Genomic DNA, 57,671 nt, shown 5'->3' on the forward strand with positions numbered 1-57,671 from the left:
CTCACTGGGACAACATCTTCTTAAACCCTGAGCTGTTTGCCCGCGTCGAGAGCGTCTACAAGACCCGCGACAGCCTAAGCGCCGAAGATAAGCGTCTGGTCGAGTTTTACTACCTGGCTTTCGAGCGCGCCGGCGCCAAGCTATCTGACGCGGATAAAGAGAAAATGCGCGAGCTTAACGGTCAGCTAGCCAGTCTGACCACAGAGTTTTCTAAGAACGTTCTGGACGCCTTTAAGGATGAGGTGGTCATAGTGACAGATAAGGCGGAGCTCGATGGCCTATCTGACGCCGAGATCGCTACTCTAGCCCAGGCGGCTAAAGATGCCGGCAAAGAGGGATACCTAATCACTCTAGTGAACACCACTCGCCAACCTATCCTCTCCAGCCTGAATAACCGTGCGCTAAGAGAGAAGGTCTGGAAGACCTCGGCAAACCGCGCCATGGCGCTTAACGGCCCGAATATCGTCAAGCAGTCACACCTGCACGCCGAAAAGGCGGCGTTACTGGGCTATGACTCCTGGGCAGCCTACACGGTAGCCGATCAGATGGCTAAGACACCGGCGGCCGTGTATGAGATCTTAGATGACCTAGCCCCTAAGGCTGTGGCCAAGGCCAAGCTAGAGGCGGCGGACATTCAGGCGCAGATTAAGGCATCGGGTCAAGACTTCGAACTGGCACCATGGGACTGGGCCTATTACAGCGAGAAGGTTCGTAAGGCCAAATATGACCTGGATCAGAGCCAGGTCACGCCTTATTTCGAGTTTAACCGCGTCCTCAACGACGGCCTCTTCTTCGCCATGAAAAAACTCTACGGCATCACGGTCAAGCCGCGCAAAGATCTGCCTGTATGGAACCCGGATGTGCTGGCCTATGAGATCTTTAACAAAGACAAGAGCTCAGTCGGTATCTTCTATCTGGATCCTTATGCCAGAGAAGGTAAGAACGGCGGCGCCTGGATGGATGAGTTTGTGACCCAGAGCGGCCTGCTGGGCACTAAGCCTGTGGTCTACAACGCGCTGAACATTCCAAAGCCAGCCTCAGGCCCAACCCTGATGACCTATGATGAAGTCAGCACCATGTTCCACGAGTTCGGTCACGCCGTACATGGTCTCTTCTCTCAGGTGAAATATCCAAGTGTGGCAGGTACGGCGACACCGAGAGACTTCGTCGAATTCCCATCACAGGCCAACGAAGACTGGTCTATCGATCCTGAAGTTCTAGCCAACTACGCCAAGCACTATCAGACCGGCGAGCCTATCCCAGCAGAGCTGCTGAAGAAGGTCCTGGCGGCGAGTAAGTTTGGACAAGGCTTCGATACTACAGAGTATCTGGCGGCGGCTATCCTGGACATGGAGTGGCACTCCATTGGCGTCGATGCCAAGATCGACGACGTGGCTAAGTTTGAGCAGCAGGCACTGGCGAAACACGGCATCGATTTTGCGCCTATCCCGCCACGCTACAAGTCAACCTACTTTAGCCATGCATTCGCCGGCGGGTATTCGGCGGGCTACTACGCCTACCTGTGGACCGAAGTCTTTGCGGCAGACGCCTTCGACTTCATGAGCCACAACGGCGGCCTGTCACTGGAGAACGGTAACAAGTTCCGCGACAACGTGCTGTCTAAGGGTAACAGTGAAGATCTGATGCAGGACTACATCAAGTTCACCGGCAGAAAGCCAACCGTGGATGCCCTGTTAAAGCACAGAGGCCTGACGGAATAAGTCTGGATTTTCAGGCATTAAAAAGCGGCTCATTGAGCCGCTTTTTTTATCACTATCTGCTTCAGCGCGATCTTTTCCCTAACTCTAACACTAACCTTCAAGAGCTTACTTTAAAAGCTAGTAGATAGACGCTTCGCCCGACGGACGGGTACGCAGAAGTTTGAGGAACCACATATATTGCTCAGGATAGGCGTTAATCACCTGCTCCACCGCGCGGTTTAATGCTAAGGCCTCATTCTCCTTGCCCTGCATCTCCTCGGGTGAGATGGGCGGCAGTACCGTCAGCAAATACTGACGCTTTTGCTGATCATAGCCAATCTTCACTGGCATCACCTGAGCATTACCGGCGGAGGCCAGACGCCCCACCACAGGCAGAGTAGCCTTAACCGTGCCAAGAAATGGCGCAAAGACACTCTTCTCAGGGCCTAAGTCTTCATCTGGCAGATAGAAGAAACTGTTATCGTTTTTCAGCTCGGACAGGAGCGCACGAATGCCCGCCTCCCGCATATAGACGTTGCCGCCCTTAGAGCTACGCATACGGTTATTAAACCAGTCGAACAGCTTGTTGCGATGAGCCTTGGCCATGGTCACCATGGGCAGCTCTAGGTTCAACCTAAGCCCCGCATACTCTATGCCCCACACATGGGGCATGATGAAGATAACCGGCTGACCCGCATCACGGGCGCGCTGCACATGCTCGAAGCCTTCAAGCTGAACGCGGCGACGCAAGTGAGCATCTGAGCGCAGCAGAAGCTCTGACTGCGCCAACAGGATCAATACAAAATTCTCGATATTTTCATCGAGTAGCTTATCGATCTCTCCCTTCGATTTATCCGGGAAACAGGTCTCCAGGTTCGCCCTGGCCACCCTGAGAGGCTTCTTGGCGATCTTCTTCACCAGACGCGCGAGCAGGCGCGCAATAGGATCCCTTAGCCAGGCGGGCATCAGGCCGAAAAACACCAACAGCCCTATGGCAAACCAGGTGGGCCAATGCTTAGGGTGTAATAACTCGGCGCGAAAGCGACGATCGAAATACTTAGGTTTTCTAGACAAGAGTACAACCTCTTACTCATCCAGCGCCTGTAACCACACAGGCTTAAACAACAGATAACCAGTTCAGAAGAAACAGAAAAAGCCACTCAAGGAGTGGCCTTCTCTATGTATTAAGTCGGATTATTTACCGGCGTTAGCCTCTTCAACACGACTCTTAAGTTTCTGTCCTGGACGGAAAGTCACCACGCGGCGAGCAGAAATCGGGATATCCTCGCCTGTTTTAGGGTTGCGACCCGGTCTTTGATTTTTGTCCCTTAGGTCAAAGTTGCCAAAGCCAGATAACTTGACCTGCTCACCGTTCTCGAGGGCTTGACGAATTTCTTCGAAAAATGCCTCAACCATCTCTTTCGCAACTCGCTTGTTAATGCCAAGCGTTTCAAAAAGATGTTCTGCCATTTCGGCTTTGGTAAGTGCCATACTTTTAATCCCTCAACAGTGCGTTGAACTCGGTCTTGAGTTCAGAAACTACCTTTTCTACCATTTCAGCAATTTCTTTCTCTTCAAGTGTACGAGCGTTGTCTTGTAGTGTAAGTGCAATCGCCAGACTCTTTTTACCTGGTTCAACACCTTTACCTTGGTATACATCGAACAAGTTTAAGCCAACCAACTGATTTTCGCCAACTTTTCTTATCAAATTTACAACATTTCCTGCCGAGACATCTTCATCAACCAGGATGGCAATGTCACGTCGGTTTGCTGGAAACTTAGACACAGTCTGGGCTTGCGGCAAACTTGCGTGCAATAAGGCGTCTAATTCGAGCTCGAATACGATGGTTTTACCATTTAAGCCGAAGGGCTTTTCCAGGCTCGGATGGACGGCACCAATGACACCAATCACACGATCATTTCTTAAGATTTCAGCACATTGCCCCGGATGAAGCGCCGGATGAGATGCTTTTTTAAAAGTAAATTCATCCTCTGAAACTGTCAAGCCGATAATGGCTTCGAGATCGCCCTTAAGGTCGAAAAAGTCTACAGTTTTTGATTCCATCGACCAATGTTCGTCATTTTGGTTGCCGGCAATGACGGCACCCAGCATAGCCTGCTGACGCACGCCAGATTCTGCATTGGCATCGGGCACGAAGCGCAGACCGGTTTCAAACAGGCGAACACGGTTTTGCTGACGGCTCTGGTTATAACCCACGGCGGTCAACAGACCTGTGAACATAGACAAACGCATGGCCGACATCTCTACCGAGATAGGGTTTGGCAACACCATGGCATCAACACCCGGATGCACCAGCTGCTGCAGCTTAGGATCGACGAAGCTATAGGTCACGGCTTCCTGGAAACCTCGGGCCACCATCATGGCGCGCACACGCTTAAGGTCGATATCGGCCTCGTTGTGCAGCGGCATGCTTAGCGCGGCAACCGGCGCAACGTTCGGAATATTGTTATAACCATAGATGCGGGCAACCTCTTCGATAAGATCTTCTTCGATCACCATATCGAAACGGTAAGTCGCCGTGGTCACCTGCCAGTTATCATCGCTGCGTGATACGGCAAAGCCCAGCCGCTCGAGGATCTCGGTCACATCGGCATCGCTAATGTGATGACCCAGCACGCGGTCTAGCTTGCTGCGACGCAGCAGAATGTTGGCAGGCTTAGGCAGATGCTCGTCGGCCTTTGCTTCGACCACAGGGCCGGCTTCGCCGCCACAGATCTCGAGTACCAGACGGGTCGCTCTGTCCATCACCTTGTGTTGCAGCTCAGGGTCGACGCCGCGCTCGAAGCGGTGTGACGAGTCGGTGTGCAGACCCAGGCGACGGGATTTACCCATGATCGCCAGCGGCGCAAAGAAGGCACACTCTAACAGGATATCCTGGGTCTCGGTTGTCACACCCGAGTATTCACCACCGAACACACCGGCCAAGGCCAGCGCTTGGCTGTTGTCGGCGATAACCAGGGTGTCGTTTGGTACAGTGACTTCGTTGCCATCGAGCAGGGTAAGCTTTTCCTCACCATCACCCAGACGGATCTGGATCTTGCTGTCGATTTTAGCCAAATCGAAGGCATGCATAGGTTGACCAAACTCGATCAACACATAGTTAGTGATGTCGACGATAGGATCGATAGAGCGAATACCACTACGACGCAGCTTTTCCTGCATCCAGAGTGGCGACTGCGCCTTAACGTTCACGTTTTTCACCACACGACCTAGGTAACGCGGACAGGCACTCGGTGCCTGGTTATCGATCTCGATAACATCGTCGATGCTAGGGGTTACGCCTTCCCATGTAGGGGTAACAACCGCTTGACGGTTCAGTACACCCACTTCGCGGGCCAGGCCGACCATGCCGAGACAGTCGGCGCGGTTAGCGGTAAGATCCACATCTATGATCGCATCGTCGAGATCCAGGTATTCACGCACATCCTGACCAATCGGCGCGTCCAGCGGCAGTTCGATAATGCCATCGCTCTCGATATCGATTCCCAGCTCACCATAGGAGCAGAGCATACCGAATGATGGCTGGCCACGTAGCTTGGCCTTCTTGATCTTAAAATCACCCGGCAGTACGGCGCCCACCATAGCCACGGCCACCTTAAGGCCCTGACGGCAGTTTGGCGCGCCACAGACGATATCGATCAACTCATCCTGACCGACATTAATCTTAGTCACACGTAGCTTGTCGGCGTCTGGGTGCTGGCCACACTCGACCACCTCACCCACTACAACACCCGAAAATTCACCGGCTACAGGGTCGACGCCGTCGACTTCAAGGCCCGCCATGGTGATCTGATGTGACAAATCGTCACGACTAATACTTGGATTGACCCACTCACGAAGCCAAGACTCACTGAATTTCATTATTTACTCGCTCCGTTATTTGAATTGCTTAAGAAAACGTAGATCGTTTTCGAAGAATGAACGCAGATCATTAACCCCATAACGCAACATAGAGAGGCGCTCAACACCCATACCGAAGGCGAAACCTTGGTACTTCTCGGGATCAATGCCAACGCTGCGTAGCACATTCGGGTGAACCATGCCGCAACCCAAGACTTCTAGCCACTTACCGTTCTTACCCATTACATCCACTTCGGCTGAAGGCTCAGTAAACGGGAAGTAAGAGGGACGAAAGCGTATCTGTAGATCTTCTTCGAAGAAGTTACGCAGGAAATCATGCAAGATCCCTTTTAACTCCGCGAAGTTAACATTTTCATCGACAAACAGACCTTCTACCTGATGGAACATAGGCGTGTGAGTCTGATCATAGTCGTTACGGTAAACGCGGCCCGGAGAGATGATACGCAGTGGCGGCTTTTCCGTTTCCATGGTGCGGATCTGCACGCCCGAGGTTTGGGTACGCAGCATCAGCTTAGGATTAAAGTAGAAGGTATCGTGATCGGCACGAGCCGGATGATGCTCGGAGATGTTGAGCGCATCGAAGTTATGGAAATCGTCCTCGATCTCTGGCCCCTGCTTGACGCTGAAACCCAGCTCACCAAAGAAGGTTTCGATACGTTCGATGGTGCGAGTGACCGGATGCAGGCCACCGTTGTCGATGCGACGTCCTGGCAGGGTCACATCAATACTTTCGGCGCTCAGCTTAGCTTCGAGCTCCTGAGCCTTTAAACCTTCGATACGTTCGGACAGCTTTTGCTGCACCGCTTGCTTCGCCTGGTTGACCGCCTGACCGAAGGCAGGCTTCTCCTCAGGACTCAGCTTCCCCATCATCTTCATCATGTCGGTGATCTTACCCTTCTTACCCAGGTAATCGACACGAAGGTCATCGAGGGCTTTCAGATCATCTGTCCCTTCGATTGCCTGCAAGGCCTGTTCTACGATTTCTGTTAACTCTGACATCATCTCTTCCAGTACGCCCGCTCTCACGCAGAGAGCCAAGACTTTCTATATGCTGACTATTTAATCTTTACGAAAATAGAAAAAGAGACAAATTTTACGTGACCATAAGACATTTGACTAGGGCTTATTTGGTATTTTTCTAACGAAATCCGTGAGAAAAGAGCAAGCTGACCAAGCTTCAGACTCAGATAGGCTAAAAAGCCATCCCAAAATGTAATTTTGATTCGCCGCGATCACAGCATACATGTACACTTGAGCCGTACCTTATTTAACAATAACGATAAATCCCCAGTACAAATAAACAACAAACAAACGCCCTGCGGCAAAATTTTCGTTAAGTAATCAACTTGCGATCCGATAACGAGATCATCCCCGGGCGGCAGAGAATAGCTATGAGAGAAGTAAAATTTCGATGGATAGATCAGTATCTTATCCATATGACCCTGAAAACCAAATTCACCATACTGGCCATCATCCCCATCATCACCCTCATGGGGCTTTCCTATATCCTCTATGGGCAGTTCAATAGCCAACTCAAGCAGAGTCACCAACAGAGTGCCTTGGCCGACGCTCAGAAGATGGCGGAGCTTATAGACCTGAGCCTTAAGTACGTGCCTGACGACAAGGCTGCTAATTATCAACAGGCACTTGTGTCCTCAGGGTTTGCCGACGCCAAGGCCTCACTCAGCACCAAGGCAAGCCGCCTCGTGGAGAACGGTGGCGGTACCTTGGTAAAGGGAGACACAATAACGGCCCTAAGCCGCGCCTCAAACACAAACCTTGTCGCCAAGACAGAGGTTGCGGATCTCGACCAGGTGTTAAGCTCTGCCCAAAACATAGTTATCGTCAGCCTGGTACTGCTTATCTTGGTGATTCTGCTCAGCAGCTACTATATCTCCACCTTTGTCGGCGGCGCCCTCTACACCAATGTAATGGCCCTTAAGCGCGCGGCCGATGGTGATCTCACCGGGCGACTGAACTTCTTCGAGGTAAAAGATGAGTTCAGCATCCTGGCGGTAAGCATAGACACACTCGTCGAGCGTCAGCATCAGCTGGTGAGCCGCATGACCCAGGCCAGCAGCCAGATCCGCACCGTAGTGCAGGCCTTTAGACAAACCGCCCATGAGGGACAGACCCTGGCCGCCGAGCAGCGCCAGCATCTGGACTCACTGGCCACTGCTATGGAGGAGATGACCGCCGCGGTTAAAGAGGTGGCCCGCAACGCCGAACAATCCTCTAACGAGACCCAGGAGGCGAACCAACAAGTTGAGGCAGGCTCTAAAGATATCACCATCACGGTCGAAGCCATTGGCGAGCTGGCCAACGAAATTGGCGACGCCTCTACGGCGGTCAATACCCTGAATGACAACGCCGCCAAGATCGACGAAGTGGTGACCACCATTAACGCCATCTCAGAGCAGACCAACCTACTGGCCCTCAATGCCGCCATCGAAGCCGCTCGCGCCGGTGAACAGGGACGCGGCTTTGCCGTGGTCGCCGATGAAGTCAGAACACTAGCTGGACGTACTCAGGCAGCCACGGTTGAGATTAAGTCGATGATCGAGGCCTTACAGTCTGGCTCGCAGGCGCTGACTCAGGTGATGAAACGCACGGTCGATAAGGCCCAAGAGGGCAAGCAGCACGTGCTTGAAACCGGTGAAGATCTTAAGACCATCGCCCACCACAGCGAACGCGTCTATGAGATGAGCGTACTCATCGCCACCTCGGCCGAGGAGCAATCGGCTGTGGCTAACGAGATCGCCACCAACCTGATGGAGATCCGCAACCAGTCTCATGATGTGGAGCAGTCCGCCAACCAGTCTGTCTCGGGCTGCGATGAGCTGCACGCCACCGCCGAGCAGTTGGATCAGCTACTCGTCGGCCTGAAAGTCTAGTCACTAATGTTCAAGTCACTAGCATTCTCGTTACTAAAAGCTAGTCACTAAAAACTAGTCGCTTTAACGGCTTAGGGTGGCCGCTCGTCACCCTAAGCGCGCTTCATAAGAGTTTAATCCTGTTGCATTTTGATTTAATCTTGAGCTATCACTAAATGCATGAAAGGATCGCAAGCAACTATGGTCGACAATGAGAAAGACGAGGCCAGTTCATTAAACACCCAATGGAAGAACAGCCTCACCTTTAAATTTACCATAGTGCAATTTGTGGTCGCGGTCCTGATCATCGCCTCAAGCATCTGGTTGATCTTCTCGACCGAAAAAAAACATCACATGGATACCCAGCTCTCGCTGAGTCAGAACTATGGCCTGGCGGTCATAGAGCAGCTACAACAGGTCACCTCCAAAATCGAGACGCTGGCGAACACCATAGGCATTGTCGGTGAGACCTATCGCGGCCAGGATGAGGTGGTAAAAGAGCTGATCCCTTCCCTACTGGATATTGGCGAGCGCCATCGGTTGATCGCCGGCGGTGGGATCTGGCCCGAACCCGGCATGTTTGGCAGAGAAAAAGCACGTAACAGCTTCTTTTGGGCAAGAGATAACCACGATGAGTTTCAATACCTGGACAGCTATAACAGCGCCGACGGCCCTGGCTACCATCAGGCCTTCTGGTACCTACCCGCTAAATATTTCCAAGACGGGCATACTCATTGGTCTAAGTCCTATGTAGACCCCTTTACCAAGGAGGTGATGATCACCGCCTCAATCCCCATGCGTGCCGACCATAGCTTCATCGGTGTCGCCACCGTGGATATCGCACTGAGCGGCCTGGACAAACGTTTTGAGTTTTCCGACCAGAACCCTCTCTCCAAGGGTTACATTCTTGCACTTGACAGCTACAACAAGCTGCTAGCCGATCCCTTCGATGAGGCCAACACAGATCAGGTCACCATGTTGGGTCAGCCACTGACTAAGCTGATACAAAAATATCCCCAGCTCGCCCCCATTGCCGAGCGCATAGGGGTTATGGATCAGGCCTTTAGCCAGCAGATCATGACTAGCCCGGCCTATCGACCCGAGCAGCTGGAAAAAGTGCTCACACAAACGCCCAGAGACGAACGAGAGCGGCTAACGACACTTATCAATGCGTCAATTAAGGGTAGTCATAGCAAGGCGTCCATAGTCACCCTTGAGCTTGATAGCGATCCCCTGTTCAACGAGCCAGTACTAGTGTCGATTCTGACTATGGCCCAGACCCAGTGGAAGATCATCCTGGTAACGCCGCTTTCGAGTCTATCGCAACAAGCCAATGCCATCGCCCTTAAGATAGGTGCCTTCCTATTGCTGGCTCAGTTGCTGGCCCTGCTCATCCTGTTTGTCTTCCAGCACAAACTCTTTATCCGGCCGATTTTTCAAATTGTCTCGGCGCTGCAGAGTGGCAATCTGGGCAGGCTAGAGTTAGACGCCAACAAGCGCCAGGATGAGGTGGGTCAACTGGCCAAAGCCTTTATCGCCCGCAGTAATCAGTTGGAGATCGCCTACGCCAGTCTCGATGCCAGCAACCTGGCTCTCGAGCAGCAGCTTGCGATGCAGCAATTAGCGCAGCAGGAGTTGGAAAACAAGAAGGAGTTGATTAATTCCCTGCTCAATGCCTCGCAAAATCTTATCTGCATCAAGGATACTCAGGGGTGCTACTCCCTGGTCAACGATAAATTCTGTGAGGTGATGGGGATAGAGCGAAGCCGGGTCATCGGCATGCGCGACGCCGATCTCTACCCATCACGAATCGCCGAGATCATCAATCATCACGACCGCATCATCCTAGATAGCGATCAGGCACAGAGCTTCGAGCAACCTATGCCGACCGTACATGGAGAGCGTATCTATCTGATCACTAAGTACCCCATCAAGGACAAGGATGGCAACATCATCGCCCTGGGTGCCATGGCGGTGGATATCAGTAGCCTCAAGGCCAAACAAGCCGAATTGGAGCAGACCATCAAGCTGCAGACGGCTAGAAACACTGAGTTAAAGCAGGCACTGGATGCCAAGCCTCAGCCCAAGCAGCAGGAAGATGTCGAGCCCCAAGGGATAGACCAATTCAAGCAGATAGAATTGGCTCAGGAAGCTATCTTGCCACAGATGTTACATCAATTGCTGCGCCAGGAGCTTCAGGCGCTAGAACAGATCTTTATTCTTTTACGTCAGTTGGACGCAAATGCCATAGATGAAGTTCATCTCGACCAGTTCACCGAAGCCCTAACCACGCAGATAGACATCATACGCCATGGTCAGTCTTTGATAAGCGCCGATCTCACAGATATCCGCGCCACAGTGGCCGATCGCTTCTTGCAAGATCTCGTCGCCATGCTAGCGCCTCAGCTGGCGGCCAGGGAGGTCGAGGTACTCATCGATTGTCCCCACCACCTGACCTTGCCCATCTCCCCTTGGCATTTCCTAATGCTCTGCCACAGGCTGCTCAGTAACAGCCTGCAGCATGCGTTTCCTGATGAGCAAGCATTCAATCGACCAAAGCGTCTCACCATCGGCGTTCGTTACCAAGAGGAGGTGCTCACCCTGACCCTAAGGGATAATGGTGTGGGGATCAGTCCGGAACGTCTCGACAAGCTATCCCATGCCCTGGCGAACCAAGACGATGCACGGGGCTCGCTGATCAATATCAACCGTTGGCTAAAGACACAATTCGGTGGCAGCCTCAGTATCACCAGCCAGAGCGCGCAGTTTACCGAGCTGGTCTGTGAGCTGCCACTTGATAAGGCATAAAAAATCCCCGGTGAATTTTGATAGCTCACCGGGGATCTGCATTAACAAAATAAGCTAGCTTTAACGTCAAACTGGCTATTTGGAAACATCCACCAAATAGTGTCCCTGTAGCCAGTTACGACCGATCAACAGCTTATTCGTCATCTTGGAGCGATCCCTAAGATTAACCTTAACCTTATACTCCCTGCCCGGCTCTCCCACATTTAGCTCGACCATGTAACGTACCTCGCTACCCTGTGCATTGCGAATAAGAGAGGTTTCGACGATACGGGCATGGACACGTTTTGTTTCACCTTTCTCGTTTTCCGTGGTAAAAGAAAGCATCTTGCCGACATTTTTTTCCATATCCTCGACACCGTTCTCTATCTTGAGATCCACAGCATGCAGTGAGTTTTCTACCGCGCCGGTATCGATTCGAGTGTCAAATAGTAAGCCAGTCTCTAGGATACTGATGGGCGCCCTGGCGCCGATGACTCGCTTTTGGGCGACATCCACCACATACTTGCCTTTGAGCCAGTTACGGCCGATCAGCAGCTTGTAGTCCATGTGGCCTCTGTCTCTGAGGTTAACCTTGACCTTGCGAGTCTCGCCGGCAAAGCCCACATGCATCTCCACCATGTAGCGGGTCTCTGTGCCTTGGGAGTTGCTGACGGTAGAGGTTTTAACTATCTTGGCGCTGAGTCGCTTGCGCTCGCCGGCGGCATTCTCCGTGGAAAACCAGATCCTCTTGCCCACGTTGTCAGCCATCTTCTTGGCACTACCCCCTTGGATCTCGAGATCGAAGGCGTGCAGAGAGGTATTACCGGCGCCGGTATCGATACGCGCCTGATAGACAAGTCCAATTTCATCCACCGACATCATGGCGGTCTGACCGATCACGGCTTTCGACTCTGCATAGGCTGGCGCTAGGAGAAACACCGCGACTAATGTAAACGCTCTAAAGGTCAACGTTTTAATCATAAAAAATACCCTAAACCCAATGAAACAAAAGCCGACTTCATGTCGGCCTATTCGAAATTGTTAATCGGCTAACCTGCTTCTAGCCAGTGTACGGCCTCGTCTGCCCCCTGGCGAGCAAATACCTTGATGGGACACGGCGCCATATAGGCCATCATCTTAGCCGTGTTGGCCACCCATTCGCTATCTGTGATGATGGCGACTCTGGAAAAGTCCGTCAAATGAAAGAAGCCTAATTTGGCATCATCCCACAAGGTCTCAACAGAAAACCCTTCAAATTCGTCACTAAATTCATACCAGAGTTTAATCGTTGAATGATCTTGCAACTTGCTCTCTATCGCCGGCACTAGGGTCTCATCATAGTCGGCCCGAGAAAGCACGCCTTTGGCCTTCACCGCCACAATATCATGATGGAATCCCGCGAGTAGTTCGATCATCGCCACCTCTCCCTAGGTTCAATAGACAAAGTGATAAACGAAGAGACAAAACAAAGTACAAGTACAGACACAGTGAAGCAGATGCTCATTGATATTGGGGCCCAAGCGGATGTACCTGTAGTGACGCATAAACTGAACCCCTAACCAGACTAAGATAAAGGGCACAAAGGGTAATGAGACCACGAAGGGAATAAACCCCCAGCCAAAGGCCTGTGCATTAGCGCTAAAGATCTGAAAAATGACCCAAAACAAGACTAAAACAGCATAGATAACAAAATGTTGTTTACTGATAGAGGCTGCAGACATCCAAACAAACTTCCCAATTTCGCTCTTATGCTAACAGTAGGAATAAAGCCTGACATTCTCAAGCAGTGAGTTGTAAACACCTGTTTCGGATTACAAAACCTAAGCTTGCATCTTGGCAATTTCCTGATCGAATAAATTTTTGATCAATCCGGAAAACTCGGTAATAAACAGGGTCTGCTCTTGAGTCGCGTTATGCTTGGCCACGTTAGCCAAGATCTCTTCTAAATCATAGACGATGGCGTCGACTTCTCGAATCACCATGTTACGCTCGGCAAAGGTTAAGGAGGGATTCTGACCACACACCATAATGATCTGGGCCGCCAGTTGCTCTTCGAATAACTCCATGACGGTCTCGCCACCTACCCCACCGGCTTCGGAGGACTCGAATAGGCCTAAATGCTCGGTAAGATATTGTATTAAATGTATGTATCCGTCTTTATCAGTAACCATTTTTAGCCCTAAGCACACGACTTATATATGAGCATGGTATAGCCCATGCTCAATATCCAGTTTCTACCGCCATTATGGTATAAATCATGTGTACAATCTTGTTGTTAGTGCACGTTTTTTATCGCTTTAAGGTTAAAACGAAAGAAACTGGCACCGCCTTGCTGATAGCCGAAAGCCCGGCTAACTCCCTGAGCTTTTCCACTCCAGGGGTTAAACCGAAATCGCCGGCATTCACTACCAAGGGGGCCTCGCTGGCCACCATTAACTTATCCTTCGCTACCTTAGCCACACTGACCATCACAGGTAGGGTCTGACTCTTGCCATGTAGGCTGATCTTTGCGTCGACACTCATGGACATGATGCTACCCACACTGGCCTTATCTATCGCCTGCCCGTCTATACTCGCACTTAATTCGACACTCGGATACTGTGCGGTGTCGAACAGTATCTCTTTCATGCGCTGATCGCGGATCTCCACATTGGTGACCACACTGTTGAGCGGAATCGATAAATTAAAGGCACCGGCATCGCTAAGCTGACCAGAGACCTGAGTAAAATGGTGCACCTCGGCGATGTCGCCTTTCTTGATTGAAATAAAGTTAACACGCGAATCTTGGTTACTCACCTGCCAATCGGCCGAATAGGCGTTTAAGCTTAAGATCCCCAGTCCAACAGCCATGATCAATGTTTTCATTTTCCGCTCCGTTTATCACCCTAAGTCCATTGAAGAAACCAAGCTATTCTAATGATTAGCAAGGTAATCTTATCTATATTAGCCTAAACCAACGGATTATGAATCACTAAATTAGCCGCAATAAAAAAGCCCTAACTCGGTTAGGGCTCTTAACAAGTGAATGACAGCCTGTCAGTTAGACAGCGTCTAGGCCTTCTTCTTCGCCTTTGGTTTAGGCTTAGCCTTGGCTTCGCTGACCCACTTACCGTCGATATATTTGGCCGTCCAACCGGTCGCCTTGCCATCGACCTCGGTCGCCACGTACTGCTCCTTCGTCTTACGGCTAAAGCGAACAAACGCCTTATTGCCTTCATCGTCGGTCACTGGCGCATCCGCCAGATACTGATATTTAGGCCATAGGAATTCACGATACTTCACCAGCTCTTCGACTAGCGGCGCCCGGGTTTCGCGAGATTTAGGGAAGGTACTTGCGGCCATAAAAATCCCCGCGGCACCATCTCTGAGCACAAAGTAACCGTCAGACTTAGTACACTTAAGCTCCGGAAGATGGATAGGATCTTCTTTTGGTGGTGCGACTTCACCATTTTTCAACAGTTTACGCGTATTCTTACACTCGCTGTTGGTGCAGCCGAAATACTTGCCAAAACGGCCATTTTTCAGCTCCATGTCGTTGCCACAGCGATCGCATTCTATGATGGGTCCTTCATAACCCTTGATCTTAAACTGACCCTGTTCGACCTCATAACCGCCACAGATGGGGTTATTACCACACACGTGCAGCTTACGCTTCTCATCGATAAGATAGTTATCCATGGCCGTACCACAGACATCACATCTATGCTTGGCTCTTAGCGCATCGGTTTCGGCATCTTCGCTGTTTTCGCTGACCGCCTCTTCACCCGGCGTCAGGTTCATGGTCGTCTTACAACGCTCTTTCGGCGGCAAAGCATAACCAGAGCAGCCCAGGAATACACCTGTAGTGCCGGTGCGGATCCCCATTGGACGTCCACAGGTAGGGCAGGCGATATCCGTGAGCACCATCTCGTTGGGGCGCATACCGCCCTCTTCGGGTGGCAGCTCGGCCTTTTCAAGTTGGCCGGTCAAATCTTTGTAGAAGGCGTCCAGCACCTTCTTCCACTCGAGCTGGCCCTGGGCCACGTTGTCTAGGGTCTGCTCCATACCGGCGGTGAAGTCGTAGCTCATCAGCTCTTCGAAGCTGCCGATCAGGCTTTCGCTGACGATCTCGCCCATCTTCTCGGCATAGAAGCGACGGTTCTCGACCTTCACATAACCCCGGTCTTGAATGGTAGAGATGATGGTTGCGTAGGTCGATGGGCGGCCAATACCACGCTTTTCGAGCTCCTTCACCAGGGAGGCTTCACTGTAGCGAGCGGGCGGCTTAGTAAAGTGCTGCTTAGGTGACAACTCCTGTAGCGCCAGGGTGTCTCCTTCGGCGACCAAGGGCAGGGTATTGTCTTCCTCATTTTTCTTCTTAAGGGCGGTTTGCACCCGAGTCCAACCGTCGAACTTAAGGGTACGACCACTGGCTTTAAGCTCATAATCTCCTGCGGTCACAGTCAGACGCGTGGCATCATATTTGGCAGGAGTCATCTGACAGGCAACAAATTGGCGCCAAATCAGCTCATAGAGGCGCTGAGCGTCTCTCTCCATATCGGTTAGACTGCTGGCTCTGACATTCACATCAGATGGGCGAATCGCTTCGTGCGCCTCCTGGGCGCCTTCTTTGCTGCCATAGCGAAGCGGTGCCTCAGGCAGGTACTTATCGCCGAACTCCTTGCCAATCATGTCCCGCACGCTATCGAGGGCTTCCTGACTCAAGTTGGTCGAATCGGTACGCATATAGGTGATATGACCCGCCTCATAGAGACGCTGGGCCATCATCATGGTCTTCTTGACGCCAAAGCCGAGGCGAGTACTAGCCGCCTGCTGAAGCGTCGAGGTAATAAAGGGCGCCGAAGGCTTGCTGGAAGTCCCTTTTACCTCGCGGCTGGTGACCTGATACTGGCTGTCTTGCAGTGCGTTAACCGCCACCATGGCCTGGTCTTCGTTTACGGGGTTAAAGTTCTCCCCCTTAAACTTAGCCACCTGCATCTTGAGCCCTTCGTTACCTAGGGTGGTCAGCTCTGCGTGAATGTCCCAAAATTCTTCGGGCACGAACGCTTTGATCTCACCTTCACGCTCGACCACAAGTCGAGTCGCCACCGACTGCACCCTACCGGCAGAGAGACCACGCGCCACCTTCTTCCAAAGCAAGGGCGACACCATGAAGCCCACCACGCGATCGAGAAAACGTCTCGCCTGTTGGGCATTAACCATATTGGTGTTGAGCTGCGACGGATGACTAAATGCCTCTTGAATCGCGCTCTTGGTGATTTCGTTAAACACCACACGCTGATAGCGCTCTGGATCGCCACCAATCACTTCTTGAAGATGCCAAGCAATTGCCTCTCCCTCTCTATCCAAATCGGTTGCGAGGTAGATATGGTCTGCATTTTCAGCAAGTGACTGTAATTCTTTGACAACTTTTTCTTTGCCCGGCAGTGTCTGATACTTAGCCTTCCAGCCTCGCTCGGGATCGACCCCCATACGCGCAACCAGGGCTTTCTTTGCTTTTGCTGCCTTATATTTAGCCTTCTCTTCGGGGGACATCTTACGCACTTCGGCAGGCGATTTCGTCGCCGAACTGGCGTCACTGGTGGATGAGGTAGGAAGATCACGGATGTGACCTACACTCGATTTTACGATGTAATCTTTGCCGAGATATTTGTTAATAGTCTTGGCTTTGGCCGGTGATTCGACAATAACTAGCGATTTACCCATAGAATGATCTGCGCCAAAAAGTCTCAAAATTCTGTAAATTGGCTCCATATATAGAGGGTTGTATCAATAGTTTCAAGCTAATCCCTGTTTTATTTGTTACGGCGAGCCAATTTTTAACCGTTTTTGAAAAAAATGTGAAAAATAATATTGCGTAATTAAAAACTAATATTTCATTATTCCCCAACTAGCAAGCAATACTTATGCATTTCTGAGCCCATATCACAGATAAGGCCCCATTCTCCTAGCTTGTTATGCCCTAAAGCTCAAGTATACTGGTGCACAAATTCAGCGAATGACGGCGCCTTTTCACCCTGTAACGGCGCATTATTAAAGCAATAATAACTTGAAGGATATGCAATGAAGCATTACGAAGCGAACTTTGATGGACTCGTCGGACCTACTCATAATTATGCGGGCCTGTCATACGGTAATGTGGCTTCTTTAAATAACGCCGCCGCAATATCCAGCCCTAAGGCGGCTGCGAAACAAGGACTCAAGAAGGCAAAGGCTCTCGCCGACTTAGGTCTGGCTCAGGGTATGCTTGCCCCTCAGGAGCGCCCAGATCTTCACACACTGCGTCGAATCGGTTTTTCTGGCACAGACGCAGAAGTATTAAATAAAGCCGCTAAACACGCCCCTGCTCTCCTTAGAGCCTGCTGCAGCGCCTCAAGCATGTGGACGGCCAATGCCGCAACTGTATCACCGAGTGCCGATACCCATGATGGTAAGATCCATTTCACCCCGGCAAACTTGGTAGATAAGCTACATCGCAGCATAGAGCCGGTGACGACAGGTAACATCTTGGCCGCTACCTTTAACAACGCCCGCCATTTCCATCATCATCAACATCTGCCAGAGCACGTGAGTTTTGGCGACGAAGGCGCGGCCAACCACACACGTCTGTGCAATGAATACGGACATGCCGGCATCGAACTCTTTGTTTATGGTCAAGAAGCGACTAATCCTAGCGCCCCAAAACCGAAGAAGTACCCGGCAAGACAGACACTAGAAGCCTCTCAGGCCATCGCCCGTCTGCATCAGCTCGATGATGAGAGCAGCGTCTTTATCCAGCAAAACCCAGATGTCATCGACCAGGGCGTATTCCACAACGATGTGATCGCCGTGGGTAACCAGAACGTGCTCTTCTATCACGAACAGGCATTTGTCGATACGCAAAAGAAGCTGGCGGAAATCCAAGGTAAGTTTAACGGCAACGAACTGCACTTTATCGAGGTACCTACCGCCAAGGTCGGTATTCAGGATGCGGTAAAGAGCTATCTGTTTAACACCCAGATCGTCACCCTCCCCAATGGTGAGATGGCCATCATAGCGCCAACCAACTGTCAGGAAAATGAAGCGGTTTATGCCTACCTCAACGAGCTAGTGACCATGGGGACACCCATTAAACAGGTACACTATTTCGATGTGAAGCAGAGCATGCAAAACGGCGGCGGCCCTGCCTGTCTACGCCTGCGTGTCGCCATGAACGACACCGAGCTTGCAGCCGTTAACCCCAACACTCTGATGAACGATGAGCTATTTAACAGACTCAACCTCTGGGTGGATAAACACTATCGTGACGAGCTCGCCATCGAAGATCTTGCCGATCCTCAGCTCATCATCGAATCGCGCACCGCACTAGATGAACTGACGCAGATAATGAAGCTAGGCAGCGTGTATCAGTTCCAGAAGTAATTGTTACTAGAATCAAGTAACAAGCCCCTAAACCTCAAAAGCCATCTGAAAAGATGGCTTTTGAGGTTTAGGGGCAAACACAAACTAATTTTTCTCGTCTATTTCACAAACAGGTGACAAGACCTACCTGAAATGAGTTCATATATTTCTAATACACAACTCTAACAATTGATTACTATTTACAAATTTTTTTACCGAATAATATTTAATTTAAAACACTTCACGTTCGTCTTTTCCATTGCCGCAGCCCATAAAGAGCCCCCCTATGAAGAAGGCGGCTTTGTGGAAGCCCCTCAAATGGGACCATAAGTGTCTATTTGTATACCTTGCATATTTTGTAGTTATTTCGCCTACTTATGGCATTGTGAAAGGGATAACAGAGCCCAGTTCAAGGGGTAACTGCATCTACCCATTGATAAAAATTACAGGCAAAGCAAAAATGATGATAACCACCTACTGAAGTAGGTGGTTTAGGGCTGAAAACAAAAAAGCGCACAATAATTTGTGCGCTTTATACTTAACTGAGATCGACTTAGTGAATCGTAATTGGAATTTTTGCCAATTCTGTAACGTCACCTTTTGGCGTAGTAGCTTCGATGATGAGTGTGCCTGCATCTGGTTGCTCGGCACCTTTGATGGTCACACTATAAGGTTCCGCACGATTAACATTTGTAGAGGTAACCGTATAGCTTCCCTTACTTGCTAAGCTACCAGCCGATGGAGTAAAGGAAATGACAGTGCCTTGCGGTAATGGTTGATTGTGAAGATCACCAACAATAATCGATACACCACCCGTTGATTTACCCAATATATCTAACACATGGTTTCCATTAAGATCTTTACAAGGATCATCTGTAAGTGAAGCATCTTCAGTACAACTATCCACGATAATTGGAGTTGAAGCAACAGCACTGCTTCCAGACATCACCAAGACTAAAGAAGCTCTTACATCTAACGATTTCTTTTCCGCGGAACAACCTGCATGAGGCGTATTATTAGCATCTAAGGCACACAAGCTACCATTGTAAAGGCCATCGCTTACATCAAATTCCCCGTTGTTATTAAAATCGACATAAGTTTCGGCATCACCGCCCGCTTCGCCATCGAACTTTGGATTGAATAAGCTATCTTCATTGTGATCAACAAAGGCTTCATCTAAATCATAGGAGTTACCCGCAACGTCTTGTTTAGTTTTAAAGTCTTCAAATTCAGCTAAATCGAAACGACCATTACCGTTAAGATCAGGGAAAGACTCTTCACCAATTGCTCGCGCCAAGATAGTTACGCGCCCACCATAAGGCTGCCCAATATCGGCTCCTAATGTTGGTTCTTGGCCAAGTTCGAACAGCGTCTTACCTGTAGGTCTAGGGTTTTGACTCTTCCACTCCACAGAGCATACACCTCCTTGTGTGGTACATGATGAATCAATAACGCCCCCTTCTGTTGTGAAGGTTACTGCTGTTCCATCCGGCACAGGGTTGTTAAAGGCATCTGCCAAACGTGCAGTGATATTGACAACTACACCATCATAGTCCCAACCCTCGGGGTTAAGAATATCGGCCGATAACGAGAAGCTGTCCTGATCTGGTAGACCTGTCGATATGACCAACAAATTAGATTGGCTGGAAATTTCTGGAGAGCTGCCATCCACTACCGCGGTTACTCGAACAGAAGTCGCAACTGTGCCAGAATTAACCACTGTTTGCGCTATACCTTGGCTGTTAGTTGTAGCTGTTTCAGGGTCTAGCACAATGTTACCGGTATCCGAATTAAGTGAAAAATTAACCCTTTGATTACTAACCGGGTTGCCATTGTTATCTATCACTTGGAATTTAACCGTCGAGGATTCGGCTCCGCCCGTTCCTTTTAGACGAATGAGTTCTGGAATTGCCTCTACAAACTTGATACTACCCACGCTTGCAGGTAAGACATTGACCGTCGCCTTTGCAGACAATGATTTACTGCCAACAATCGCATTGACATTTATCGCGTCATCCCCCACACAGCCTTTTGCAAGATATGTAGAAGTTGCTACACCATTAACGGCGACGACAGGAGAACTTATCTCTGCTTCAGCTGGCGTTTTGTTAGCGCAAACAGATGAAAACTTTACTTCGACTGGCTCGGTAAAAAGGTTACCAGCGTCATCTTGAAGTGTAACTGAGATGCTTGCAGTACCTCCTGCAGAGACCACTGCAGGCGAAACTGCTGCTACTTCTGGTTGGAAAGGATCACCACTCCCCATTAACACATTTGTCGCTCCAACCTTAAAGACTAACTCTGCCTTTTCACCGGTAACAAGTGTTGCTGTAGCAATACCCGCTCCAGGCTGAGAACCCGCCAAAATTTGCACATAAGCTTTACCGTCTTCGGTAGCCGCTGTCTCAATGGGTAATTCGCCAATGTCACTAGTGAATTTAACAATCGTTGCTTTTGAAATTCCCGATACCGTAGCGACCAAATAACCTGGCGATAATGACGATATAGTACTAATCGGAGTCATAGAGGTTAAATCATCAACCAATATCAGAGCAACTTGCGCACCGCCCGTTGCAGCCCCGCCATCGCCTTGAGTGTTAAAAGAAATGGAAGCTTCTACAGTCGTTCCACTTTCATTTTCATATGATGCGGTTATCTTGCCTGAGCCCAGTTTGTCTCCAGGAAGTACATCGATTGACACTTTACCATCGGCGTCGCTTACACCACTATCGGGAGTGAGCACCCCTTCACCTTGTAGTGAAAATACTATTCTGCCACCAGATAAAGGGGCTCCATTTTTGTTAAGGGTTGCATGTAACTTACCTGGTTGAGCATTGGATATATCAGTAGTTGACTCGCCACTTCCATTCACTAGTGCCAAAGACAAACTATAAGTGTCTTCGCCTGGCGTCGTTCCGCCAGAGCCGTCACTTGAGACATTCCCCCCGCCGCTACAGGCGACAATAAAAAGTAAAAATAAATATGAGGTAAAAACTTTAAACGCTGACTTCATTGTCAGACTCCCTGTTACTCAGATTATCGTTAGAAGCATCTGCTTATTACTTATAGGTTAACATTACACAATTTTCCCATAACTTTTCCATCACTAATCGCAATTAAGCGCGGAAAAGTGACAAAAACTTTAACTAATTAGCCGTTTCCTCACCTGGGGTTTCTTGCTAGGCTTTAGGTGCAAAATAAAATGCATAAAAATAATACAGGAAGCATTATGGCTGGCACGCAAAACAAGAAAATTGGCCTCACCGGAAAAATACTCATTGGTATGGCTGGAGGTATTTTAATCGGGCTACTGCTACGCAGTTTCTTGCCCGGTAATGAATTTATCGAGAACTATATAACTAACGGCCTATTAAATGTGGTTGGCAGTATTTTCATCTCCAGTTTACAAATGTTGGTGGTTCCACTAGTCTTCATCTCCTTAGTCTGCGGTACCTGTTCACTCAGCGATCCATCATCCCTCGGTAGGCTAGGTGGAAAAACTATCGCTTTTTATCTATTTACCACGGCTATCGCCCTCTCGATGGCGATTCTAGTTGCCCTTCTCATCCACCCAGGTAACGCCTCACTGGCGGCTGAGAATATGCAGTACAGCGTCAAGGAAGCACCTAGCCTGTCTGACGTATTGATCAATCTCGTTCCCCGTAACCCAATACAGGCAATGACAGAGGGGAATATGCTACAGATCATCATCTTTGCGGTGATTTTTGGTTTTGCTATCTCTCATATTGGTGAGCGTGGTAAACGAGTATCTGCGTTATTTAACGATTTAAATGAGGTGATCATGCGCGTGGTCACCCTTATCATGCAGCTGGCACCCTACGGTATTTTCGCCCTCATGGGGAAGCTTGCCTTAACCTTAGGTCTAGAGACATTCGAAAGCGTGGTGAAATATTTTGTGGTAGTGCTCATGGTGTTATTAGTACACGCCTTTGTCAGCTATCCAGTACTATTAAAACTCTTCTCAGGACTCAGCCCCTTTACCTTTATTCGTAAGATGCGAGATGTGCAGCTATTCGCCTTCAGCACAGCCAGCTCTAACGCCACCCTACCTGTGACCCTGGAAACCTCTGAGCATCGTCTAGGCGTAGACAATAAGGTAGCCTCTTTCACTCTGCCTCTCGGCGCAACCATTAACATGGACGGCACGGCAATAATGCAAGGGGTTGCGACGGTATTTATCGCCCAGGTATTTGGTATCGACCTCACCATCACCGACTATGCCATGGTGGTCATCACGGCGACACTTGCCTCTATCGGCACTGCTGGCGTACCCGGGGTTGGCCTTATCATGCTCGCCATGGTACTGAACCAAGTGGGCCTGCCTGTCGAAGGTATCGCCCTTATCATGGGAGTCGACCGACTGCTGGATATGGTGCGCACCGCCGTCAATGTGACGGGAGATTCGGTAGCTACCCTTATCATCGCCAAGTCTGAAAATGCATTTAACCAAGCAACCTTCGATGACCCTCAGGCAGGCAAGACGGCGGGGAGCTTCGTCGACCAGGTAAATGCCGAGCTTAAAGAGTAGATAGCCCAGACGTTATTAAGTTGCACAAGTAAAAAAGGCGTCCAATGGACGCCTTTATTATCTATATGTAGAAATTGCTACAAACGTTTGCGTAATAAAGCCTGTCAAAAGTCTGCTCTAGCCCAAACGCCTACCTTTCCCAGTAAGCTTCTTCCAGGCTATCTTCACGCTCTGGCAGACCACGAGACAAGCGTGGGCTATGTTGAGCCAGTACCTCGTAGGCGACGCGATTGGCATACTTACAGATCTGCGAGAAAGAGGAATAACACAGGCCATCACGCTTATGTTTGCTCGACCCTGGTACATTGGCCTTATGATAGGTATTAGAAGCAAGGTCGTGCAGCAGCGCCGCCAGCGCACCATCGCCCGCACCATTGGTGTTGCGGATGATCTCAGGCCCGCCCATATAAGGTGGAATATGCGCAAACACCTTGATCGGCGTCTGACAGTCTCGTTTTAACTTAGGTCTTGAAAACTCGTAACGATTGAATTCTGGAATCGCACCGGGCAACAACGTATGGCTAGTTTCACGCTTCTCCGAGTCCTCGGTATAACCCGCGGTATAGAGCCCAAGCGGCCCTGCCGTGGTGAGCACCATATCGCACCAGTCTAACGCGGCGTTGCTGGCACTCAAGGGATCTTTAAACCCAGTCAGGGCTTCACCTTCATCTTCATTCATCGCCAGGATGGTGACATTATCTTTAATGAATTCAATCCACCATTGGGGATCTTCTTCGATTAAGAAACGGGTTCCCAGGGTCAACACCACGGGCACGTCTGCCGCCTTGGCATATTCGATGGCCTTTAAGGCCGCATCGGTGATCTTATCGCCACCGCTGGCGCGCATCAGATAGGCGGTCAGCACTAGGGCAGAGGAAGATTGCACTATCTCCTGGTCGATATATTCTGGCGTAAGCTTGTCCATCGACCCCTTGCTGATGGCAAAGGTACGCTCACCACACTCAGAGATCAGGGTAAAACAACGACCGATTGGCCCATCTACCGGCTGCAGATAGTTAAGATCCACCTTGGAGGAAGTGTTACACAGGTAACGATAGGCATAGCTGCCTACCTCGAGATGGTTACTCATCACCCCAAACAGTACAGAGCGATCATCGGCGAGGATAGAATAGTTGTGTACCGTATTGCCTATGGTGCCACCGGCAAATTCATCGCTGATCAGCTCAGAAGATTTCAGCTCGGTATAGAGCTGGTGCGCCTTCTCATCATCGATCAGCGTCGAATTCCCTTTTGGTAAGGCGTAACGGCTAAGCAACTCGTCACCCACTTTGGCCTCGATATCGACAAGCGTCTGATCGATTCCACTGATGTGGGTAGAAATATGCTGCGGTTGCAGCGTTAACTGCGCCAATAATGGATCGCGATTCTTAACTGGAAAGTAATGTTTCGACTTACGTTGACCGGGAAACTTCATAAGGAACTCACTCTAATGCATCCATGCAGAATCAAATAAGAATAGACAGCACACTAGACCCCCTTAGTCTGCTGTCTATCAGGCCGCGTGGTGATTTATGCAACGCGGGCACCTTCGCCATAAAAATTCGGCGGCGGATCGTACCATATAAAATAGCATCGGGCAGTGATTTATGCCGTTAACACACGATTCTTTGCTTAAGATTTAAGCCAACCCGCCGCCTGCTCGGTAACCAGGTCTGCTAGCAATTGCATATGAGCCTCATCATCGTTCAGACAAGGGATGAAATGATAGGCCTCGCCGCCCGCCTCGATAAAACTCTCTTTGCCGCCAATCGAGATCTCTTCAAGCGTCTCTAAACAATCTACCGCGAAGGCCGGGCAGAGAATATCCACTCGCTTGACCCCTTGGCTTGGCAGGCTCTCAAGCAGGGCGTCGGTTGCTGGCGTCAGCCACTCCTCTTTACCAAATTTCGATTGGAAACAGAGACGCCACTGGGATTCAGATAATCCTAATGCCTCGGCCAATAGCTGGGCCGTGTGTTGGCACTGTGCCTGATAAGGGTCGCCCTCGGTCACATAACGCAGCGGCACACCATGAAAAGACATTAATAGGCAATCGCCCCGTCCCTTTTCTTGCCAATGACGCCGCACAGAGTCAGCCAATGCCGCGATATAGGCTGGATGGTTAAAATATTCTTTACTAAAGCGCGTCTCGGGATAGTTACGACGTTGCTTGTAATCGCTGGCGATGGCATCAAATACCGGTGCCACTGTCGAGCAGGAATATTGTGGATACAGAGGGAGCACTACCAGGCGTTCAATGCCCTTGGCCAGCAGCTTATCGATACCCGCGGACAACGAAGGATTGCCATAACTCATCCCCAACTCAACCGGAATATCACGGCCATGACGCGCTTTAAGTATCTCGCTTAGCGCCTCACGTTGACGCTCGCTGATCACCATCAGCGGCGAGCCTTCTGGCCACCAGATAGACTCATAGAGCTTGGCCACCGCCTTGGGGCGAGTATTTAAGATGATACCATTGAGTATGGGTTTCCAGATCCAGGGGCTTAAGTCGACCACGCGCGGGTCGCTGAGAAACTGTTTCAGGAACTGCCTAACATCTTTAGGGGTTGGCGTATCTGGCGTGCCGAGATTAACCAGCAAGACACCAAGCTTGGCGGGAGATAAGTTGTCGACTTTGTTCAAGAATTACTCTACTCATATTCTCTGACAAGGATAGCGCTAGGCTAGCACCCACCCTGACATAAAAAAAGCCCACCTAGGTGGGCTTTTTCAAATATGAGAAGCAGCTCATTAAAGGAGCCGGCTTAGCCAATCGCCTTAACGATAGCCTCGCTCACGTCGCCAACACTCTGAGTGCCGTCGAACTTGTTGTAGGTCAGCTTGCCTTGCTCGGCAACTTTACCATAGTACTCAACCAGAGGCTTAGTCTGCTCATGGTAGATGCCAAGACGCTTACGCACTGTGCTCTCTTCGTCATCGGGACGAATCGCCAGGTCTTCGCCAGTCACATCATCTTTGCCTTCCACTTTAGGTGGGTTATAAACGATGTGATAAACACGGCCAGAACCAGGGTGAACACGACGACCGCTCATACGCTTAACGATCTCTTCGTCTGGCACGTCAATTTCAATCACGTGATCGATATCGATGCCGCTAGCCGCCATCGCATCGGCCTGAGGAATGGTGCGAGGGAAACCGTCAAGCAGGAAACCCTTGGCGCAATCGTCCTGGGCGATACGCTCTTTAACCAGTCCAATAATCAGCTCATCAGAAACCAACTGTCCTGCATCCATCACTTTCTTCGCTTCGAGACCCAGAGGCGTTCCCGCTTTAACGGCTGCACGGAGCATGTCGCCCGTAGAAATTTGTGGCACGCCGTATTTTTCCATGATGAATTGGGCTTGAGTACCTTTACCGGCACCTGGGGCACCTAATAGCATAATGCGCATCTGAGAGTCCTCTTATTTCGCATAAATTTGATTATTAGTTTTATCTGGGCGGCGATCTTCGCACAAATGACCGCCCATTTGAAGGGCCGGATGGCCAGTTTTAATTCGACTTTAGGCTGATACCACACATACAACCTTTTTAATTGCAAAGGCCAGCACATTTGACTATAAGGCCGGCCGGTTGCAGTGACTCTCTAGTAGAGCAAGGTGTATAATTTGCGGCGGTACTGATTGGCCACGGCATGTCCCTGACCCAGTGCGGTAAGGATCTCCATGAAAAGCTGTTTAATTTCCCCCTGGTGAGCCTGCAGATCTGTCTTTAACACCAGATAGAGTCGCTCCAGCGCCTCCTCGTCACGTTTGGCACTGTGTAGCGCCTTGGCAAGTGACAAGAGCTTGGCATAATCGCTGGGATTTTGTTCAACTTCTGCCAACAGGCTGCGGATCTCAGGTGTATCGGCAGCGTCCAGTGCCAGAGAAAGCTTCGCCTTGAGGCTCTGATAGTAGGCGTCTTGATCGGCAAGGCCGATACCATCGAGCAACACCTTAGCCTGATTGATGTCTGACACCGAGAGCAACGCATCGGCATACACTAAGGATACCTCGGCCGTCTGGCACTCCTGATAGGCTTGTTTAAGCAGTGGCAGTGCTCCTTCGGCATCTCCCTCGGCAAGTTGCACCTTGGCCTGATTGAGGGCGACTTGCCAGGCCTTTGGCAAGTGCTGCGCTAGCAAGGACTCAATTTGCGCCGCCTCTTGCAGACCGGCAAAACCATCGACCGGCTTGCCCTCTTTTAACACTAAGGTCGTCGGGAGACTCTGGATCTGAAAATAGTTGGCTATCTCCATCTCCTGATCGCAGTTGACCTTGGCCAATAGGAAACGCCCCTGAGCCGCTATTTGGGTCAGGGTCTGCATTAGCTGCTGACTCTCTGGGCTCTGCTGGCTCCAAAACGTCATGACGACGACCTGCTGCATGGAGGCGTCGACCACTTGCTGAATATTTTCTTTGGTTAAATCCAATACCGAATCCATAGTGTCTCTTTTTAGTGAGTAAATTGTGGCGCTTTTGGTAACAATTTTGCTGGCTATACTATTTTCGTGACTATTATTTTCGTGACTATATAGGTAAATAAATAGCATAAGAGGCAGTCAAACTGCCTCTTATTTACCTAGCTTAAATTTATTTTCCGCCGGCTAACAACATCTTGTTCATCAGTTTAATGAAGGCTGATGGGTCGGCCAGGCTGCCTTTCTCAGACAGCTGCGCCTGTTGCAACAAGAGCTCGGCCCACTGACCAAACACCTCTTCGTCCTGCTCCATATCCAGACGCTTCACCAGAGGGTGTTCTGGGTTAAGCTCAAACACAGGCTTACTCTCAGGTACTGCTTGACCGGCTGCCTGCATCAGCTTAATCATCTGCGAGGACATCTCACCGGCACCGGCGACAACACAAGCCGGAGTATCGGTTAGACGACTGGTCACCTTCACCTCGGCGACCTTGTCACCCAGAGACTCTTTGACGCGCTTAACCAGGCCTTCAGACTCGGTTTCCAGCTTCTCTTGAGCCTCTTTCTCGGCGGCATCTTCTAGTTCGCCCAGTTCCAGGTCGCCACGGGTCACCGAGTGTAGTTGCTTGCCATCGAACTCGGTGAGGTGGTTGATCAACCACTCATCGATACGCTCTGACATCAGTAGCACCTCGATACCCTTCTTACGCAGCAGCTCAAGATGTGGGCTGTTGGCCGCCGCTTCATGGCTATCGGCAACTATGTAGTAGATCTTGCTCTGACCTTCCTTCATGCGCTCAACATAGTCACTCAGTGACACGGTATGGGCCGCCTCGTTGGTGTGAGTAGAGGCAAAGCGCAACAGGCCAGCAATCTTCTCCTTGTTGGCGAAATCTTCCGCCGGACCTTCTTTTAGCACCTGGCCAAACTCGGCCCAGAAGGTTTGATACTTTTCGGGATCGTTCTTGGCCAGCTTCTCCAGCATGCCCAACACACGCTTGGTCACCGCGGTACGTAGCGCCGTAGTGATCTTGTTGTCCTGGAGGATCTCACGCGAGACGTTAAGCGGCAGATCGTTCGAGTCGATAAGGCCCTGCACGAAACGCAGGTAGCTCGGCATAAACTGCTCGGCATCGTCCATCACAAATACACGCTGAACGAAGAGTTTCAGGCCATGTTTACGATCGCGGTTCCACAGATCCCAGGGCGCCTTCGATGGTATGTACAGCAGGCTGGTGTACTCCTGCTTACCCTCGACGCGGTTATGGCTCCACAGCAGAGGATCGGTAAAATCATGGGAGATATGCTTGTAGAACTCCTGATACTCTTCGTCGGTGACTTCGCTCTTGTTGCGGGTCCACAGGGCGGTTGCCTTGTTCATCGCCTGCCAGTGACCTTCGGTCGCAGGAATGGCTTCGCCGCCCTCCTCGGTCGCTTCCTGGGCAGGTGTGCCTTCTTGCCACATCTCTACCGGAACCGAGATATGATCTGAATATTTGGTGATGATGGAGCGCAGACGATAGTCGCTCGCAAACTCTTTCTCTTCTTCACGAAGATGCAAAGTGATCTCGGTTCCGCGGCTCTCTTTGACGATATTTTCGACGGTGAATTCACCTTCACCCGCCGATTCCCACTGCACTGCCTCATCGGCCGCGTGACCGGCGGCGCGGGTGCGCACGGTCACCTTGTCGGCAACGATGAAGGCCGAGTAGAAGCCTACGCCAAACTGACCGATCAGCTGTGAATCTTTCGACTCATCGCCCGATAGATTCTTGAAAAATTCTGCGGTGCCAGACTTGGCGATGGTACCCAGATGCTCGATCACACCATCGCGGGTCATACCAATACCATTGTCTTCGATGGTTACAGTGCCTTTTTCGCTATCGGCGCTGACACGCACGCGCAGCTCACCATCGCCTTCGTACAGCTCATCTTTAGTCAGAGCTTCGTAGCGAAGTTTATCGGCCGCATCGGCGGCGTTAGAGACCAATTCACGCAAGAAAATCTCTTTGTTGGAGTACAAAGAGTGGATCATCAAATTAAGGAGTTGTTTGACTTCTGTTTGAAAGCCATGGGTTTCTTGATGTGACATGGATGTTTCCTTCTCTATTTCACAAAAACGCTTATGGCTTTAGAGATGGGGCTGGATTTTCGCTTTTCAAGCTAAAAAAAGATAAAGGGGTTTATTTGGTCAAAAAAAATCCAGCTCAAGATGAACTGGATTTTATTGATGAGCTTAGCGAGCCCTCATAATGGCATGCGTCCATTGAAGGAAAGTGCCAGCGTGGTGCTGTCGACATACTCGAGTTCACCGCCCACGGGCACACCGTGGGCGATACGGCTCACCTTGATCTCGTGCTGTTTCGCCATGTCGGCAATAAAGTGCGCCGTCGCGTCCCCTTCCACCGTCGGGTTGGTCGCCAGAATAAGCTCACTCACCTCGCCACTGGCCAGGTGGGTCTCGAGCAGGCTCAACCCCAACTCATCGGGCCCCACACCATCGAGGGGCGACAGGTGACCTAAGAGAACAAAATAACGGCCCGAGAAGTGACCGCCAGCTTCGATCGCCAGCACATCCGCGGGGGTCTCAACCACACAGATCAGATCTGAGTTACCACGACGACTACTGGCGCAGATGGGACACAGACTCTCTTCGGTAAAGGTACGACAACTGCTGCAGTGCCCCACATCACTCATGGCACTCGACAGTGCCTGGGCCAGCTTATGACCCGCCTTGCGATCACGTTCAAGCAGTTGAAATGCCATGCGCTGAGCCGACTTGGGGCCAACCCCGGGCAGGCAGCGCAACGACTGGATCAACTCATCGACCAGGGGACTAAATTTCATCGTTAGAAAGGCATCTTCATGCCAGGTGGCAACTGCATGCCGCCGGTAACCTCAGCCATCTTCTCTTTCTGGCTCTCTTCGACACGGCGGGCCGCATCGTTACAAGCAGCCGCAATCAGATCTTCGAGCATCTCTTTGTCATCTTCTAACAGGCTTGGGTCAATATCGACCTTACGTACGCTGTGAGAGCCTGTCATAGTGACCTTAACAAGACCCGCACCGGCTTCACCGGTCACTTCCATACGCGCGATCTCTTCTTGCACCTTGGCCATCTTGTCTTGCATCATCTGGGCCTGTTTCATCAGGTTGCCCATACCGCCTTTTCCAAACATATCGAGTTCTCTTCAATATTAAAAAACTGGCTAATCTTACTGAATTAGCACCAATAAGCAATCAAAGCTGATCACCAATCTTAAAACTTATGACCTGCGAGCCCTTTCGTAACGCTCACCTGGCTCGTTGCACCTAGCTCACAACATACGATACTCGCACTAGTGACTCGCCCCAGTCATAACTGACATTAGCTATGACTCCTCTGCCGTCACAAAGTTCGACTTATCAATAAGCGCAATCGTCTGACCCCGCTTGCCCAGCAACTCTGGTAGATAACTTAAGCTGTCGGGCTCCATCTCTGCCTGCATCATCTGTGTTAGCCATTGAACATTTTCATCTTGCAGTAACCCTTGATGCGACTGCTCGAGCAGTTCGCGATGAAATCGCTGACGGATCTCTAGCGGCGTTTCACGCTCAGGCTCGACCCCTACGCTAAACTCCACCTGGCAACTGCCCCCCAGGGCATTCGACAAGGCATCTTCGAGCTGACTGATGGCGCCAGGCGCCGCCAGATGCTTCTGATTGGGTTTAAGCACCAAAGGCAGTGGCTCGCTAAATGTCTTACACACGGCATTGACCGCCAGCTGTCTAACCCGCCCGCCGATATCCAGTGCCGACATCAATCGGTACCATTTAAGATCCGTATCGTGGCCGGTGATCTCATCGGTCACAATGGCCATTTGTGTCACCTGACTATCTTGTTCAGTAACAGCAGGGCTTTCAGTTGGGCGATTGCCGGTAACGGCGTTCTCATTCGGGCCTTGGTTATCTTGGCCTTGGTTATCTGGGCCTTGGCTATCCAAGCTTTGGCCATTCAGAGCACCTTCATCTGCGTAGGCCTGTACTTCAGCCTTTGCATCGACCTGCCCTGCAACATCTTGTACTACGGGCCTTGGTGCTATATGGCCCTGCTCTTGGAGATTAGTCGATTCAGCACTTAGTGCAGCCATCTGCCCTTGGCTTGGTTCTGGCGACTCCCAGGGCGGCCTGTCTTCGTCGTTAAGGTATGCCGTAGGCTGCTGCGCGGAATGATTGTTCTGCGTCTCAGGCGCATTCGTCCCATGCTCAGTCGTCATAGCCACGTTCGAGATAGCTTCGACGCTCATGGCATTATCTTGATCGTTCTGGGCAGTTTCACCAAAGCTCTGGGCAGTCTCACCACAGCTCTGGGCAGTCTCACCAAAGCTCTGGGCAGTTGCTTCCCCGCTCAAGGCTGTTTCTTCCCCGCTCAAGGCTGCTTGGCCTTGGCGTTTGGGTGGCATATATGGCTCTGCACCAAACTTGCCATCTTCGCTCGCCTGCTGATCGCTACTCGATTGAGTCTGGGAAGTCTTAACGCCTAGGGGCTTTTTTGATCCGCTCTCGTTAGCAGCGTCCTCCTTAGCCGCATCTTCCTTAAGATCGCTAAGTAGATTCTGACGCGCATTCAGTACGGCATCGAGTAGATCGTCCTCCAACAGGTTCGGGGCGCTGGCTTCTTCTGCTGATGCCATCTCTGGTGACGAGGTGCTAGCCTGGGTTGACCGCTCAACTGAAGTCGACGCCTCAGGTTCGGGTTTATCCGCCGCTGCCATATCGCCAGACGCTAGGCTCTCATGACCCTGCTGATAGGCGAGATAGGCTTCATAGTCGCTAGGATCGCCGGGCTCATCTTCATCTGAACTGAAATAGAGATCGTCGTAAAAACGCCCGCTCTCCTCGCCAGGCGAACTGGCTTGGTCGACGCTCGCCACAGGCGTTTGCGTCTTCGCAGGCTGGGCCAATTCACCACCTTGTTCCGTCGCTGTTTCCGATCTTGTCGCTGGTACTGTTATTGTAGACGCCTGTGTTGAAGACTCGACAATAAGCTCGCTCTTGGGAGTTGAACCTTCTGAACTTTTATCTTCTGAGCTTTTACCTTCTGGGCTCTTATCCTCTGAACTTTTGGCCTCTAATTTATGCTCAGTTCCATACGCTAAGCTGTACTCTGTACTGTGCGCTGGACTGTGCCCTTGGCTCTGTGCCTGGCTTAAGATCAGCTGCTGCTCGGCAAATAGCTCCTGTGCGCTCTCATCTTCTTCAAGCGCAGCCTCTTCAGTTGAATTCGCCTCAACTAAATCCGCTTTAACTCGGCCGCTATTACCGCTTAACGCTTTAGTTTGCTCGGCAGCTGACGCTTGGGTATTTTCGTGGGAAAGCTTTTCAGCACTGGCGTCAGCGGTAGTCTCGCCTGTGGTCTCTGCTTCTATTCTATTCCCAACATTGCTTTCAGCCCCGGCTCTCGAGTCTGCATCAGGTCTTTGCCGAACCTCTAACTCCGGCTTTCCCTCGACGGGCGATTTGGGCTGTTCGTTAGGCACGGGCGCTGCTGGCTTAATGGGTGTTGACGCGATCTCTTCGCCTTTGCTCACTTCAGGTAAGAGGATTTCGCTGCCGGCCTCACCCATCCAACGCTGCACAGGCGCCTCAGGCACGAAGGCGATGGCGCGTAAAAGTGCCATCTCCAGGCCAGACTTAGGATCAGGCGCATGGGGCAGATCCTGCCGGCCATTTAACAATAATTGATAATAGAGCTGCACCTGCTCGGGCCTTAGCTGTTTGGCGAAGGCCTTGATCTGCTCGGAATATTGCGATAGCTGAGCGGCGCTGGGGGCAAACTGGGTCAAGGTGATCTGGTGCAGCAATTCCAGCAGACTGCGCAGCACCTCATGGGGATCGGCGCCGAAGGAAAGTACCTCTCCGGTGACCTTCAGTAGCTGATCCACGTCGCCATCACACAGGGCTTTCAGCAACACAATCACATGGTGCTCATCTATGGTGCCCAGCATGGTCTGCACCTGAGTGAGCCGTACCTGACCGGCACCGAAGGCGATCGCCTGATCCGTCAGACTCAAGGCGTCACGCATGCTGCCGTTGGCGGCCTTGGCGAGCAGCTTCACCGCGCCATCGTCATAACCTACCTGCTCTTGAGCCAGGATATGACCAAGCTGCACGCAGATCTCATCAAGCGTCAGGCTCTTAAGATTAAATTGCAGACAGCGGGAAAGCACGGTTACCGGCAAGCGCTGGGGATCTGTAGTCGCCAGCAAAAACTTAACATGCTCCGGGGGCTCTTCCAGGGTCTTCAACAGGGCATTGAAGCTGCTACGGGAAAGCATGTGTACTTCATCGATAAGATACACCTTGAAGCGACCGCGTGTAGGGCGATACTGAACATTGTCCAGCAGCTCGCGGGTATCGTCGACCTTGGTACGGGACGCCGCATCCACCTCAATAAGATCGACAAAGCGACCCTGGGCGATCTCGACGCAGCTGGCACATTGACCACAAGGCGAGGCCGTTACCCCTTGCTCACAGTTCAATCCCTTGGCAAATAGCCTGGCCAGACTCGTCTTACCTACCCCTCGGGTACCGGTAAACAAGTAAGCATGATGTAGGCGATTTTGCGATAAGGCATTGGTTAAGGCATGCAGCACATGTGACTGACCGACGACTTGCTCAAATGTTGCAGGGCGCCATTTTCTGGCTAACACCTGATATGACATGGAACTCCCCAAGGTTGGTAACTATTACGAAGCACACTTCATTAATCAGCAAACAATAACATGCCAAGGTCCATCTCGCTAGCAAGCTAAGCGCTTAGCGCGCCTTAATTTATCTCTGTTAAGCCAGCTTGCTTCATGTTTAACCTATCACCTGCTTAGCACGCCATTATAAGGCCTATTGCTAAGCCATCATGAGCCACTCTTTCGCTACCCTTTAGCGAGTTGACGGGGCAATGCTCGCCATCTACGGTCACCCATCAATCTAACGAATAGACGACAGGCCCACTTATGTCATCAGACTAAGATAACAAGAGTCCAGATAGCAAAATGCCGCGGCATTGCCACGGCACTTAAATGATCCACATGAGTGATCAGGAGTAGACTAAATTACTCGCCTTCAAACTCACACAGGGTCATCAGAGAGAGGCCCATCTCGCCAAGACGGTGCTCACCACCGAGCTCTGGCAGAGAGATAACAAACGCCGCATGCTCAACCTCACCGCCTAGCTGACGGATTAGCTTTACAGTCGCCTCGATTGTGCCGCCAGTCGCCAATAGATCGTCGACCACCAATACCTTATCACCCGGTTTAATGGCATCTGTGTGGATCTCAAGCATGTCATGACCATATTCCAGCTCATAACTCTCAGAGATAGTTTCGCGCGGTAGCTTACCCGGCTTACGCACAGGCACGAAACCAACCCCCAGCTCCAACGCCAGCGGCGCACCGAAGAGGAAACCACGCGCCTCGGTACCGACAACTTTGGTCACGCCAAGATCTTTGTATCGATCAACAAACAGGGCAATCGTCGCCTGATAGGCCGCTGGATCTTCCATTAAACTCGTAACATCGCGAAACATGATCCCTGGTTTCGGATAATCTGGAATTGTCTTGATGCTCTGCTTGATCAAGGCTAACTTGTCTGTATTCATTACTACCATCTTTTTTGGTTTAAGCCCTTAAAAAGGACAAACTGGCCATAAGGCCAGTTTTGACTAGAATTTTCGGCTAAAGCTTAAGCTCCTTTGATATGGGTTGCAACAGCGAATGTCACAAAGCTTAACCAAACTCACCCCCAAGGTTCACAACCTAAGTTCACAATCAGTCGTCTAATTCGGGAATTTGCCTGAGATAAAGTAGCAAGCCTGTCAGCATGGCCAGCAACATCAACTTCACCCACAGCAGCGGCACCAGAATGATACTCGCACTAAAACTTAAACAGGTAGCAATATAGGCCTTGCGCTTCAACCCACGGCGAATGGCGCGCTCCGTATGCCAGTTCTGCAGCGCATCGGCAAACCAGGGGTGAGTCATCAGCCAGTCATGCAGGCGCGAACTCGAGCGGGCGAAGCAAAAGGCCGCCAACAAGATAAAAGGTACGGTCGGCAATAGCGGCACTGCGATGCCAAGCAAGCCTAGAAATAGACTGCTAAGGCCTATGAGTAGATAGAAGCCCCGCTTAATAACCATGAATTCCTCGCATAAAAAAACCACTCAAGATTGAGTGGTTAGTATACCCGACTTAGCCGGCTAAGCTATATCATTAACCGCTTAAGGCTAAAGCTTAAGAGATCAGGTTCAGGTGTTTCAACCATGATAGGGTAGCTGGCAGCGTAGGCAACATCATTACCAGCAAGAAACCAAGAAAATAAACAAAATTAAACGGGTCTTTAAACGGCTGACTCATACTTTCCTCACTCATGATTGACAACTTTTATTGATCTAGATCAATTTTCGCCGCCATTATAGTGACAAGTCTGCATGATAGAAAGGCCTAATTGGACAAATTTTATCTTGTGGCGATCACTATACCCCGCTGAGCCATATCTGCTAGCAGCTGCCTACAGCCCTCCACTAGCTGCTGTCTCGGCATCTGCCGATAGAGCGCCTCTAGCCAGTCACATAACGCGGTAAAGTCCACACCATCTTGCTGTCCGATGTAGGCAAGCACCTGAGCCGCAAGCGGATTTAGCTGCAAGAAGCAGACTTCATCGTCTGCATCCCGATAGATACAGAAAAAATTGGGCTGTTCGCTTGGCGCCTCGGGCCGATAGTCTGAGCTGATGCGCTGCACCTCAAAATAGTATTGGGCCACTCTGGCGGCCAAGCTTAATGCCAGAGGCGCCTTTTCCAGGCTCTGCTCGTCGAGAGGTTGCGACTGTCTGTTATCGGGCGCTGTGGCCACCACCAGCTCCAACCATTCATAGTGAGCCAGCTCCAGCATGAAGATGGGATCTTGCTCGCTCAGCTGATATTCGTTTTGCAAGAACAGCAAAAACTCCTGAGCGATTTCGATAAAGATCGGCGTCTGACAGTCATGGGTCACAAAGAACTGTTGAACGAGCGCCTCCCGGGCATCTTCATCATACAGGGAGCAGAGCACGGGAAAACCGCTGGCGACAAACCCCTTCACATTATTAAAAAATAGCTCGCGGTAGATCCCCATGCGCCTGGCATCAGTCCCCTGCGGCAGGGGCGATGAAGGATCTTTGATGTAATCGATAAACGACTGCTGAACTTGGGTAAAACTCATCTAGGCGCTCCGATGACTGGGCTGTAATGCCTTAGTCTGATAGTCATGTATCCTGTTGATCTCTTTGAGCAACTCTGAGGTAGCTGGAATATTAAAGTCACGCTCAAGTAGTGTGGGAAACACCCCATGGGTCTGATAGCAGACCTCTAACAGATGCCACACGGGATCGATCACCGCGCTGCCATGGGTATCAACCTTAAGATCTTCAGCCTCATCGTAATGACCGGCAATATGCAGATAGGCGATACGTTCGCTGGGCATAGCCTTTAAGAAAGCTTCGGCGTCATATTGATGATTAATCGAGTTAACATAGATGTTATTCACATCCAGCAGCAGCCGGCAATCCGCCTCCTCTAGCACGGCACTGACAAACTCACACTCACTCATCTCACTCGCGGGCGCGGCATAAAAAGATACATTTTCCAGAATAAAGGGTCGCTCTAAAATATCCTGCACCTGTTCGATACGCTTTGCCACGTGGCGCACCGCCTCATAGGTAAAGGGAATAGGCATCAAGTCATACAGATGGCCCTTGCCCGAGCAGTAGCTTAAATGCTCCGAATAGATCTCTATGTCGTGATGATCGAGAAAGTGCTTCACCCGCTTAACGAAACGGGTATCGACAGGCTCAGGGCCACCGATAGAGAGCGACAGTCCGTGGCAGAAAAATCTGTGTTTCTCGGTCAACTGCCTAAATTGACGGCCAAACTTACCGCCAAGTGTCATCCAGTTTTCGGGCGCCACCTCGAAAAAGTCGATGGCACCGGGGACAGACTGACAAAATTCATCGAGCATCTCGCGGCGCAGGCCGAGACCCACCTTAGCTTGTGTCATCACAACTTCACCTCTAGTGAACAAATTGACGCATTTACCTTAGGTAAAAAGAATTAGGCCAGTAAATACTGGCCTAATCGACATGGGCAAATTGCCTTAAGGCCTATTACTTATGGCCGCCACACTTGCCTTCTTTGCCCTTCTTCATATCTTCGCCACACTTGCCCTCTTTGGCCTTCATGTTCTCGCCACACTTACCTTCTTTGGCTTTCATGTTTTCGCCGCACTTACCCTCTTTACGGGCCTTCATCTGAGCACCGCACTTACCTTCGCCACACTTACCTTCTTTGGCGCCTTTCTTCATACCTTCGCCACATTTACCCTCTTTGGCTTTCATGTTTTCGCCGCACTTACCTTCTTTGGCGCCTTTTTTCATGTTCTCGCCGCATTTGCCTTCGCCACACTTACCTTCGCCATCGGCGATCTGGTAACCAGCTTGCATTTCACTGTAACCAAACGGATTAGCTTGAGCCTGCGCCGCAAACGCGCTACCAACAAACACAGTGCCTAACGCTACAGCAACAGCAGTATTCTTAACTAATTTCATAATCTCTTCCTTTGTTGATCTCTTATATGCAATGGTTTGCCAACATCGTGCTTGCTGGCTCGGATAATATGACCCGACGCCTAAGACTTTTATTTCAAAAAAGTTATCAGACGTCACATTTATGACCCAATTTATGTGTTAGCGCAAGCATCTAAACAGCATTAATCGATTGATCTAATGCCAATATTGGCTAAAAACCGAATATTAAATAATAGATGAATGCCTCCCTCACAAAATGCAATCAGCCCTGGCATCAATATCCCGCCCTTCAGCAGACGTACAGGCTTTTATCTGCCAGGCGCTTGGCGTAGAATAGGCGCCCTTTTATTCGGCCCGGCATTAGTAGTACGTAAGCCATGGCCGACAGGTTCACCTTTTTAGGCTCAGTGCCTAGCATTAATGAGAAAACGAGAATCATGCGTGTCATCTTAGCCCCTATGGAAGGCGTTGCCGACGCCCCTATGCGAGCCCTGCTAACCAGCGTTGGCGGCTATGACATGGTGATCAGCGAGTTTATTCGCGTTGTCGATCAGCTACTGCCAGAAAAAGTCTTCTACCGTCTCTGCGCCGAGCTCAAGTACCAATGCAGAACTGCCTCGGGCACCCCGGTACGCCTGCAATTGCTGGGTCAGGAGCCTAACTGGATGGCAGAGAATGCCATTCGCGCCGTCGAGCTCGGCTCTCGCGGCGTCGATCTTAACTATGGCTGCCCCGCCCCTATGGTTAATCGCAGCAAGGGCGGCGCGGCGCTGTTAAAAGAGCCTGAAACCATCTACCAGGTGACCCAGGCCGTGAGGCAGGCGGTACCCAAGGACAAGCCTGTGTCGGCCAAGATCCGCCTGGGATGGGATGATAAGAGCCGCTGCACCGAAATCGCCCAGGCTATCGAGGCGGCCGGTGCCACCGAACTCACGGTGCACGCCCGCACCAAAGAGGAAGCCTACCGACCACCGGCGCACTGGGAATATATCGCGCAGATCAAAGCTGTCACTCGCCTGCCCATCATAGCCAATGGCGAGATTTGGGGCAGAGAAGATTACCTGAAATGCCGCGAGGCCAGCGGCTGTGATGATGTCATGCTCGGCCGCGGCGCCTTGACCATCCCCAACCTGGCCCATGTAGTCAAAGGCGAGCAGACGCCTATGCCTTGGCCCGAGGTACTCGCCCTACTACTGCAATATTCAGAGTTTGAAATAGTCAGCGAGAAAGAGAAGTACTATCCGGCGCGCATCAAACAATGGCTAAGGTTTATCGCCCGCCACTATGAGGAGGGCGAGGCCCTGTTCCGTCAGGTACGTGTGCTTAAAGATACCCACAGCATCTTGTCCCTGCTACGTGATTGCTAAAACGTCCATCTGTCGTGCCTTCTGACCCTGATAAACTTTCAGGCAATCATAACCTTCCTAGCCTTCAGGCTCTGCCTAACCTAAGGCGCGACAAATAGCCAGCCCAGTCGCGCCTTAACTGGTCTGATCTTCACATCTCCAAACACGATTCATCATAAAAGTCACCGACTTTTGATCTTAGTCATAGCTAAGACGCCCAAGCGGTTTAGACTGAATATCTAAGAATATCAACTAGGCAATGATTTGTGAGCAGATCCCATATCAGACATGAACTGTCGGTGCTTGAAGCGAATCTCAGGAAAGAGTTAGGTACCCTGCTGGCATTACATCAAATAACACTCGATACCCAGCAACTGTCGCTGACCTCCCTCATCGACGAGATGACCGCGGCCAAACTGGCCGACGAACCGTTATTTATCAAGCTGACCCAACTCGATGCGGCGCTGTGCCAGCTGGATCTCGGCCTCTACGGCTTGTGCTCAGACTGTGAGGCCGATATAGAGATCGAGCGGCTCAACGCCAACCCGCTGGAGCAGCGCTGCACCCAGTGCGCCGCCGATTACTCCCACGAGCACAGACACGAGCTCAGGCTCACCCACTAAACACTCATCAATAAGCGGGCTGCTTGCTAATCGAGCGATTCGTTCAGTCGCGCCAATCGAGTTAGCCACGCCAGCCGAGTTAGTCGCGTCAGCTAAACTAGTCGCGTCACTAGACGATTAATTTAAAAGACAGTCCACTTAATAATACCCATAAAAAAAGCCTCCTGAATCAGGAGGCTTTTATCGTTAAGTCACAGGGAGGGTGAATAACGATTTAGAACTTCTGGTTAATACGCAGATAAAAGGTACGACCCAAAACATCGTATAGGTTGGTGTTCACATCGCGATAACCTGCATAGTCATACCAAGTCGGTGCTTTCTCGTCGAACAGGTTGTTCACACCCACTGTGATGGTACCGTTCCAATCATGGGTGTAACCCACCTGGAAGTTATGCTTGAAGTAGCTTGGTGTGTCGATGATGTAGTCGTAACCAAGATCACGCCACATTGCACCAGACTGACTACCGATATACACGGTTGTCCATGCCGCGCTGAAATCGTTGTAGTACCAAGCCGCAGCGAAGTTACCACGCCAATCAGGATAGTCTTGGGTACCTGAGTAATCGATCTTCTCAGATTCGGCATCGGCCTGCTCTTTAAAGTCTAAGATGTGAGTAACATCCAGCTTAAGGTTGAAGTCACCCAAGCCTGTCTCGAAGTTGTATGAAGAGGCAAAATCAAAACCAGATGTTTCCAGCGATGCCTTATTTACATAACCACTTTCTAGGTACTCAATCTTACCATCCGGGCCACGCGTCACGAAATCAGAGCCACCGTTGATCTTCTCATCACGGATCACGTCTGATGCACTAACGGCCTCAATCTTATTATCATAAGAGATTGAATAGTAAGATAGCTCAACACTCCAGGCATCGGTCACGTTCCAGACGCCACCCAGAGTCAAGGAGTTACCCTCTTCCGCTTCCAGGTTCGGGTTACCACCAAACCAGGTCTTGTGCTGGTTACCTGTCGCACAGTAGTTGGCGTCAGAATCGTTGTTGGCTTCACACCAAACCGAGTCATAGGCTCTCTCGAAGCTCAATGATTGCGACGAGAACATCTCACCCATATTTGGTGCGCGGAATGAATCACCGTAGCTGGCACGAAGCAGTAACGCATCGACAGGGCGCCAGCTCAAACCAAACTTAGGTACAACAGCATCGAATGTCGAAGAGTTAGTCACCTGACCTTCGGCGCCTGTTAGCGTACCTTCCTGCTCATAACGCTCATAACGTAGCGCCGCTGACAGTTCGAAGTTGGCAGGTAGTGCCATCTGGATTTCGGTATAGGCAGACTGACGAGTACGCTCAGCATCGACATCGTCACCACCCGAACCACCAGAGATAATGCCTGAAGCCGACTCTGGATCAGAGGTTTGCTTGAAGTTGATCATCTCATACTCTAGACCACCTACGATGGCCACAGAGAAATCACCTTGCTCATACAGCATGGTACTGGCAAGACCGTCGATCTGCGTGCTATCGAACTTACCTTGGTATACCCCTGTGTGGTTTGCGGCAGAATAAAGTGCAGTCATCTGCTGCTCCCACTCTGCATAGCTCATACCTGAGGTATTAAATACATCATAGTTACCAGTATCGATCTCGCTCTGAATGATGTTGTCGTTGATAAGGTTGTAGTTGAAGGCGTTAGTGGTCGATGCCGAGTGCTGTGCATTCAGCTCCCAATCGATACCATTACCCACGTCGGCATAACCCACGAAGCCACCGAGAATATCAAAACTGTCAGTTTCGGTTAGGGTGTCGCGCTCACCAATCTGAACGGAGCGCATATACAGCGTCATGTCCTCACCCGTTGGGTTGTATTGGTTGTCCGCGCTCATTACAGGATAATTAGTCGACACGGGCGTACCGGCATAACGTGTGTTGGTTTCACTCAAAGATGCGGTACCACGACCACGGAAGCGAATGTTATCCGTGATGTCATAGTTGAAGTTGGTCATGAAAGAGTTACGGGTCATGTCACCAAATAGCTTGGTTACCGCGCCATAGCTGTATAGACAACGACCATTGTTCTGACCGTCAGTGGTATCGGCAACGTTATCGGTATCGGCACACATCTCAGAATTTGAGTAGAATGCATAGATATCATCACCATCGGCATCTTTCTCGCCGGTGTTGTAGTAGCCGTTAGGTACCGAGCTGAAGGAGCTATAGTCGCCATAGCTAGGATCATCCATGTTCCAGATGTCACGGTCCATCACAGCCTTAGTGTCATAGTACTCATAGGTAAAAGTCACATTACCTTTCTCAGAGTTAAAGCCTGCCGCAATAGAGAAACGGTTGGCATCACCACCTTCTACACTAGGTTGCTCTGTGCTGTAGTCGACTTGGAATCCATCAAACTCTTTCTTGGTGATGATGTTAATAACACCGGCTACGGCATCAGAGCCATAAACCGCAGATGCACCATCACGTAAGATCTCGATACGCTCAACGATGGCAATAGGGATTTGAGATGTATCAGCCTCAGAGCCCGAACTAGAACTCGTACCAGGCATACGACGGCCATCAAGTAATACCAAGGTAGCTTGAGATCCTAAACCTCGCATGTTGACTGTTGAAGTCGCACTCGCCCCCGAACCATAACCCGAGGTACCACGCCAAGAACCAAAGGCGTTGATTGAAGAGTTGTTCAGTACGTCTGCAACCGTTTTTTCACCGGTCAATGCGATATCTGCCGCACTTAAAACCGTCACAGGAGACGAAGTCTCCATATCGACTTGTTTAATACGTGAGCCCGTTACTTCGATGCGTTCAACTTTATCGCTTTGCTCTTCAGCAATTGCGATGCCAGAAAATGCAATGCTAGATGTCGCAGCGGCAAATAAGCCAACGCGAACCGCTTTTGCTGTTAAGGTCAAAGAGTTCATATGTTTCCCTCACAATACGAAATCAGACAAACTGAGTTTCGATCATTAATTTATTTTTTATTTTTAAAATAAGAAGAATGTCCTTCGGTGAAGATATTGTGAAAAAACATAAAACAAGTCAACGCCGTTAACATCAAAATAACCGCAATGATAAGAATTGATACAAACGAATAATAACCAGCAACAACACCCACCTCAACAAAACATCATAACCCACTGAATAAAAAAACCTTTATTTTGAACCCAGCTTTGTAAACAGATGTGACAATAGAAAACAAACCAAATGAAACAAATTAATACATATGTACCAAATATGTTTAATAGATTAATAAAAGATCAACAACAAATAGAAATAAAACACAAAAGTAACAATGTAAAAAATGTATCTAGACGGTAAGCCATGGTAAATAAAAATTTTAACAATAAAACATTAAAATCTATTTATAAGACACCTTAACTTTTACCTCGAAAACAAACTAATACATTACATAACTAGAAAAACTTTATATTCAGAATATTTAACTAAACAATAAGGAAAAATACAGAAGTGATTAAGACCAAATGCTGTCTCACCTGGTCTTAAATAGGTTAAAGGGCAATTTTAGCGAAATAAATGGCGCAATCGCCTTCGTGGGAGGAGTAATAACTGACCATCAAGATATTGTCACAGAGCACGACACCGGCGTAACTGGTGTCGCCGCCCGATGGCAAAGAGAGCAGCTCCTCTATCTGCGCCCTTTGTCTGTCGATCGCCACCAGCGAGGTACGCACACGACCATCATAGAGGCGCACCACGCCATAAAGCTTACCTTGATAAAGAAAGGTTACCGGCCCTCCTACGCGGCAGTTAGTCGTCTGCCAATGCCACTGGGTATAGGGAGGCTCCGACTCGCCCAGCAATGCACGCTCATCTGTCTGCCACAGTGGATCCCGGCGCAGCAGGCAGATGGCTTTATCAGCCTCGTCGAACACTAAACCAGACTCATTGACATAACCGGCCTGGCTAAGTTTCTCCACCAAGGGATGAAAATCGGTACTGGCATCACTTTTATACAGCGCCGCATAGCCATCATGTTCGTGACAATAATAGGCAATCCCATAGAAGTGCCCCTTATGGGGTGTGATGCGCCACAGCCATTCTCTCTCTTTGACCAGGGCCCTTGGTCCAGCCCAATTCACCCCGTCATGAGACTGCCAGCAATAGGAACGCATCGCCCGTCCTTCTTCTTGTTGAATCGCGGCGCCAGCAAACAGGAATAGCTTTTCACCCTCAACCACCAGCTTCCCATCTCTGAGATCGGCAAAATCTGTCTCCACGAGGGCGACACTTTGCCAGTCTTTACCCTCGTTATCTGAGCATAGGATCCGCAGCGCGCCGTCTGGCGACACGTGTGCACTGGCCTGACGAAATACGCAATAAAGCTTTTGTTTAAAGCGCACCAGATCCGTAAAGGCGTTGTGGGGCGAAGCGTCCCAAATCTTGGTCACTGATATCAGTTTCATCTTTTACTCCGCAATTTGATTGCATTAATGATGGCCGACTAAAATGATGGCCGAATATGGTTCGTGACTCAACCCAAGACGAGTTTAAAAACAGTCTATAACCAATGGCTAAGGACTGGCTCTGCGCAAGCACCACTACCAACATGAGTAGGACCTGTTGCTCTTTCACGTTAACTTTTGCAGCATTCTGTATCGCTTTTATACAAGGCAGAGCGATTGCAATCTAGTGCACTACATCAATGAGCGATAACGCAGTAGAAAAATGATACAGACATAAAAAAAGCCTCACTCTCAAAGGAGTAAGGCTTTCTTGATACATAGACTAATCGCCTTAATCTAGCTTCTCTGGCGCGGCGTCTTACCGGCTGTAGTCTTATGCTTACGCACGGCGCGGCGGATCTTAGCGCTCTTCACCTTGCTCCGGGCCACACTGTGTTTATCTGTGCCCAACAGGGTGCGCGTTTCCTCTTCGAGACCGGCCAGCTTACGCAGATAGTTCACCTGCTCAATTGGCAGCTCAACCCAACCACCACGAGGCAGCGATTTAGGCAGATCTATCATGCCGTAGCGAATACGGATCAGGCGGCTCACCTGCACTTCCTGCGATTCCCAAAGGCGGCGAACCTCACGGTTACGACCTTCGGCCAGCGACACATGCCACCATTTATTCATGCCCTCGCCACCGGCAGGCTTCACCTTGTCAAAATGGGCTGGGCCATCTTCCAACGTCACACCCGTACGCAGACGCTGAATGCAGGCGTCGGTCACCTCACCAAAGGTACGTACGGCGTATTCACGCTCCACCTCATGAGACGGGTGCATCAGGCGGTTAGCCAGCTCACCGTCAGAGGTAAACAGCAACAGGCCTGAGGTGTTGATATCCAGACGTCCCACCGCAACCCAGCGAGAATCACGGGTCTTTGGCAGACGGTCGAATACCGTCGGGCGCCCTTCGGGATCTTTGCGGCTGCAGATCTCCCCTTCGGGCTTATGGTAGGCGATCACACGGCACACCAAGTCGTCTTCCGACTTGATCGATACCGCACGGCCATCGATACGCACCTTGGCGTCGGCCTCGATACGATCGCCAAGCTTAGCAATTTCACCGTCTATACTAACTCGACCTGCAGCAATCCATGCCTCCATCTCACGACGGGAGCCATGGCCTGCACGGGCCAAGACTTTCTGCAATTTTTCACTCATTAGTAGACTCTTCATCGGTTTTAGGCGCTGTGTTGTCAGGGGTCGACTCGACCCCCTGGGTTTGACCAAACAGCGCCGCTAGTGACTCGGCGTCGGATAAGGGAGGAAGGTCCGCTATCCTGTCCAAGCCAAAATAGGCTAAAAATTCATTTGTGGTCCCATAGAGCGCGGGCCTCCCCGGCACCTCTTTATGACCCACAATCTTAATCCAGTGTCTATCGGATAGACTCTTGATGATGTGGCTTCCCACCGCCACACCACGTACAAACTCAATATCGGCGCGGGTGACCGGCTGACGATAGGCAATCACCGCCAGGGTCTCCAGGGTCGCCCGAGAATATCTCGGCGCCTTCTCCTGCCAAAGCGTCTGCAGATAGGGGCTCAAGGTTTCGATAGACTGAAAACGATAACCGCCCGCCACCTTGACTAACTCTATGCCGCGCCCCTGATAATCCTGCTGCAACTCCTCTATGGCGGCCTTTACCTTGGCGCGGGAGACGCTAAAGTTTGCCAGCACACTCTCATTTAAGTGTTTGATAGAGACAGTCCTAGCCATCACAAACAGACTGGCTTCAATCAACTGCTTGAGCTGATCCGGATTTATTTGCAGTTTCTTACTCGACAATCAATAGGCCCTAACGTGTATGGTCGACAGCGGCTGCGCCTGAATAAGATCGACCAAAAGCTCTTTTACCAGTTCCATCAACGCAAGAAAGCTCACTACCACGCCCGCTCGCCCCTCAGAAACATCAAACAGCTGCTCGAAAGGCACATAGGACTTGCCTTCTAGCATAGCCAATATTTGCATCATGCGTTCCCGTGTCGACAGCTGCTCACGCTGCACATGATGATGCTCTGTGGCCTCGACCCGCTTCAACACGGCCGCAAATGCCCCGGCCAACTCAACCAGGGAAACCGACGGCGGCACTAATACCGGCTTGATATCCGGCGCCGGCAACACCTTGGCCTGAAACACATCGCGCTCGAGTCGCGGCAAGGCATCTAGCCTTTGCTGCGCGTCTTTAATCACCTCGTAGGCCTTAAGCTGTCTGATCAACTGGGCACGAGGATCGGCCTCATCTTCCTCTTCAAGCTCAGGTTTAGGTAACAAGAGGCGCGACTTGATCTCGGCCAGGGTGGCGGCCATCACCAGATAGTCGGCGGCAAGTTCCACCCTCGCCCCTTGCAACAGCTCAATATACTCAAGGTATTGATCCGTAACAGGTGCAATGGCCATCTCGACCACATCCAGTTTCTGCTTGCGGATCAGATAGAGCAGCAGATCCAGCGGGCCTTCGAAAGACTCAAGAAACACCTCTAGCGCCTCGGGCGGAATAAAGAGATCCGCCGGCAGCTCCTTAACGGGCTCGCCCCTGACCACGGCCAAAGGTAAACTTTGTTGAGTCCCCTGCATCCACTCTCCAAGTAGCCAGGCAGAACCTTGCCAGCCTGAATCTAAACCTACGCCGCTTTACTCGTTGTCCTAGCAGAAAAGCCTACTCAAAACCGGCCAATAATCACTCGACTCTGGCGAGGCTAAACGACACCAAACGCGCGATTATACCTGCAATTTTGGCCAATAGACAGGGCTTTAGCCAAACTGGCTAACATCGCCTGCGCCTTCACGTAGAATCTCGATATCTCCCTCGGAAAGATCGATAACCGTGGTGGGTTTCTCACCCAGGTAACCACCATGAATGATCACATCCACCTGATGCTCCAGGATGTCACGAATATGCTCGGGATCTGACTCGGTAAACTCTTCACCCGGCAAGATAAGACTGGTAGACATCAAAGGCGCATCGAGCGCCTCCAGCAGCGCCAGGGCGATCACATTATCCGGCACGCGGATACCGATAGTCTTCTTCTTAGGGTTTTGCAGGCGCTTAGGCACCTCTTTGGTGGCCTTGAAGATAAAGGTGTATGGCCCAGGTGTGTTGTGCTTCAGCACGCGGTAGGCCTGATTGTCCACCCTAGCATAGGTCGCCAGCTCAGACTGGTCACGCACCATCAGCGAGAAGTTATGATCGTTCTCTATCTGACGAATGCGCACTATTCGGGTCATCGCATCTTTCTCACCCAACAGGCAACCTAGGGCATAACCTGAGTCTGTGGGATAGACCACCACCCCGCCCTGCTTGATCACATTGACCGCCTGATTAATCAGACGAACCTGAGGATTTTCCTCATGTACATAAAAAAATTGACTCATGGGTTTCCCATCCAATTATCCATTTGCCACACCCAATCGACACCTTGGGGTTGGAACATGTTTTTACCTAACTCGAGCCAGCTGCCGGGAAAATGAAAATCGCTTCCCAGCGAGGCATGCAGTTCATTGAGCCGACTCAAGGCAATTAAATTATTACGATCATCCAGGGTCTGCTGACCCAGCACCACTTCCATGGCATCGCCACCTGCGGCCTTAAATTCACGCACCAGACGCTTTAGCCATTTGGCCGACAACTTGTATCCGCTGGGGTGTGCCAACACGGCGACGCCGCCCGCCTCATGAATGATGGCGATAGCAGTTTCCATATCGGACCAATTGTTCGGCACATAACCTGTCTTGCCCCGCGCCAGATACTTCTTGAATACCGCGGCTGCATTGGGGGCATAACCATTGTCGGCTAACCACCGGGCATAATGGCCGCGACTCAGCGCCGCGCCTTCGGCTAACGCCTTGGCGCCCTCATAAGCACCACTGATCCCGGCCTTCTCCAGGCGCACGCCTATCTCCATCGCCCGCGCCTCACGCAAGGCCCGCTGCTGGCTCAGGAAGGCATCCAACCCCTGATGTTCAGGGTCGATATTGAGCGCGACGATATGGATATCGAAGTTATGCCAACGGGTAGAGATCTCGCAGCCGTTAATCAGGGTCAAAGGCTCGGCTTGACTGTCATTGAAGCTGTGGGCTTCCTCGAGGCCGGCTAAGGTATCGTGATCGGTAATGGCCAACATCTGTACCCCATTATCTAGGGCTCTGGCCACTAATTCTGACGGGGTTAACTGGCCGTCGGATGCCGTGGTGTGGCTGTGAAGATCGATTAAACGCGTTTCATCTGTCATCCCTTTATTCTACTCGACTTTGTTATTAGAAACATCTAATTGGATGAAATTGGACGAAATTGCATAAGATTCGTTAAATCTCCTCGGCAATCGCTGCAGATTGTGATCTTAAGATGATAAATACGCCAAATAGAAAAATATTCAATTGACAAGGCAACGGGGGGGATGTTTTTATATGGCCATCAACAAGATTTTACCTTTGCATGAGATAGACACTGAAATGACGACACAGCGATTCAACAACATCAACTGGTGGTGGCACTTCCCAACTTAGCGGGTGGTGTGAATGTCTGTGCTCATGTAAAAGAGACAAGATTTAAACAAAAAGCCCGCACTCGATGCGGGCTTTTTGCATTTAATCGCCTAATTTTATTAATAGATTTATAAACGACTAACCCAAACGCATAAACAAGTTAGTCCAATATCGGCAAGTAGGAGCGCAAATATGGGGCAAGAGTTTCTGGCCAGCGTCAACACGATAAAGGAGCGGATCACCTATCATGATGATCCTCTCCAGCTGTATCAGCACCTGACGCAAGATGCGGCACATACCATGTTGCTGGAGTCGGCTGAAATCGACAGTAAGGATCACCTTAAGAGCATCATCATGACCCACGCCGCCCTGGCCATACGTTGTGAAGGTTATCGACTCAGCTTCACCGCGCTGAGCGACAATGGTCAGGCCCTGCTGGCCCCCATCGCCCGCTTCTTCGGCGAAGATGAAACCCAGGTCGATGGCAACGCACTCACCCTAGTCCTACAAAGAGATACCTCACTGTTGGATGAAGATGCCAGGTTAAAATCCACCTCGCCCCTAGATGGCCTGCGCAGCCTGATAAAGCATATCGATATGGGCGACGATGCCCAGTTCGAGAGCCTGTTCCTCGGCGGCGTATTGGCGTTCGATCTTATTGACACGGTAGAGCCGCTGCCCAAGGTGAGCCAGAGCGCCAATACCTGCCCAGATTACCTCTTCTACCTGGCCGAGACATTGATCCTGGTCGATCACCAAGCGCGCAGCGCCGATATCATCAGCCATGACTTTACCCAGAATGCGGAAGTTAAGGCGGCATTGGCCGAGCGAGTCGCCCAGCTGCACCAGGCCTGTAGCTGCCTTCCCGATATCGCCTCGCTCTGCCCTGTGGATACCGAGGCCAAGGTGAATGTGTCAGATGATGAGTTTAAGGCCGTAGTGACAGATCTTAAGTCTCATATCGTCGCCGGCGATATCTTTCAGGTAGTTCCTTCGCGCAGCTTCAGCCTGCCTTGCCCGAATACCCTGGGCGCCTACCGCGCCCTGAGGGAGACCAATCCCAGCCCCTACATGTTCTACTTCAGAGGCGATGACTTTACCCTGTTTGGCGCCTCGCCCGAGAGCGCCCTCAAGTATGAAGCCAGCACCAATCAGGTGGAGATCTACCCCATCGCCGGTACCCGCAAACGGGGCAAGACGGCGAATGGCGATATCGACTTCGATCTCGACAGCCGCATCGAGTTGGAACTGCGCCTGGACAAAAAAGAGCTGTCCGAACACCTGATGTTGGTTGACTTGGCCCGCAACGACGTGGCCCGCATCAGCCAGAGCGGTACCCGCAAGGTGGCCGAGCTGCTCAAGGTGGATCGCTACTCCCACGTGATGCACCTGGTCAGCCGGGTCACCGGCCAGCTTAGATCAGACCTCGATGCCCTGCACGCCTATCAGGCTTGCATGAACATGGGCACCCTTACCGGTGCGCCCAAGGTGAGCGCGGCCCAGCTTATTCGCGGCGCCGAGCAGACACGTCGCGGCAGCTATGGTGGCGCCGTGGGTTATCTCAATGGCCTTGGCGACATGGATACCTGCATAGTGATCCGCTCGGCCTTCGTTAAAGAGGGCACGGCCCATATTCAAGCCGGTGCAGGCGTGGTCTACGACTCAGATCCCCAGGCTGAAGCCGACGAGACCCGCCAGAAGGCCCAGGCGGTCATATCAGCCATCAAGATGGGAGGCGGACAATGAAGCTCTACTTACTGGATAATTTCGACTCTTTTACCTACAACCTGGTAGATCAGTTCCGCAGCCTTGGCTTCGAGGTGGTGATCTACCGCAATGACTTAGATGCCCAGTTTATCGCCGGCAAGCTATTGCAAGAGCAAGGCAAGGCGGCGCTGGTGTTATCACCAGGCCCGGGAGCGCCCCATGAGGCGGGCTGCCTGATGGCGCTCATCGATCTGTTGGCGGGCAAGGTACCCATGCTGGGGATCTGCTTGGGCCACCAGGCGATGATCGAACACTTCGGCGGCAAGGTGGAACGCGCCAAGCAAGTGGTCCATGGCAAGGCCAGTCCGACTATCCACAACGGTCAGGGGATCTTTGCCGGTCTGCCCTCGCCGCTGCCGGTGGCCCGCTACCACAGCCTGGTGGCGACACAGGTGCCCGACTGCCTGGAGGTGATCGCCACCACAGAGGAGATGCCCATGGCCATCTCTCACAAGAGCGTCAAGGCGGTGGGCTTTCAATTCCACCCCGAGTCAATCCTGACCACACTCGGCAGCCAACTGCTGACCCAGACATTGACCTACCTGACCCAAGATACCCAATTAAGCAGCGGCCAAGGAGTATAGTAATGAGTGAACTACAGCCGATTTTAGACAAACTTTACCAGGGGCAAACCATCAACCGTGAAGAGACCAAGGCGCTGTTTAGCGAGATAGTCGAAGGCAAGATGGATCCCGTGGCCATGGCCGGCATGTTGGTCGCGATGAAGATGCGCGGCGAAACCATAGATGAGATCTCCGGTGCGGCGGACGCATTGCTGCAAGCCGCCAAGGCGTTTCCCGCTCCCAGTGAGGCGACACGCACCCAGGGCATAGTGGATATCGTCGGCACAGGTGGTGACGGCCACAACACCATCAACATCTCGACCACCTCAGCCTTCGTTGCCGCGGCGGCGGGTGCCAAGGTGGCCAAACACGGCAATCGCAGTGTATCGAGCAAGTCTGGCTCGTCGGATCTGCTGGCGCAATTTGGTATCGATCTCACCATGGCGCCCGCGACCGCAAGGGACTGCCTCGACAACTTAGGGCTCTGTTTCCTGTTCGCGCCCCACTATCACGGCGGTGTGCGCCACGCGGTGCCGGTGCGTCAGGCGCTGAAGACCCGCACCCTGTTTAACGTCTTAGGCCCATTGATCAATCCAGCCAGACCCGACTACATGCTGCTGGGCGTCTATGATCCTATGCTGGTGCGCCCTATCTGCGACGTGCTCAAGGCACTGGACGTCAAACGCGCCATGGTGGTCCACGGCAGCGGCCTGGATGAAGTGGCAGTTCACGGCGAGACCTTAGTCTGTGAGCTAAAACAGGGCGAAATCGTCGAATATTACCTCTCTCCCGAGGCCCTGGGGCTGAGCCACGCCGAGATAAGCGATCTCGCCGGTGCAGGTCCTGCCGAAAACGCCGAAATCACCCGCGCCATATTGCAAGGCCATGGCGAGTTGGCGCACACTGAGGCGGTAGCCGCCAATGCGGGCTGCGCCCTCTATGTGTCCGGCTGTTGTGACAGTCCACAGCAAGGCACGGCGCTGGCACTACAAACCCTCGCCAGCGGCAAGGCATATACCCTACTCGAGCAGCTTGCTAGCGCGAGCCAAAGTGACAACCTAGGAACAAACTGATGCAAGCGAGTGTAAACAATCAAATAGGCGCATCCAAGACAAGCAGCAATGTGCTGACACGTATCGTCGACACTAAACCGGCCCACATCGCCGCCCTGAAACAGCGCTTCCCCGAGGCCTCCCTAGCACCCAAGGTATCGGATCGTAGCCTGTACCAGGCACTCAAGGCGCCCAATGCCGGCTTCATCTTCGAGTGCAAGAAGGCCAGCCCCTCTAAGGGCCTCATCAGACAAGCGTTCGACGTCGAGGCCATCGCCGACGTCTACAATCATTACGCCGCGGCCATCTCGGTGCTGACCGACGAGCAGTTCTTTCAGGGTGACATGGATTACCTGCCCAAGGTACGTGCCCGGGTCAGCCAGCCCATCTTATGTAAAGATTTCTTCGTCGATCCCTATCAAGTGAAACTGGCGGCCCATCAAGGCGCCGATGCCATACTGCTGATGCTATCCGTGCTCGATGATGAGCGCTATCAACAGCTCGCGAGCCTGGCGGCACAGTACCAACTGGATGTGCTGACCGAGGTCAGCAACGAAGAGGAGCTCAAGCGCGCCATCGCGCTGGATGCCGCCATCATAGGGATCAACAACCGCAACCTGAGGGATCTCACCACAGATCTGGCGACCACAGAGGCGCTCGCGCCACGCATTCCGGCGGACCGCGTCGTTGTGAGCGAATCGGGGATCTACACTCAGCAGCAGGTGAGACGCCTGAGCCCCTTGGTGGATGGCTTCCTGGTGGGCAGCTCGCTGATGGCCGAGGCCGATCTGGATCTCGCCTGCCGCGCGCTCACCCTGGGCCACAACAAGGTGTGCGGCCTGACCCGCAGCGAAGATGTGCGCAATGTTGCCGATGCCGGCGCCCTCTATGGCGGACTTATCTTCGCCAAGAAGTCGCCTCGCTACGTCAGCCCAGAGCAGGCACTAAGCCTGGTCAAGCAGCAGCGAAACACAGGTAAGGCGCTCAACTTCGTCGGCGTATTCGTAAACGAAGCGCCGGGCACCATTGCCGAGCTGGCCAAGCGCCTCAATCTCTTCGCCGTGCAGCTTCACGGCAGCGAGAGCGAATATAATATCGCGCAGCTAAGACTTGCCCTCGACGCACTTGGCTGCCAACCCCAGATCTGGAAGGCGGTTGCCGTCGATGTGGATGCTAGTGTTAATGTCGACAGCGAAAGCAATAGTGACGAATCGCAAACATTAACCATCCCAACCAATGCCGATCGCCTGCTCTACGACAGCAAGACCAAGGCGGCAAATGGCGTGCAGTTTGGCGGCACGGGCCATGCCTTTAACTGGCAGCAGCAACTGCCGCACAAGGCAGATGCCATGTTGGCCGGTGGGCTTAATGCAGGCAACGCTTGTGACGCCGCCCGCCAGGGCTTCTATGGCCTGGACTTTAACTCGGGCCTCGAGTCGGCACCCGGCATCAAGGATGCCGAGCTTATCAAGCTAGCCTTTACCGCCCTTAGAGAATATTAACGTTTTGCGGCGCACCGAAACGGCGCCGCCCAGATAGAGAGAGCTTTATGATGACTAAGCTGGACCCTTATTTCGGCGAATATGGCGGTATGTTTGTGCCGCAGATTTTGATGCCCGCCCTCAAGCAGCTCGAAGCCGCCTTCGTCGATGCGCAGAACGATCCGAGCTTTCAAGCCGAATTTGCCGATCTGCTGAAAAACTACGCCGGCAGACCGACCGCGCTGACGCTGACCCGTAACCTCAGCCCCAACCCTCTGGTAAAGATCTACCTCAAGCGTGAAGATCTGCTCCATGGCGGCGCCCACAAGACCAACCAGGTATTGGGTCAGGCCCTGCTGGCCAAGCGTATGGGCAAGAAAGAGATCATCGCCGAAACCGGCGCCGGACAGCACGGTGTCGCCACGGCCCTGGCCTGTGCGCTATTGGGGCTCAAGTGTAAGGTCTACATGGGCGCCAAAGATGTCGAGCGTCAATCGCCTAACGTGTTCCGCATGCGTCTGATGGGCGCCGAGGTGATCCCGGTCACCTCAGGCTCTGCCACCTTGAAAGATGCCTGTAACGAGGCGATGCGCGACTGGTCCGCCAGCTACGAAAAGGCCCACTACCTGCTGGGCACCGCCGCCGGTCCCCATCCCTTTCCCACCATAGTGCGCGAATTCCAGCGCATGATTGGCGAAGAGACCAAGGCGCAGATCCTAGAGCGTGAGGGGCGTCTGCCCGATGCGGTGATCGCCTGCGTCGGCGGCGGTTCAAATGCCATCGGCATGTTTGCCGACTTTATCGAGGAACCTTCGGTGAAGCTTATCGGTGTCGAGCCCGCAGGGCTCGGCATAGACACGCCTAAACATGGCGCGCCACTCAAACACGGCAAGACGGGGATCTTCTTTGGTATGAAGGCGCCGCTGATGCAAGATAGAGAGGGCCAAATTGAGGAGTCCTACTCCATCTCCGCCGGCTTAGACTTCCCGTCTGTGGGGCCACAGCATGCCCATCTGGCGGCGACCGGCCGTGCCACCTATGAGTCGGCCACGGATGAGGAGGCTCTGGAAGCCTTCCAGCTACTGGCCCGTAGTGAGGGGATCATCCCGGCACTGGAATCAGCCCATGCCCTGGCCTATGCCATCAAGCTGGCCGAGGCCGCCACCGAGGAGACCCTACTTGTGGTGAACCTCTCTGGCCGAGGCGACAAGGATATCTTCACCGTCGCCGATATCCTAGAGAAACAACAAACAAGCAACGAGGAGAGCGGCAATGAGTAACCGTTACCAGGCAGCATTTGCCGCACTTAACGCAAGCGGGCGTGGCGCCTTCGTGCCTTTCGTCACCATAGGCGATCCCAACAAGGAATTGTCACTGAAGATCATCGAGACCCTAGTGGATAACGGCGCCGACGCCTTGGAATTGGGCTTTCCCTTCTCCGATCCCCTCGCCGATGGCCCCGTGATCCAGGGCGCTAACCTACGCGCCTTAGCCGCGGGCGCCACACCGACAGGCTGTTTCGAGATCATCACAGCGGTGCGCGCCAAGTACCCAGACCTGCCCATAGGTCTGCTGCTGTACGCCAACCTGGTCTATGCCAACGGCGTCGAAGCCTTCTACGCCAAGGCCAAGGCCGCCGGGGTAGATTCAGTGCTTATTGCCGACGTGCCGGTGGAAGAGGCCGCCCCCTTTATCGCCGCCGCCAAGGCCCACGAGGTAGCACCTATCTTTATCGCGCCGCCAAATGGCGATGCCGAGACGCTACGCCAGGTGGCCGAGCAGGGGCAGGGCTACACTTATCTGCTCTCCCGCGCTGGGGTGACAGGCACAGAGTCTAAGGCTGGCATGCCGCTGGATGATATCCTGGCCAAGCTCAAGGCCTTCGACGCGCCGCCGCCCCTTTTAGGCTTTGGCATCGCCGAACCGGCCCAGGTTAAGGCCGCCATCGCCTCGGGCGCGGCGGGCGCCATCTCGGGTTCGGCCGTGGTGAAGATCATCGAAGCTCATCAAGACGATGAGCAGGCCCTGCTCGGCGCCCTGGGTGAGTTTACCCGCGAGATGAAGGCGGCGACCTAAGCCCAAACATTCAAATTGGTCAATGACCAAACCTAATATCCCCGCCACGTGCGGGGATTTTTTTCCGCCAAGTGCACAATACTGATCCATTAACCCCTCGGCGCCGTATCACCAGCATCAAACCAAAAACAGCGGTACTTGGATGAAACGCTACGCAACATCGAAAGTCACAGGAGTGACAAGCGGCTACTGGCTATACTTATAGCTATTAGGCTAGCAACTGTGTTTCTAGCAACAACTGCCCTCGCCTTCAATTAACATAAGGAGACGCCATGCAAAGCTTTGACAGGATGTTCAAAGGGATGATTTTCGATCTCGACGGCACCTTGGTAAGCAGCTCCTTGGATTTTAAGGCCCTCAAGCAGGCGGTCGGCTGCCCGTTAGATCAAGATATTCTCGCCTTCGTGGGCCAGCTACCTAAGGCGCACGCAGAGGAGGCCCATGACATCATCACTCGGGCCGAACACTTAGATGCACTAAGTGCCAAGGCGCTGAGAGGCGCGTTAGCCCTGCTGGATTTTTTATTGCTGCAACAGATCCCCACGGCCATAGTCACCCGCAACAGCCACCGCGCGGCCGAGTTAAAGATAGAGCGCTGCGCCCTGCCGGTAGATCTGCTTTACAGTCGTGACGACGGGCCGGCCAAGCCTGATCCCAGCAGCCTGCTGGCCCTTGCCGATTCGTGGCTGATAGCGCCGTCACAGATCGCCTATGTGGGCGATCATCACTATGATGTCGAGGCCGCCAAGCGCGCGGGAATGCAATCTGTACTACTCGGGGAAGATAGAGCCTGTAGCGAACGGCATGGCGCCAGCTTCATCTTCAAAGATCTCATGGCGCTGCACAGGGCACTGCCCTCTATCTCCCTTTGCGCCTGAGCTTGCAATTAATAAGCAGCGCGAATGAATATGTTACTTGGCTTGATCTTACTGAGCCCTCATCTTTTCACTATCCAAGGAGTCGATACTAAGATGCAAACATTAGCCTTACTGACTCACCCGGGTCACTGGCAGATAGTCAACGATGGGGTAATGGGCGGACACTCCCAGAGTGAATTAAGCGAAACCCTTGGCCCAGATCAGCAATACATGCTGCGCTTCGATGGCCATGTCTCTCTCGCGAACAATGGCGGCTTCGCCTCTGTGTCACGCACCCTGAGCCAGGAGGAACAGCAGCTGTTGTCAGAAACAGACCCGCGTCACATTAGCCTCACAGCTATAGGCGATGGCAGGCGCTACCAGCTCAGGCTCAAGGTTCTTAAACAGGGCGAGATCATTCATTATAAGGCGGGCTTTGATACCCAGGTGGATACGCTGGCACACTGGTCATTTTCCCCTGATGATTTCATCGAGACCTTTCACGGCGAAGATTACCCAGAGCGACCACTGCCTGACTTTACTCAACTGGCAGCCCTTGGGCTCTTGATTGGCGACGGCCAGGAGGGAGAGTTTGAGCTGCTTCTCGCTGGCCTAAGCATTGAGCATTAATGATTAGCCGCTAGGACCAAGCCACTAGCCTTGATAGGAGAGAAACTCGATGATCTCATCCATATTGAGGTCGAAATCATCGGCGCGCACGTTCTTGACAATAATGTCATCACGCATCGCCGCCAGATCGATATTGGCGGAGATCTCGAAATGATTCGGATT

General features: G+C 51.7%; 47 protein-coding genes (2 of these 47 only partly in view). 16 read left to right on the forward strand and 31 right to left on the reverse strand.

Annotation, left to right across the window (positions count from 1 at the left end; genetic code table 11):
• A protein-coding gene (locus GNT65_RS02725) for a M3 family metallopeptidase (RefSeq protein WP_160793563.1) crosses the window boundary here: on the forward strand, positions 1-1,721 show its 3' portion. It extends 442 nt beyond the left edge of the window; the window shows 1,721 of its 2,163 coding nt (coding positions 443-2,163); its start codon lies beyond the left edge, outside the window; the stop codon is at positions 1,719-1,721.
• A 117-nt stretch (positions 1,722-1,838) separates the two neighbouring features.
• Here the strand turns inward: GNT65_RS02725 and lpxM are convergent, their stop codons facing one another.
• The 4 genes from lpxM to pheS all read right to left on the reverse strand — a co-directional run bounded on the left by lpxM (position 1,839) and on the right by pheS (position 6,582).
• On the reverse strand, positions 1,839-2,774 hold the full coding sequence (gene lpxM, locus GNT65_RS02730; RefSeq protein ID WP_160793564.1) for a lauroyl-Kdo(2)-lipid IV(A) myristoyltransferase: 936 nt from the start codon (positions 2,772-2,774) through the stop codon (positions 1,839-1,841).
• Positions 2,775-2,894: 120 nt separating this feature from the next.
• Positions 2,895-3,191 (reverse strand): integration host factor subunit alpha, encoded by a 297-nt coding sequence (ihfA, locus tag GNT65_RS02735; RefSeq protein WP_011866012.1) that lies wholly within the window; start codon positions 3,189-3,191, stop codon positions 2,895-2,897.
• A 4-nt stretch (positions 3,192-3,195) separates the two neighbouring features.
• Positions 3,196-5,583 carry a phenylalanine--tRNA ligase subunit beta gene (gene pheT / locus GNT65_RS02740; RefSeq protein WP_160793565.1) on the reverse strand — a complete coding sequence of 796 codons (2,388 nt, stop codon included), beginning with the start codon at positions 5,581-5,583 and terminating at the stop codon, positions 3,196-3,198.
• A 15-nt stretch (positions 5,584-5,598) separates the two neighbouring features.
• On the reverse strand, positions 5,599-6,582 hold the full coding sequence (gene pheS, locus GNT65_RS02745) for a phenylalanine--tRNA ligase subunit alpha (RefSeq protein ID WP_160793566.1): 984 nt from the start codon (positions 6,580-6,582) through the stop codon (positions 5,599-5,601).
• A gap of 392 nt (positions 6,583-6,974) precedes the next feature.
• On the opposite strand from pheS, the gene GNT65_RS02750 reads away from it, so the two are divergent.
• Both GNT65_RS02750 and GNT65_RS02755 read left to right on the forward strand, forming a co-directional pair.
• On the forward strand, positions 6,975-8,477 hold the full coding sequence (locus tag GNT65_RS02750; RefSeq protein ID WP_160793567.1) for a methyl-accepting chemotaxis protein: 1,503 nt from the start codon (positions 6,975-6,977) through the stop codon (positions 8,475-8,477).
• 180 nt (positions 8,478-8,657) lie between these two features.
• On the forward strand, positions 8,658-11,264 hold the full coding sequence (locus GNT65_RS02755) for a PAS domain-containing protein (protein ID WP_160793568.1): 2,607 nt from the start codon (positions 8,658-8,660) through the stop codon (positions 11,262-11,264).
• 75 nt (positions 11,265-11,339) lie between these two features.
• Here GNT65_RS02755 and GNT65_RS02760 read toward each other — a convergent pair whose 3' ends face one another.
• The 5 genes from GNT65_RS02760 to topA all read right to left on the reverse strand — a co-directional run bounded on the left by GNT65_RS02760 (position 11,340) and on the right by topA (position 16,949).
• Entirely contained in the window at positions 11,340-12,224 is an 885-nt protein-coding gene (locus GNT65_RS02760) for a putative ATP-dependent zinc protease (RefSeq protein ID WP_160793569.1), read from the reverse strand.
• 68 nt (positions 12,225-12,292) lie between these two features.
• A complete protein-coding gene (locus GNT65_RS02765; RefSeq protein ID WP_160793570.1) occupies positions 12,293-12,658 on the reverse strand; it encodes a SpoIIAA family protein in 366 nt (121 codons plus the stop codon).
• Between the two features lie 405 nt (positions 12,659-13,063).
• Complete coding sequence (locus GNT65_RS02770) at positions 13,064-13,414, reverse strand: DUF3802 family protein (protein WP_160793571.1); 351 nt, start codon at positions 13,412-13,414, stop codon at positions 13,064-13,066.
• 118 nt (positions 13,415-13,532) lie between these two features.
• Entirely contained in the window at positions 13,533-14,108 is a 576-nt protein-coding gene (locus tag GNT65_RS02775) for a YceI family protein (RefSeq protein ID WP_160793572.1), read from the reverse strand.
• A gap of 186 nt (positions 14,109-14,294) precedes the next feature.
• Positions 14,295-16,949 carry a type I DNA topoisomerase gene (gene topA, locus GNT65_RS02780; RefSeq protein WP_160793573.1) on the reverse strand — a complete coding sequence of 885 codons (2,655 nt, stop codon included), beginning with the start codon at positions 16,947-16,949 and terminating at the stop codon, positions 14,295-14,297.
• Positions 16,950-17,306: 357 nt separating this feature from the next.
• Between topA and astB the strand changes: the two genes are divergently transcribed.
• Positions 17,307-18,644 carry an N-succinylarginine dihydrolase gene (gene astB, locus GNT65_RS02785; RefSeq protein ID WP_160793574.1) on the forward strand — a complete coding sequence of 446 codons (1,338 nt, stop codon included), beginning with the start codon at positions 17,307-17,309 and terminating at the stop codon, positions 18,642-18,644.
• A 532-nt stretch (positions 18,645-19,176) separates the two neighbouring features.
• Here astB and GNT65_RS02790 read toward each other — a convergent pair.
• Positions 19,177-21,636, reverse strand: a complete 2,460-nt coding sequence (locus GNT65_RS02790; protein WP_160793575.1) for an Ig-like domain-containing protein — start codon at positions 21,634-21,636, stop codon at positions 19,177-19,179.
• A gap of 216 nt (positions 21,637-21,852) precedes the next feature.
• Here GNT65_RS02790 and GNT65_RS02795 point away from each other — a divergent pair, with 216 nt between their 5' ends.
• Positions 21,853-23,172 carry a dicarboxylate/amino acid:cation symporter gene (locus GNT65_RS02795; RefSeq protein WP_160793576.1) on the forward strand — a complete coding sequence of 440 codons (1,320 nt, stop codon included), beginning with the start codon at positions 21,853-21,855 and terminating at the stop codon, positions 23,170-23,172.
• Positions 23,173-23,302: 130 nt separating this feature from the next.
• Here GNT65_RS02795 and GNT65_RS02800 read toward each other — a convergent pair whose 3' ends face one another.
• The 5 genes from GNT65_RS02800 to htpG all read right to left on the reverse strand — a co-directional run bounded on the left by GNT65_RS02800 (position 23,303) and on the right by htpG (position 29,687).
• Positions 23,303-24,607, reverse strand: a complete 1,305-nt coding sequence (locus GNT65_RS02800) for an inosine/guanosine kinase (RefSeq protein WP_160793577.1) — start codon at positions 24,605-24,607, stop codon at positions 23,303-23,305.
• Between the two features lie 197 nt (positions 24,608-24,804).
• A complete protein-coding gene (hemH, locus tag GNT65_RS02805; RefSeq protein ID WP_160793578.1) occupies positions 24,805-25,818 on the reverse strand; it encodes a ferrochelatase in 1,014 nt (337 codons plus the stop codon).
• 122 nt (positions 25,819-25,940) lie between these two features.
• Positions 25,941-26,585, reverse strand: a complete 645-nt coding sequence (gene adk, locus GNT65_RS02810) for an adenylate kinase (RefSeq protein WP_160793579.1) — start codon at positions 26,583-26,585, stop codon at positions 25,941-25,943.
• 194 nt (positions 26,586-26,779) lie between these two features.
• Entirely contained in the window at positions 26,780-27,619 is an 840-nt protein-coding gene (locus GNT65_RS02815; protein WP_160793580.1) for a co-chaperone YbbN, read from the reverse strand.
• Positions 27,620-27,767: 148 nt separating this feature from the next.
• Entirely contained in the window at positions 27,768-29,687 is a 1,920-nt protein-coding gene (gene htpG / locus GNT65_RS02820; protein ID WP_160793581.1) for a molecular chaperone HtpG, read from the reverse strand.
• A gap of 2 nt (positions 29,688-29,689) precedes the next feature.
• Between htpG and GNT65_RS02825 the strand changes: the two genes are divergently transcribed.
• Positions 29,690-29,848 (forward strand): hypothetical protein, encoded by a 159-nt coding sequence (locus GNT65_RS02825; RefSeq protein ID WP_160793582.1) that lies wholly within the window; start codon positions 29,690-29,692, stop codon positions 29,846-29,848.
• Here GNT65_RS02825 and recR read toward each other — a convergent pair.
• The 8 genes from recR to GNT65_RS02865 all read right to left on the reverse strand — a co-directional run bounded on the left by recR (position 29,843) and on the right by GNT65_RS02865 (position 38,214).
• Positions 29,843-30,442 carry a recombination mediator RecR gene (gene recR / locus GNT65_RS02830; RefSeq protein WP_160793583.1) on the reverse strand — a complete coding sequence of 200 codons (600 nt, stop codon included), beginning with the start codon at positions 30,440-30,442 and terminating at the stop codon, positions 29,843-29,845. The two genes, GNT65_RS02825 and recR, sit on opposite strands and share 6 nt — an antisense overlap.
• A 2-nt stretch (positions 30,443-30,444) precedes the next feature.
• Entirely contained in the window at positions 30,445-30,774 is a 330-nt protein-coding gene (locus GNT65_RS02835) for a YbaB/EbfC family nucleoid-associated protein (RefSeq protein WP_033539225.1), read from the reverse strand.
• Between the two features lie 192 nt (positions 30,775-30,966).
• Positions 30,967-34,299, reverse strand: a complete 3,333-nt coding sequence (gene dnaX, locus GNT65_RS02840; protein ID WP_160793584.1) for a DNA polymerase III subunit gamma/tau — start codon at positions 34,297-34,299, stop codon at positions 30,967-30,969.
• Between the two features lie 387 nt (positions 34,300-34,686).
• Positions 34,687-35,241 carry an adenine phosphoribosyltransferase gene (gene apt, locus GNT65_RS02845; protein WP_160793585.1) on the reverse strand — a complete coding sequence of 185 codons (555 nt, stop codon included), beginning with the start codon at positions 35,239-35,241 and terminating at the stop codon, positions 34,687-34,689.
• 160 nt (positions 35,242-35,401) lie between these two features.
• The gene (locus tag GNT65_RS02850) at positions 35,402-35,770 is read right to left on the reverse strand and encodes a YbaN family protein (RefSeq protein WP_160793586.1); all 369 of its coding nucleotides are present in this window, start codon (positions 35,768-35,770) and stop codon (positions 35,402-35,404) included.
• 319 nt (positions 35,771-36,089) lie between these two features.
• On the reverse strand, positions 36,090-36,833 hold the full coding sequence (locus GNT65_RS02855; RefSeq protein ID WP_160793587.1) for an HvfC family RiPP maturation protein: 744 nt from the start codon (positions 36,831-36,833) through the stop codon (positions 36,090-36,092).
• A complete protein-coding gene (locus GNT65_RS02860; RefSeq protein ID WP_160793588.1) occupies positions 36,834-37,667 on the reverse strand; it encodes an HvfB family MNIO-type RiPP peptide maturase in 834 nt (277 codons plus the stop codon).
• Between the two features lie 106 nt (positions 37,668-37,773).
• On the reverse strand, positions 37,774-38,214 hold the full coding sequence (locus GNT65_RS02865; protein ID WP_160793589.1) for an HvfA family oxazolone/thioamide-modified RiPP metallophore: 441 nt from the start codon (positions 38,212-38,214) through the stop codon (positions 37,774-37,776).
• 416 nt (positions 38,215-38,630) lie between these two features.
• On the opposite strand from GNT65_RS02865, the gene dusC reads away from it, so the two are divergent.
• Together dusC and GNT65_RS02875 are read left to right on the forward strand one after the other, a co-directional pair.
• On the forward strand, positions 38,631-39,560 hold the full coding sequence (gene dusC, locus GNT65_RS02870; RefSeq protein WP_160793590.1) for a tRNA dihydrouridine(16) synthase DusC: 930 nt from the start codon (positions 38,631-38,633) through the stop codon (positions 39,558-39,560).
• 245 nt (positions 39,561-39,805) lie between these two features.
• Entirely contained in the window at positions 39,806-40,162 is a 357-nt protein-coding gene (locus tag GNT65_RS02875) for a TraR/DksA family transcriptional regulator (RefSeq protein WP_160793591.1), read from the forward strand.
• Positions 40,163-40,376: 214 nt separating this feature from the next.
• On the opposite strand, the gene GNT65_RS02880 is transcribed toward GNT65_RS02875, so the two are convergent.
• The 7 genes from GNT65_RS02880 to rnm all read right to left on the reverse strand — a co-directional run bounded on the left by GNT65_RS02880 (position 40,377) and on the right by rnm (position 48,830).
• Positions 40,377-43,055, reverse strand: a complete 2,679-nt coding sequence (locus tag GNT65_RS02880; RefSeq protein ID WP_160793592.1) for a TonB-dependent receptor — start codon at positions 43,053-43,055, stop codon at positions 40,377-40,379.
• 588 nt (positions 43,056-43,643) lie between these two features.
• Complete coding sequence (locus tag GNT65_RS02885) at positions 43,644-44,558, reverse strand: exo-alpha-sialidase (protein ID WP_160793593.1); 915 nt, start codon at positions 44,556-44,558, stop codon at positions 43,644-43,646.
• A gap of 336 nt (positions 44,559-44,894) precedes the next feature.
• The gene (gene rluB / locus GNT65_RS02890) at positions 44,895-45,761 is read right to left on the reverse strand and encodes a 23S rRNA pseudouridine(2605) synthase RluB (RefSeq protein ID WP_160793594.1); all 867 of its coding nucleotides are present in this window, start codon (positions 45,759-45,761) and stop codon (positions 44,895-44,897) included.
• Complete coding sequence (scpB, locus tag GNT65_RS02895; RefSeq protein ID WP_160793649.1) at positions 45,754-46,371, reverse strand: SMC-Scp complex subunit ScpB; 618 nt, start codon at positions 46,369-46,371, stop codon at positions 45,754-45,756. Before scpB ends, rluB begins: the two co-directional genes overlap by 8 nt.
• A 15-nt stretch (positions 46,372-46,386) precedes the next feature.
• Positions 46,387-47,175, reverse strand: coding sequence for a segregation and condensation protein A (locus GNT65_RS02900; RefSeq protein ID WP_160793595.1), 789 nt, complete (start codon positions 47,173-47,175; stop codon positions 46,387-46,389).
• Between the two features lie 177 nt (positions 47,176-47,352).
• Positions 47,353-47,973 carry an L-threonylcarbamoyladenylate synthase gene (locus tag GNT65_RS02905; RefSeq protein WP_160793596.1) on the reverse strand — a complete coding sequence of 207 codons (621 nt, stop codon included), beginning with the start codon at positions 47,971-47,973 and terminating at the stop codon, positions 47,353-47,355.
• The gene (gene rnm, locus GNT65_RS02910; protein WP_160793597.1) at positions 47,970-48,830 is read right to left on the reverse strand and encodes an RNase RNM; all 861 of its coding nucleotides are present in this window, start codon (positions 48,828-48,830) and stop codon (positions 47,970-47,972) included. The genes GNT65_RS02905 and rnm overlap by 4 nt, the downstream gene beginning before the upstream one ends.
• Before the next feature lie 445 nt (positions 48,831-49,275).
• Here rnm and GNT65_RS02915 point away from each other — a divergent pair, with 445 nt between their 5' ends.
• The 8 genes from GNT65_RS02915 (at position 49,276) to GNT65_RS02950 (ending at position 57,509) form a co-directional block, all read left to right on the forward strand.
• A complete protein-coding gene (locus GNT65_RS02915) occupies positions 49,276-50,829 on the forward strand; it encodes an anthranilate synthase component 1 (protein ID WP_160793598.1) in 1,554 nt (517 codons plus the stop codon).
• A complete protein-coding gene (locus GNT65_RS02920) occupies positions 50,826-51,434 on the forward strand; it encodes an aminodeoxychorismate/anthranilate synthase component II (protein WP_160793599.1) in 609 nt (202 codons plus the stop codon). Before GNT65_RS02915 ends, GNT65_RS02920 begins: the two co-directional genes overlap by 4 nt.
• Positions 51,435-51,436: 2 nt before the next feature.
• Entirely contained in the window at positions 51,437-52,486 is a 1,050-nt protein-coding gene (gene trpD / locus GNT65_RS02925; protein WP_181006112.1) for an anthranilate phosphoribosyltransferase, read from the forward strand.
• Positions 52,486-53,967, forward strand: a complete 1,482-nt coding sequence (gene trpCF, locus GNT65_RS02930) for a bifunctional indole-3-glycerol-phosphate synthase TrpC/phosphoribosylanthranilate isomerase TrpF (protein ID WP_160793600.1) — start codon at positions 52,486-52,488, stop codon at positions 53,965-53,967. Before trpD ends, trpCF begins: the two co-directional genes overlap by 1 nt.
• 50 nt (positions 53,968-54,017) lie before the next feature.
• Positions 54,018-55,226 carry a tryptophan synthase subunit beta gene (trpB, locus tag GNT65_RS02935; protein WP_160793651.1) on the forward strand — a complete coding sequence of 403 codons (1,209 nt, stop codon included), beginning with the start codon at positions 54,018-54,020 and terminating at the stop codon, positions 55,224-55,226.
• Positions 55,219-56,022, forward strand: a complete 804-nt coding sequence (gene trpA, locus GNT65_RS02940) for a tryptophan synthase subunit alpha (protein WP_160793601.1) — start codon at positions 55,219-55,221, stop codon at positions 56,020-56,022. The genes trpB and trpA overlap by 8 nt, the downstream gene beginning before the upstream one ends.
• A gap of 272 nt (positions 56,023-56,294) precedes the next feature.
• Entirely contained in the window at positions 56,295-56,900 is a 606-nt protein-coding gene (locus GNT65_RS02945) for an HAD family hydrolase (RefSeq protein WP_160793602.1), read from the forward strand.
• A gap of 93 nt (positions 56,901-56,993) precedes the next feature.
• The gene (locus GNT65_RS02950) at positions 56,994-57,509 is read left to right on the forward strand and encodes a CIA30 family protein (protein ID WP_160793603.1); all 516 of its coding nucleotides are present in this window, start codon (positions 56,994-56,996) and stop codon (positions 57,507-57,509) included.
• Positions 57,510-57,533: 24 nt separating this feature from the next.
• Here GNT65_RS02950 and GNT65_RS02955 read toward each other — a convergent pair whose 3' ends face one another.
• Positions 57,534-57,671, reverse strand: the 3' end of a protein-coding gene (locus tag GNT65_RS02955) for an HD-GYP domain-containing protein (protein WP_160793604.1). Its footprint extends 1,047 nt past the window's final position; the window shows 138 of its 1,185 coding nt (coding positions 1,048-1,185); the start codon falls outside the window, past its right edge — the gene reads right to left on this strand; the stop codon is at positions 57,534-57,536.

The organism is Shewanella insulae (genome assembly GCF_009831655.1).
Classification (GTDB): Bacteria; Pseudomonadota; Gammaproteobacteria; order Enterobacterales; family Shewanellaceae; genus Shewanella; species Shewanella insulae.

Excerpts from the sequence above, each read along its gene's own strand:
- ihfA (WP_011866012.1), bottom strand. The coding sequence starts at position 3,191 with ATGGCACTTACCAAAGCCGAAATGGCAGAACATCTTTTTGAAACGCTT.
- pheT (WP_160793565.1), bottom strand. The coding sequence starts at position 5,583 with ATGAAATTCAGTGAGTCTTGGCTTCGTGAGTGGGTCAATCCAAGTATT.
- pheS (WP_160793566.1), bottom strand. The coding sequence starts at position 6,582 with ATGTCAGAGTTAACAGAAATCGTAGAACAGGCCTTGCAGGCAATCGAA.
- GNT65_RS02750 (WP_160793567.1), top strand. The coding sequence starts at position 6,975 with ATGAGAGAAGTAAAATTTCGATGGATAGATCAGTATCTTATCCATATG.
- GNT65_RS02755 (WP_160793568.1), top strand. The coding sequence starts at position 8,658 with ATGGTCGACAATGAGAAAGACGAGGCCAGTTCATTAAACACCCAATGG.
- GNT65_RS02760 (WP_160793569.1), bottom strand. The coding sequence starts at position 12,224 with ATGATTAAAACGTTGACCTTTAGAGCGTTTACATTAGTCGCGGTGTTT.
- GNT65_RS02765 (WP_160793570.1), bottom strand. The coding sequence starts at position 12,658 with ATGATCGAACTACTCGCGGGATTCCATCATGATATTGTGGCGGTGAAG.
- GNT65_RS02770 (WP_160793571.1), bottom strand. The coding sequence starts at position 13,414 with ATGGTTACTGATAAAGACGGATACATACATTTAATACAATATCTTACC.
- GNT65_RS02775 (WP_160793572.1), bottom strand. The coding sequence starts at position 14,108 with ATGAAAACATTGATCATGGCTGTTGGACTGGGGATCTTAAGCTTAAAC.
- topA (WP_160793573.1), bottom strand. The coding sequence starts at position 16,949 with ATGGGTAAATCGCTAGTTATTGTCGAATCACCGGCCAAAGCCAAGACT.
- astB (WP_160793574.1), top strand. The coding sequence starts at position 17,307 with ATGAAGCATTACGAAGCGAACTTTGATGGACTCGTCGGACCTACTCAT.
- GNT65_RS02790 (WP_160793575.1), bottom strand. The coding sequence starts at position 21,636 with ATGAAGTCAGCGTTTAAAGTTTTTACCTCATATTTATTTTTACTTTTT.
- GNT65_RS02795 (WP_160793576.1), top strand. The coding sequence starts at position 21,853 with ATGGCTGGCACGCAAAACAAGAAAATTGGCCTCACCGGAAAAATACTC.
- GNT65_RS02800 (WP_160793577.1), bottom strand. The coding sequence starts at position 24,607 with ATGAAGTTTCCCGGTCAACGTAAGTCGAAACATTACTTTCCAGTTAAG.
- adk (WP_160793579.1), bottom strand. The coding sequence starts at position 26,585 with ATGCGCATTATGCTATTAGGTGCCCCAGGTGCCGGTAAAGGTACTCAA.
- GNT65_RS02815 (WP_160793580.1), bottom strand. The coding sequence starts at position 27,619 with ATGGATTCGGTATTGGATTTAACCAAAGAAAATATTCAGCAAGTGGTC.
- htpG (WP_160793581.1), bottom strand. The coding sequence starts at position 29,687 with ATGTCACATCAAGAAACCCATGGCTTTCAAACAGAAGTCAAACAACTC.
- GNT65_RS02825 (WP_160793582.1), top strand. The coding sequence starts at position 29,690 with ATGTTTCCTTCTCTATTTCACAAAAACGCTTATGGCTTTAGAGATGGG.
- recR (WP_160793583.1), bottom strand. The coding sequence starts at position 30,442 with ATGAAATTTAGTCCCCTGGTCGATGAGTTGATCCAGTCGTTGCGCTGC.
- GNT65_RS02835 (WP_033539225.1), bottom strand. The coding sequence starts at position 30,774 with ATGTTTGGAAAAGGCGGTATGGGCAACCTGATGAAACAGGCCCAGATG.
- dnaX (WP_160793584.1), bottom strand. The coding sequence starts at position 34,299 with ATGTCATATCAGGTGTTAGCCAGAAAATGGCGCCCTGCAACATTTGAG.
- apt (WP_160793585.1), bottom strand. The coding sequence starts at position 35,241 with ATGGTAGTAATGAATACAGACAAGTTAGCCTTGATCAAGCAGAGCATC.
- GNT65_RS02850 (WP_160793586.1), bottom strand. The coding sequence starts at position 35,770 with ATGGTTATTAAGCGGGGCTTCTATCTACTCATAGGCCTTAGCAGTCTA.
- GNT65_RS02855 (WP_160793587.1), bottom strand. The coding sequence starts at position 36,833 with ATGAGTTTTACCCAAGTTCAGCAGTCGTTTATCGATTACATCAAAGAT.
- GNT65_RS02860 (WP_160793588.1), bottom strand. The coding sequence starts at position 37,667 with ATGACACAAGCTAAGGTGGGTCTCGGCCTGCGCCGCGAGATGCTCGAT.
- GNT65_RS02865 (WP_160793589.1), bottom strand. The coding sequence starts at position 38,214 with ATGAAATTAGTTAAGAATACTGCTGTTGCTGTAGCGTTAGGCACTGTG.
- dusC (WP_160793590.1), top strand. The coding sequence starts at position 38,631 with ATGCGTGTCATCTTAGCCCCTATGGAAGGCGTTGCCGACGCCCCTATG.
- GNT65_RS02880 (WP_160793592.1), bottom strand. The coding sequence starts at position 43,055 with ATGAACTCTTTGACCTTAACAGCAAAAGCGGTTCGCGTTGGCTTATTT.
- GNT65_RS02885 (WP_160793593.1), bottom strand. The coding sequence starts at position 44,558 with ATGAAACTGATATCAGTGACCAAGATTTGGGACGCTTCGCCCCACAAC.
- rluB (WP_160793594.1), bottom strand. The coding sequence starts at position 45,761 with ATGAGTGAAAAATTGCAGAAAGTCTTGGCCCGTGCAGGCCATGGCTCC.
- GNT65_RS02900 (WP_160793595.1), bottom strand. The coding sequence starts at position 47,175 with ATGCAGGGGACTCAACAAAGTTTACCTTTGGCCGTGGTCAGGGGCGAG.
- GNT65_RS02905 (WP_160793596.1), bottom strand. The coding sequence starts at position 47,973 with ATGAGTCAATTTTTTTATGTACATGAGGAAAATCCTCAGGTTCGTCTG.
- rnm (WP_160793597.1), bottom strand. The coding sequence starts at position 48,830 with ATGACAGATGAAACGCGTTTAATCGATCTTCACAGCCACACCACGGCA.
- GNT65_RS02915 (WP_160793598.1), top strand. The coding sequence starts at position 49,276 with ATGGGGCAAGAGTTTCTGGCCAGCGTCAACACGATAAAGGAGCGGATC.
- GNT65_RS02920 (WP_160793599.1), top strand. The coding sequence starts at position 50,826 with ATGAAGCTCTACTTACTGGATAATTTCGACTCTTTTACCTACAACCTG.
- trpD (WP_181006112.1), top strand. The coding sequence starts at position 51,437 with ATGAGTGAACTACAGCCGATTTTAGACAAACTTTACCAGGGGCAAACC.
- trpCF (WP_160793600.1), top strand. The coding sequence starts at position 52,486 with ATGCAAGCGAGTGTAAACAATCAAATAGGCGCATCCAAGACAAGCAGC.
- trpB (WP_160793651.1), top strand. The coding sequence starts at position 54,018 with ATGACTAAGCTGGACCCTTATTTCGGCGAATATGGCGGTATGTTTGTG.
- trpA (WP_160793601.1), top strand. The coding sequence starts at position 55,219 with ATGAGTAACCGTTACCAGGCAGCATTTGCCGCACTTAACGCAAGCGGG.
- GNT65_RS02945 (WP_160793602.1), top strand. The coding sequence starts at position 56,295 with ATGCAAAGCTTTGACAGGATGTTCAAAGGGATGATTTTCGATCTCGAC.
- GNT65_RS02950 (WP_160793603.1), top strand. The coding sequence starts at position 56,994 with ATGCAAACATTAGCCTTACTGACTCACCCGGGTCACTGGCAGATAGTC.